The organism is Prosthecobacter sp. (genome assembly GCF_020439865.1).
GTDB lineage: Bacteria > Verrucomicrobiota > Verrucomicrobiia > Verrucomicrobiales > Verrucomicrobiaceae > Prosthecobacter.
This window is the reverse complement of sequence record NZ_JAGRPF010000218.1, coordinates 1-41,607: the sequence shown is the minus strand read 5'-3', so window position 1 is coordinate 41,607 and position 41,607 is coordinate 1. Positions and strand designations below refer to the sequence as shown.

The following is a 41,607-nucleotide window of genomic DNA, read 5'->3' as shown; positions in this document are numbered from 1 at the left end:
TTTCCAACATGTGCGCCGAGGCAGGCATCCCGTGTTGGGGGCCGCGGAAGGAGATCGCGCAGCTTGAGGCGTCGAAGACCTTTGCGAAGAAGTTTTTGAAGCGGCACGGCATCCCGACGGCGGATTTCACGATCTGCACGAATGCTGCCGAGGCGAAAGCGGCACTGACGGAACTGCCCATCGTGCTGAAATTTGACGGACTGGCCGCCGGCAAGGGCGTGGCCGTTTGCACGTCGAAGGCCGAAGCGGAGCAGTTCGTCGAGGATGTGATGGAGAAGCGCTGCTTTGGCGCGGGCGATCTGCTCGTCGAGAAATGCCTCACCGGTCCCGAGATTTCCGTTTTCGCGTCGGTGTGTGACGAGTCGTATCAGATCCTCATGCCAGCGCGTGACTACAAGCGCATCCGCGACAACGACCAGGGACCGAACACCGGTGGCATGGGCGCGGTCGCATCGTTGGAACTCGCGGAACCGGCGTTGATGGAGCGCATCGAGCGCGAGATTGTACAGCCGACGGTGCATGGCATCTTGAAGGACGGCTTGAAGTATCGCGGCTTCCTGTATTTCGGACTCATGCTCACGCCCACCGGTCCGCAGGTGATCGAGTACAACTGCCGCTTCGGCGATCCGGAGGCCGAGGCCGTGCTGCCGATGTTGCGCGGGGATTTTGCGACGTATGCCTTTGAAGCAGCGAAGGGTAATTTGAAGCCCGATCTGATTCAATTCGCTCCCGGCTGGAGCATCTGCCTGATTTCAGCGAGCGCCGGTTATCCCGCGTCATCGCACAGCGGTGACGTGATCAGCGGCTTGGAAGCCGTGAGCGGTGCACGTGTGTATCATTGCGGAACGAAGAAGAACGCCGCCGGTCAGTTCGAAACGAACGGTGGTCGTGTGCTCGCAGTCGTGGCCCAGGGCGCAACGCGGGTTGAGGCCCGTGAGAAGGCTTACGCCGAGAGCACGAAGATCACGTTCGACGGCCTGCAGCGCCGCTCGGACATCGGGAAGATGCATTTTGAGTAGCATGTTCAGAGGGTGAGCGGGCTTCGAGAACGCCATTGACGTTCAGGGGGGGCTCCAGCATGCTTGGCCCGAAAGCGCGGGATGTTCGACGTTCCGGTTTTCCGTCGTCCGTAGCAGTTAAAACTCATGACCGAGGAAGATGAAGACGAACCACCGGCCCTTCTTTCTGATCCTCCTGCTGTCGATGTGCGGTGCGAGCGCACAGGCGGGCGCGGATTCGAAAGCGACCGATGGTGAGAAATCCGGTGTCACCAAAAGTGCGGGCTGGTATTTCATGGGTGACAAGGCCCGGCCCTTGGCTTCGCTTGAAGCTCTGCCCGCCAAGGTGCAGGAGAAGCTGCTGAAGCATCTCAAAGCCCGCCTGGGACAGGAGTTCTATCCGCTTCTCAAATTCAGTTCCGGCAGACTAGCGGATGCCGAGGAGATGCGACGCACGAATTCGGCTAAGGACGCCTCAGACTTCCGAATGTATGACGTTCAGTTCACCTGGAGCCTGCCGGATTCCGGCATCGAATCCTATGTGGCGCAGATCGGCTTGCGCGAGGACGGCTCGGTGTTTGAAGAGATCGATTTGCCGGCGTTTGCGACGAAGAAAGGGGCGCTTCCTCTGGTGCCGATGAAGAAGGCGAAGGAGGTGGCGAAGCAGCATGGGTTTGCCAAGACTCCTTTTGAAACCTCCATGAGCTACGACCGCCAGACCGGCTCTTTGCTCTGGCGTTTCAGCCGGCCGGTTGGTGAAAACGAATTTTTCGTTTTCGATCCCGCTCCGCGCACCGGAGGAATGCATTTCTACACTTTGGATATTTCGGCTCATGACGGCAGCGTCGTGCACCAGCACCTCTCGAGAGCGATCAACTAAAACATCAGGTCAAAACCGCGATACTATGAATGCGAAAACATCATCCACCCGTTGGACCATGCTGGTGTGCACCAGTGTCTGCCTCAGTTTCACGGCACGCGCCGAACTGCCGCCGTATGTGTACGCTGAGTGGCAGGCGAAGAGTCCTGAAGTGTTGACGATTCAGGCGCAGGAAGTCACGAACGACAGCGGCGCGATCACCGTTGGCGCCAAGGTCACCGCGGTCGAACGTTCCGCCTCCAGCCTGAAAGCAGGAGACATAATCCGCATCGGCTACCACTCGGTGAAGCAGACCAAGCCCGGCCCCAGTGAAGCGGCCATTCTTGAAAAGGGGAAAAGCTATCGCGCCTATCTGAGCAAAAACGAAACCGACGGCGACTATGGTCTGGCGGCGAAAGGCCACAGCTTTGCAGCGGCGCCCGTCGAGTTTCCGCAGTGGCACGGACAGTATGAGGGAGACGGGCAATTTTCGACTGAGCTGATCAAGACGCAGGTGGGGTGGGCCGGCTTCTGGGAGCGCATGCGGCGCCCGGCGCCCCAGGTGCTGGATGAGACGAAACAGATGGCGATCTACATCGGTGTGGGCGAGCGCCGCACGGGCGGATTCGTTCCGAAAGTCATCAACGCCACCGAGCAGGACGGAAAGCTGGTGATCGTCTACACGGAGGGAGCGCCTTCACCGGAGTCCTTCGTGACCCAGGTGATCACGCATCCGTGGGTCATCGCCATCGTGCCGAAGTCGGAGCTGAAGGTGGAGGTGAAGAAGCAGGAGTGACGAATGCTGAGAGCGTTAAAAACTCGTTCAATGGCATGCAATGATGCTCGGACATCGGGAAGATGCACTTTGAGTGAGGTGGCAGCGTCACCGTTTTGATTTCACATCCGCAGGAAACAAGTTGCCGTCGATCACCATCATCTGCGGCAGCAAGGTGAGCATATCAGCGGCGAGATCGAAACTGCGGATGTATTTGGGGACTTCCAGGCAATCAATAGCGTCAACAAGTTCGTAACCTTTCCCGCGGCGGCGAATTCGAAACGCGTTTGCTCCCCCCAGTGTGTTCAATTCATGCTCATAATATTCGGGCTCGGTCACATCGTCATCGGTCAGTTCCTCAAAGCGGCCAAGAAACTGCGCGTTTTGCGGAAAACACATCCAGGGCCAGCGTAACCAACGCCATGTCTTGGGTGAGAACAATGAAAGAGGCAGTTTTGCGTTCTGCGAAGCAACTGGGTAGATGCCAACTGCCTCGTGGATCACATAGAAGTAGGCGTAAACCGTCGGTTGGACTTCTACGGCATAAACTCCACCTCGGACGGCTTCGGTCACCCACTGAGGAATGCGTTTCGTGGCTCGTTTGAGTTTGGTCTTCATGGGGGACAAGATTCGATGCGTCGGAAGCCTATGATTGCATCTTCGCCAGTCGCTCATCGCTTTCCAAATGTCCGGCCCAGCCGAAGTGACAGCGGAATTCGTAGCAGTAGCGCATTTGCTCGAAGGGGCCGGTCCATTCGTGTTTGTTGGATGACACGGTGATGTCTGAAGGGGCAAAGCCGGTGATGGGAAGGCGTTTGAGAGTGAAGGCGTCGTTGAGGAGGCTGGTTTTCTTCCAGTTGAGGCCCATGAGCTGGGCGCTGACGCAATCGACGGCCACTGGATGCGTTCCGGCGATGATGACACCGCTTTCGACGGGATCGCAGGACATGGGGCCGTCGCCGTCGCCGCCGATGATGCCATCGACGATGGTCAGGTAGCGTAGCGGCTTTTCACGGCGTCTGCCGGTGCCGTCGAAGTAGAAGAAGCATTTGTGCAGATCAATGATCATGCGCCAGGCGGTGTTGTTGCCGTGCCAGTTGCCAGAGCGGACGACTTCCTTGGTGTCGCCGAAGATGACGCGGCCGAGTTTTTTGAGCGGGACGAAGAGCTTCGAGAGGAAAAAGCGACCAAAGAGGATTTTTTTGGCGTTGCGCATGAGCGAGCCTTCGAGGGCGCGTTTGGCGGTGGATTCGGCAAATTGGTCGCCGCCTTCCGCAGGGGTCCCTTCGGTGTGGCGTGGCAGCCAGTTGGTGCGCGGCGTGGTGCCGACGAGGTTCTTCAGCGCTACAGTGAGACCGACTTTTTTGTGCGTCTTAAGCTTTGGCACGTTGATGAGCACGTCTGCGTTCATCGGCGTGCGGCAGATGCGGTACTCGTGATGGGGATCGGTATGCTGGCGGTTCGTGGTGGCGAAGTCGTAGCTGGCGCCATAGAGCTTGCCGAGGCCGGGATGGCCGATGAACTCGCTGTCTTCATCGAGGTGAATGTCCACTGCGCCGGAGGGATCGCTGGAGAGCTGGCGCTTGGCGATGGTGACGCCGTCGTCGATCGTCCATTCCTCGCAGCGCATGTCGAAGAGCAGGAAGGCGATGCCGGGAAACTCCCGCGTGAGATCCGTGAGGAGGTCGTCGAGGCGATGCAGGCGGCGGATGGTGTCGAAGGATGAATCGCTTTGCGGCGCGTCGCAAAGCGTGACGGAGCCGCGGCCTTGCAGCTTTTGCGCAGCCCAGCGGGCGACTTCGCGAACGACAGCAGGATGTGTGATGATCGTGAGCCAGCCGTTTTCGTCCTCGGGCTTGCTGGCGTTGTGTTCTTTGACCCAGTTCGGTTTGATGACGACGCGGTCGCCCGGCTTGATGAAGTCAGCGGGCAGTTCAAGCGCGTTGATCGCGTCCAGGATCTGCTGGCGGAGGGCGGAGGTGTCGTCGTAGTCGGGCTTGCCGCTGAAGACGGAGACCTTGGGAGAGCCGAACGAGGAAGGGGAAAGCGTGTTCACGAGGTGGCGCTACTTAAGGGCGGCACGTTCCCTTTGCAACGCTGCGGCATCTGCCGAATCTCCGGCATGAAGAAAGCAGTGCGGATCATGCGCGTGATTTTGACTCTCGCCCTCGCGGCGGCGGTCATCGGCGTGCTCTGGCAGCGGCTCGGGCCGCGTCTGGAGGCTCTGCCAGATTCAGCGGTGAAACCGAAGCCGCTCGATCCAGCGTTCGTGCGCCTCACGCCGCGTGAAACGGCCACGCTGCCACTGGCGACGCGGTTTGACATGCCGTTGGGATCCGAGGACGGCGCGTTCACCTACAATGCCCGGCCGTTCCGCATTGAGCGGCATCTTGGCGATGATCTGAACGGCATCGGAGGAGAGAATTCCGATCTCGGTGATCCGGTGTATGCAGCCGGGGCCGGGCGTGTGGTGTATGCAGGAAACCCGGGGCCGGGCTGGGGCAAAATGATCCTTATCGCGCATCGACTGCCGGAGGGCGATGAACTGGGGCCGGTGGTGCAGACAATGTATGCGCATCTGGAGTCCTTTCAGGTGCGTGCCGGACAGGACGTGCAGCGCGGTGATCCGATCGGCACGGTGGGGACGGCGGACGGGGCCTTTCTGGCCCACCTGCATTTTGAGGTTCGCGTCGGGCCTTATGTCAATCCGGGGCAGGGATACGCGGACACGGCGCTGAACCGAGTCGCACCGGAGCAGTTCATCCGGGCGCACCGGGGAGCCGCTGCTGACCTTCTGAACCCGGCCCCACAAAAAGACTGAGATTCGTTCAAGAAAATGTGAAGGAAGCCCTTTCGAAGCCGTCATTCTTGTGAGTCTTTCTCATCCCATGCGTTGGATCTGTCTATTCTGCCTGCTGCCTCTGGTGTCATCACCGGCGCAGGCGCAGCCCGTGAAGGCGACGCGGTCGCAGATCACCTGTGAAGCGCTTTGTGCGGAGTTGTTTGCAGCGATCCGTGCGGAGCCTGAGAAAATGGAGATGCGGCTGGAGGAGGCGCTGGTCATTCACGAGTCTTGTGCCGCGGAGATTGTGACCGCCGCCATGGATGCGGTGAGTGCCGACCCGGCGAAGGTGAAAAAAATCGTGAACACGGCGAAGGAACTCGCGCCCGGACGCACGGCGAAGATCGCAGCTGCCGTGAAAAACTACTCCGCGCCTTCCAAGATCTCCGTGGAGGAGCAGGTCGAGGTGCGCCGGGCCGAGATTTCGGATGTGGCGACGGTGAAACTGCTCCCGGGAGAGGAGGTGCGTCGTGCGGAAGTTCCGAATGAACCCGACAACGTGCCCATTGTCGAGATCCGACGCGCCGAGCCTGCGGTTCCCGTCGCGTCCGCCGTGCAGGTGCCTGCGGCCACGATTCAGCTTTTGGATGTGCCCAAGGCGAAGCTTCTGAAAACGACACGCTGAGGCTTATTAGGGAATCTCGTTCAGCGTGTAATAGCCGACCTTGTGCAGCAGCGGCAGGCCTTCGGCGCTTTTCACACCATCAAGGTGAAGCTCATGGACATGTCCTTTGGTGAGCGGTGAGATTGTGAGACGTGCGGATTTGCCGTCTTCGGCCACTTTGACGGCCGTGATCTTGGGAATGATCTCGTCGATCTCATCGCCGCCATACTGCTCGCGATAGGCATAGGTGAACTCGCGCATGCTGTAGTTTTTCAAATCGCTCGCGGAAGCAGGATCAACGGGCTGGGTGAAGGTGACTTCAAAACCGTCGGGCTTCGCGTGCATCTCGTGCACTTCGAACGGTGTTTTGCCAGTCCATTCGCACTTTTCAAAGCAGAACGGTTTGCCACCACGCGCACCCCATCCACGATCGCTGCCACCGACGAAGACGCGGCCTTCCTCATCCATTCGTCCGCCGATGATGCCGCTGGCGAAGCCGCTGCGAAAAGGGAAGACGACACCCTGCTTGATGCCGTTGACGGTTTCGAGGTAGACGCGACTCAGATTGCTGTGGGACTGGTCGGCGATGAAGAGCTGCTTTGCGAACGGACCGAACTTGCCGTCGCTGAGGTCGCAGATGATGGCGGAGGCCGAATTGCCGATCTTGCCATGCACGAGGTAAACGGCAGGCGGGATGAGCTGCTTGATGCGCCCGCGCTCCATCACCATGCGATCGGGATCGCCACCGGGACGAGAGTCTTTGCGTCCGCGTTCACCCTGAAACGCCTCGGGGATGGGATCAATCGGGCGTGGTCCCATGTTTGGCGCGAGGTCGTACCAGACATTGCCACCGGGATGACCTTGGAAGGTGCCGGGAACAAGATGCTGAAGCGTGCAGGCGCCGTGCCACGGCCCTTGATTGTCGCAGTAGTAAACCTCGCCATCGGCATCGAAGCCGATGCCGCCCGGACTGCGGATGCCGGAGCATGTGGGGACCATGGTGCCGTCTGGCTTGATGCGCAGCGCCCAGCCGCGGAAGGGAACCTGGCTGCTGAAGGAACCTGTGAGGCAGAGCGTGACCCAGAGGTCGCCGGCTTTGTCGAAGCGTGATCCGATGGCGTATTCGTGGTAGTCGCCGGAGACGCCCCAGCTGTCGTTCACGTTTTCAAAGACATCCGCGCGGCCGTCGCCGTCCACGTCTTTCAATCGCGTGATTTCATAGCGCGTGGTGGCGTAGAGGTTTTTGTCTTTCGGATTGTAGGCGATGCCGAGCACCTCATGCAGGCCGGAGGCGAAGAGCTTGTAGCTCACGTTGGAGGGATCGCTGCTGCCGGCGCCGCTGACGACCCAGATCTCGCCGCGGCGTGTGCCGAGCGCGAGTTTGCCATCGGGCATGAGATCGATGGAGCCGACTTCGAGTGCGGTTTCCTTGGGCGTGTCGAAGGTGGTGGTCTTATAGTAGTCAGCTTCAACCGGATCGGCGGCGGCAAGCGGTGCGCAGAGGGCGAGGAACAGGGAAAGGCGTTTCATGACGGCAAATAGCGGAGGTTTTACTGGGCCCACTGGTAGGTGATGGTCATCGTGCCGGCCTTGGCAGGGATGACGAGATTCTGGCCGGCGATCTGCGCGCCAGCGGCCTTGATACGGAAGGGTTTTGGGCCTTTGAGAACAAAGGCTCCATCCTTGGCTTCATAGCTGCCGATCCCAATGCGGAACCACGCGTGCTCGGGCATCGTGCCTGTGACCTTGACGGTGCGGATGATGGTGGGGCTGCCATCCGGCTTGTTGCCGTCGCCTTCCGTGGTGAATGTCTCTTCGACTTCCGCATCGTGCCATGTGTAACGGAAGGTCGGGAAGCGTTTGGCATCCAAGCTGTAGCCCTTCCAGGCGAAGCCTTCGTAGCGGATGCCTTTTTCCCACTTCGGCCAAGCGGCGTCGGGTTTGTCGGTGACGAAGAAGGCCGGTGTGACTTCACCCGTGGGCTGAATCACGTCGTAGCCGAGCGGGGGCTGATGGCCGCCGCCGCGTGAGTTCCAGTGGCGTGACGCATCAATGAACGCACCACGCCAGACAAGGGCGAGATTCATGCTCTCGGCGCTCCAGGCGATGTTAATGCCACCTGGGTAGCCGATTCCGATGCCACGATTGCCAGCACCTTGAATGAAGTTGCGATAAATGACGGGCTCGTCTTTGACGATGAGCGGTATTGGATCGAACTCCTGCTTCTTCTTCGCGCCGCCCTTCCAGTTCGGGTGCAGCCACTTCGACAGAGGGGTGATCTGAAAATCGGCGCCCTTCCACGCCGCATACAGCTCGATGTGACCCGCGGCCTGGAAGTACTCGAGGCGGAATTCGTGCTCGCCTTTTTCCAAGGGGAGCCCTTTCTCACGGATGTTGCTGGCGGGATGAATGCCGTCGTCGTTTACGATTTCCTGCCCATCGATGAGAATGCGTGCGCCGTCGTCACTCGCGAGGAAGAAGCGATACGATCCCTTCTTCGGTGCGATCAGCTTGCCGGTGAAGACGACACCGAATTCGTTTTTGTAATCGTCGAGTTTCACCTGCACCAGGTTGTCTTCGACCTTGCCTTCGCGATGCGGTTTGAGCTTCGAGAAATCGGGGAGCCGCTTCCAGTTGCCGAGATAGAGGGCGAACTTCAGGTTGTGGAGGATGTCACCTGCCGGAGCGACTTTCATCTCGCCGCGCATTGTGAGCGCGTGGCCGGGAAACGTGCAGACATAAGGATAGGTGCCTGCCTTCTCAGGGGCGGTGAAGTTGAGCTCCTCCTTCTCATGCGGATTGAGCATCTTTGAGTGCGCCCAGATGCGAGGATCATCGGGCAGCCAGTTGCGTTTCAGTGCCTCTTCAGGCTTTTCCATCTGCTTCATCGCCATCGCGGCGGTGTCGGTGCCGGGCTGGCAGAAGACGAGGTTGTGCGGGAGGTCGTCGCCGTTTTCGAAGAGGATCTTCACCGGTTGGCCGGGCTGCACCAGCAGCTCCGTGGTGTCGTATTTCATCTGCGCCGTCATCGTCTTGATGGTGAAAGCGGCGGGGTCGACGGCCCGGGCGGCGGCGGTGGCGACAATGAGGACAAAAAGTGAACGAATCATGTGGGGCGCGTTTAAACGATGCCCGGGGACGCCGCCTTGCGAAAAGGCCACGTCCGCACGTGGAGTTTTGCACTGCTCACACTTTGAGCTTTGCGCGGACGCTGGAATTTGATTATCATGCTCCCATGCACACCTGGCATCTGCTCAAAGCCTCGGACAAAGAAGTTTACGAAGCGAAAAGTCTGGAAACCCTGCGTGGCTGGGCTGCGGATGCGAAGATCTCCCCGCTCGACAAGATCTCCAGCGACAATCGCATGAGCTGGCAGCGGGCCCCGATGATTCCAGAACTGCAGATGGATCTGCTGGTGCAGATGCCGGACAACTACCTCTATGGGCCGACAAACGTTGCGACGATTCAAGAGTTTCTGGCCACCGGCGAGATCGACGAGAACGTCACGATCATCAACTGTCTCGACAACAAGGAGGCAAGGCTTGCGGATCTCTCATGGTTCCAGGCCAGTCCGCATCACATCCGCAGCGCGGCCACGACTTTTGTGGGCACGGGCAGGAACGATGAGAAAATCGGCGGGGGAGACGTCATGCAGCAGTCACGCATTGCCACGCTGGAAAAGCAGGTGATGGAACTGCAGCGGGTGGTGGACGAGTGGCAGCAGGCCTACAAGGTGCTGCATCAGCAGTTCGTCGAAGAGACGGGCCGCGAGCCGATGTGATCGTCCGCGGACAGGATCAGGATTCGTCCGTTTTGTCATCGTCCTTCAAACCAGGCAGTTCCCTGGCCTTGTCGGCATAGCGGTCAAAGCGGTTCGAAAGGATCAGCAGAGTGGGCGCCCACAGGCCGATGAAGATGCCAAAACGTTCCGCATGGGCTTCCTGCTCCGGCGAGTCGCCGTTGAAGAACCACCAGCTCCAGATGGAGAGGACGATGGAGAGCATGCCCGCCTGAAAACAGATCGTGCTGAGAGTGCGGCAGATGGAAGGATTCATGCATCAAGACTGCCATGCTCCCCCGCCTCCGGGCAAGCATTCACTTTCTCCAGCACAAAGATCGCGGATCAATTCGCAGTCTCAGGCGCGTGGTGAGTGCGCTTGAGAGATGATGCGGCTGGGGCATAGTGTGCCCCGATGATCCTCCCCGCTGACATCCGCTGCGCCACTTCACCCGTGGCTCCGAGACCGCGGGTAGCTCCGCACCGGCCGCGTGAGCAGCCTCAGACTGCGCCGCCCGCGTTGGAGCCGCCGTGGCATGTCATCCTGCTGGATGACGAGGTTCACTCGTTCGAATATGTGATCGATATGCTGAACACGATCTTTGGCCACCCGCGGGAGCTCGGCAAACGCATGGCGGATGAGGTGAATGACCGGGGGCGTGTGATTGTGGCGACTGTGCACAAGGAGCTGGCCGAACTGCGGCAGCAGCAGATCGAAGAGTACGGTCCTGATCCACGCGTGCCGGAGTGCAAGGTCTCCATGCGGGCCACGATCGAGTGCGCGGAATGAGCGGAGGGTTCAGCTTTGACCGCGCGGTTCGGGAATGCCACGAAGGATCAGGATGGAAACGAGCGACATCACTGCCGCGAGGCCTGCGACGAGGTAAAACGAACCGCTCATCGCGTAGATGGCACCGCCCAGGCTCGTTGCCAGCATGAGAGACCACACATTGCAGAATCCCAAGATGGCCTGAAGCGTGGAACGGCGCTCCGGCGGGCAGAGCTCGGCGGTGAGCGTCAGATCGCCCACGCGGTCCAGGAACAGTCCGAATCCGAGAACGAAGTAGGCCGCGGTGAAGCCACTGAAGGATTGAGTGAGGCACACCCAGACGCACATCGTCACACAGACGATGCGTGAGAGGATGATCAGCACCTTGCCCCCGCTGTGATAGCCCAGCCACGCCGCGAGCATGCTGCCGAGGATCGTACCGATGTTCTGGAACGAAACAAAATGCCCTTCGTCCGCCTCCGGTCTGCCGGTGGTGTGCAGTGCGTGCAGGGTGAGGAACGAAACGACCATCAGGTAGCCCATCCCGGTGAACCTCGCGGCAATAAGCCTTAGAAGCTGAGGCTGCGAGCCCAGCAGACCGGGCAGGCTGCGCAAATAACTCCAGTAGCTGCCCGTGTGCGGATGGTAATGATGGGCCGCCGGCAGTTCACGCATGAACGACTGCGAGAGCCATGACAGGAATAGAAAGCCGAACGTGATCAGATGAAGCACGGCGTAGCCGCGCTGTCCGGGCGCATGAGTCAGCACGGTGTGGATCACCGCTCCCGCCACCATCCCAATGCAGGCCTGGGTGATGTAACGTGCGGCCCAGCCGGCGGCGCGGATGCGCTCCGGCACCATGCGTGTGACCATCTCCATCCAGGCCACCACACCCACGCCGCCGATGAGGCCGGAAACGACGGGTGTCAGCACCACCAACGGCAGCAGCCATGGACCGGCATCCTGCCAGAACCACAGCAGCAGGCCGGTGATGAGATAGGGGAGCCGTTGCAGCAGCCCAAAACTCATCACCCATGGTTTGAACCGGGTCATTTTCTCCACCAGCGGAGACACAAACAGACCGGCCACAGCAAAGGCCGCCGGGAGGATGGCGGGCATGATTGCGATCACGCCGGAGCGCCCGCCGAGCTGTTCCACCATTTTCGGCATCACAGTCTCCGGCTGGAGAAAGGCTGCTCCGCCCATGTAAAGTCCGCCCTCGAGACAATGGCAGAGAAAGTTCCGCCGCACGACCTGCGGGTGATGCGGGTGATGTGAAGATGCGGCGGAATGAAGCATCGCGGAAGACTCTGATCGTGGCGCAGGGCGGCGCAAAGGAAAGCAAATCGTCCGCCAACCCTTTCAGGATCTGCTTACTCAGCCCGGCAAAAAGCCAAGCTGCCCCCTTGCATCGTGTTCAGGCTGCTGGTTCAATGACATCGAACCTCAACCACGACGCGCGTCATGACACTCAATCCCAAACTTACCAAGCTGCTCAACGAGCAGATCAACAACGAAATGTCCTCCAGCTACGTCTACCTCGCCATGGCCGCGTGGTTCGAGCAGACACCGTATTCCGGCTTCGCGCAGTGGATGTTCACCCAGAGCCGCGAGGAGACCATGCACGCGCTGAAGTTCTACCAGTACCTCGTCGACCGCGACGCCAAGGTCGAGCTTCAGCCCATCGCCAAGCCGAAGGCGGATTTCAAATCGCCCATCGATGTGTTCCAGCACAGCTTGAAGCAGGAGCAAAAGGTGACACAGCAGATCAACGATCTCTTCGAGGTGGCTGAGCAAGTCAAAGATCACGCTTCCAAAAACCTGCTGCTCTGGTTCCTCAACGAGCAGATGGAGGAGGAGAAAACCGTGGGTGACATGCTCGAGCGCCTCAAGCTTGCCGGCAACGATGCCGCGAGCCTTCTCGTTCTCGACCGTGAGGCGGGCAGCCGTCCAGGTACGGGCGGTGGCGGGAGCTCGTCTGCTTCGCCGGGGGCCTGAGCCTGATGGTTCCCGCAATGGGGCGAGTTGGAATCAAGGCACGAGCATCACATTCCACGGCCACAGGGGCGTGTAGGTGGTGGATTCGATCCAGCCGCGAACGGGATCGGTACCGCTGGGGATTTCGACGTAGCTCCAGGCGCCGCGTTTTTCGAGCAGGCGGATCTGGCTGCCTGCGGGAATGTCGATGACACTGCCAGACGTCAGCGTGGCGGCGGTGAAGGCGCTGACGCCGCGTGTGGTGACGACCATGATGTCTTTCACCCGGTCACCGGGCGGGGGCCGGACGGCGGCAAAGGTTGCCGAAGGAATGAACACGACGAGTCCGATGATGGTGAGCATCAGCGCACAGGCTCCGCCCGGGGATTTGCGCCCTGAGGTGAGAATGCAGCGCAGGAGGGCGAGCAGGATCAGCCAAACACCGGCGGAAGCGGCGATGACCCAGGTGTTCTTGTTGAGCAGCAGGCTCCATTCGATCAATGGCGAGTCTTCGGCAAAGCGGAAGAAGCGCAGCTTCTCATCGAGGTGTCGCAGATTCTGCCGCACTTCGGGATTCAGCGGTTCCAGCAGTTGCGCGCGCTGATACCACAGCGCCGCGCGGCCAAAATCTTCCTGCCGGTAACGGGCGTTGGCGATGAGCGAGAACACTGCGCTGCTCAAGGCGGGCGGCTGTTGTTTTGTGAGCGACTCGCCGAGGTATTGAGCGGTGGTGAATTTGCCCTTCTCGAGAGCCTCGCGTGCCTGACGATAGACTTCGTCGGGTGATTCATCGGCGGCGCTGAGCGAGAGGGTGGCAAAAGCGGTGACAAAAAGAACGGCGCGCTTCAGCAGTGGCGCAAGGGTAGAGAGAATGCGGCTGCGTTCGCCGGAACCGAGCACCTGATCGGGCGTGGGGGCGGCGGTAAAGCTTTGGGTTTCGTAGCGGTGGATGATCTCCTTCAAATCGTCGTCCTGCACGGCGCCCGGCTGGCTGCGGTGAATGAAGTGTGCTGCACGCTGCAGGAAGCCACGATCATCGAGGCCGCTCTCTTCCAGCCCGTGCCACAACTGCTGGAGTTCGCCGCGAAGACCGCCGGTGGTCTCCTCGCGGTAACGACGAAACCAGGAGAAGAGCGCGGCGAGGATCACGAGTGCCGCAGGGATGGACTGAATGGCCCAGAAGCGTGCGCTCGTGGTGAGCGGCGGGCTCACGGTGGCGGTGTTCAGCCAGCTGGCCTTTTCAGGAACATTCATGAGGATGTCGCTGATCTGAGGCTTCGGCTGTTGAACGGCGGGCGGCTTCGGCGCTTCGGTTCCACCGCTTCCTTCCGCGCCGGACGCAGCGGCGATCACAGTGCCGGGTTTGATGTGCAGCGGAATCGGCGTAGTGCGGGCGGTGACGTATTTCTTCTCCGAAGGGCTGAAGAAGCTCAGTTCAAACGGTGGCAGCTCGGCATGAACCTTCTCCGGCACAAAGACCATCGAATAGCCGATGCTGCGGTGGGCCGTTGGCGTGAGGTTGGGATCGACCGGACCATCCACATTGTAGCGGCGCGGTGGGTAGGACTTCCAGCCGTCGGGCGGCATGAGGCTTGGCGGATTGAGCGCATCAAAGTTGCCCGAACCGTCGATGGTGATGTCCACGGCCAGAGGGTCGCCGACGGCCAGTTCGTTGGGGCTGGCGGTGGCGGTGATTTTAAAATCGCCGACGGCGCCGCTGAAGTGAGCGGGTTTGCCCTCGGTGGGAAGCGGCAGCACCTTGACCTTCACCTCCTGGCTTTTGACCACCTGCTTGCGGGTTTCCGTACCGCCCATGATCATGCCAAACGGCAGGCCACGGCGCATCTGGCGCTGCGCGTTTTCGTCATACACCTCGAACAACAGCTCGCAGGTGGCGGGCCCCACTTTCAAATCGCCCGCATGCAGGGCGGAGAGCATGCTGCGATAGGTGACGACGATGTAGTCGATGTCATTGATGCGCTCGTTCGCCTGGTCTGCCTGCTGCGGAAAGCGGGCGATGGCGAAATCGTTCTTTTCGACCTCGATGAGACCCACCCGGCGCAGCATGACGCTGCGGGGCACAAACAGCCTGGCGCTGATGGGCACCACCTCGCCCTGATAGACTTCAGTCTTGCCGACTTCGATCTGAAAAAGGGGCATGTTGGCGTCTTCGGGCGTGCCAGGCGGTGCGGCGTTCGCGGGAGATTCGGAGACGATGAGGCGGACCTCGTTTGTTTTTAAAACCTCCCCGTTCACGAGTACTTCCTGTGGAGGAATGACAAACTCACCCGGCTCCGTGCCGGCAACACCCCAGGCAAGCTGCGTGGAGAATACCTGCTGTGTGCCTCGAATCTCGATGTTCTGCGAGCTGGACAGGCCGGAAGTCATGCCGACCTGCACCGGCAGGCGCAGCTGGGGCACACTTTGCACCGTGCCATTCTGCACGGTGATGACATAGCTGACCACCTCGCCTGTGTGCGCGTGATCAGGCTGGAGGTAGGCGCGGACGGTGGCGGCGTTGGTGAAGCCAGTGACGAGGAAGAAAAGCAACAGCAGGAAGGAATGAGGAATGAAGCTCCAAAGCGGAATGCTGGAATGACATTCCTTGGCTGCCGGGAAGGCTTTCGCCGGTGGGAGTGGGAGTTTGAAGGTCATTCGGGCTTGTCTCGTCGTTCGGGTTTCGTCATTGCCGCGGCACGCGGCTCACCAGTCCTTCTTGTTCACGGGCGGGGTGTGATAGCGATTGGTCAGCGGCGCTGTGATTTCGTCCATGTACTGGCGGATGATGCCTTCGGCCTCACCCGGGGTGTAGCCGGTGCGCGGGTTGCGCTGGTCGGAGGGATCGCCCTTGGCCATTTTCTTCTCCTCCTCGCCGCCTTCGCCCTCGCCGGGCTTCTGACCCTGGCTGCCCTTTTGGCCTTCCTTGTCTCCGTCAGCTGCTTGCAGACGGCCTTTCGGGAGTTCTTTGGCGTCTTTTCCGCCGATGCCGTCGTCCGCCTCCTTCTTTTCCCCTTTGCCATCCTTGGGTTCTTTGGGGTCGCCCTGACCATTGGGGTCGCTGCCCTCCTGGCCGGCGTTTCCTTCGTCATCTCCTTCACCTTCCTCGCCTTTTTGTCCTTTTTGACCCTTCTGACCTTTTTGGCCCTGTTGTCCCTGCTGCTGTTGTTCCTCCATCTGCTTCATCGCCTGGCGCAGTTGATCAAGCATCTTGGCCACGTGATCGCGGTTTTCTTTGACGTCTTTGTTGTCGGGCTCGAGTTCGAGAGCTGCATCAAGGTGGTGCAGTGCGTCTGTCCAGCGCTGGATGGTGATCTTCGGCTGCTGCTGCAGACCACGGGCGCCCTGATCATAAAGCGTGTGGCCGATGCCGCGGTGTGCTCGCGCGCGCAGGGGCTTGTCCTGCGTGTGCAATACTTCGCTGAAGTTCTTCACACTGCCATCGTAGTTGGTGAGCTCATGCTCGGTGGTGGCGAGGCCGTAGAGCAGTTCCTGGCGTGCCGCCGTGTCGTACCCTTTCTGATCCAGCAGTTTCTCGTAGAGATCACGAGCACGTTCGAGACTATGATTCGCGAGAGCTTCACGAGCCTCATCCGGAGTCGGACCCTTGTGCGTGAAGATGGAGGCGAACATCTCGTGCACACTGGCGGCCTCGGCGGAGGGCGGAGGAGCAAAGGCGGCGGCGGCCAGCGCCAGCATGACCGGGCGGGCGGCAGGGCGGGGCAGGGCGCTGAGGATCCAAGCGAGCATGAGCAGGATTATACCCAGACCAAGGGGCCAGGCAAAGCGCTCAATCGGACGCGAAGTCTGGCGGTTGGCGGACTGCTGCTCGGTCAGCCGGTCGAGCACGGGCTGGATGGTGTTGCGGTTGAGCGGCTGCACGCCCAATTTGAGGAAACGTCCGCCAGTGGCGGCGGCGAGTTGCTGAAGCACGGCGCTTTGAAGCTGCGAACGCACCACGTTGCCTGCCTCGTCTCGAATATAGTCGCCCTCGACTTCGGGATTCGGGATGAGCGTGCCGCCTTCGGTGCCGACACCAACCGTGACGACGATGACACCCGCAGCCGTGAGACGCTGGATGTAGGGGACGAGGTTGGCGTCCGCATCTCCGCCGTCGCTGAAAATGACGAGCGCGTAATTGCTCTTCGGCAGGGTCTTGATGGCACGGAGAGTAACATCCAGAAGATCGGTCAGATTGCTGCCGCCCCACTCGATGATCGTATGATCAAAGGCAAGCAGGGACTCGATGATGGCGTCGTGATCGGTGGTGAGCGGGGCCTGCAGGTAGGCGCGTCCGGCAAAGGCCAGCAGGCCGACGCGTTCCCCCGTGAGTTCCATGACCAGATCATGCGCCGCGAGACGGGCGCGGGTCAGGCGGTCGGGCTGCACGTCTCGTGCGAGCATGGAACGCGAGGTGTCGATGGCGATGAAGACATTGCGGCCCTTGTCCGGGATCTCGAGCTTTTCCTCCCCCCAGCGAGGCTGGGCGACGGCAAGGATGATGCATGCCATGGCCAGCGCGTAGAGCGTGTAAACCAACCACGAATTCCAACGGGAACGACCAATCACGAGCGCCGGGCGAAGCCGTGCTGCAGTGAACAGCCGTTCAGCCTGCGAGCCGTGCGCATCCACCCACAGCTTCAATCCCACAAGCGCGGGAATGATCAGCAGGAACCAGAGCAGATGGGCGTGGGCAAAGGTCATGTCATTCTCAGGTGGCGACCGGTTCGGGGGCCGAATGCAGAACGGTCAGCGAAAGCAGCAGGGCGAGAAACAGCGCAATGGCGGAGACCGCCAGCGGCCAGGGGAAGAGTTCATGGGTCTCGATGATCTTGCGTCGTTCGATCTTCGTTTTCTCGAGCTTGTCGATCGTAGCAAATACATCGCTGAGTGAGTTGAGGTTCTGCGCCATGTAGAACTGTCCACTGCCGATGGAGGCGACTTCCTTGAGCGTCCCTTCATCAAACAACTGCTGCCCGACCGGGGTGAACGTGCCGCGTTTCGGATCAGGGATGCTGTGAACGCCCGGCGTGCCGATGGCGATGGTGTAGATCTTGATTCCGAGCGTCGCGGCCAGTTTTGCGGCGTCCTGCGGGCTCAGGCGGCCGGAGTTGTTGGCGCCGTCGGTGAGCAGCACGATCACCTTGCTGGGCGACTTCTCGCGGCGCATTCGATTGGCGGCGGAGGCAATGCCCGAGCCGATGGCGGTGCCGTCTCCAACGCGCTGAGTTTGCACGCGGTCGAGGTTGTTGATGAGCCAGTCGCGATCGAGCGTGAGCGGGCAGGGCAGGTAGGTTTCACCTGCAAAGGCCACGATGCCGATCTTGTCGCTGCGACGTCCCTTGATGAAGTCCGCCATCACACGCTTGGCTGCGGTGAGACGGTTCACGGGCTGACCACCAATGTAGAAATCTTCGATCAGCATCGACAGGGACACGTCCACGGTGAGCATGATCGCGATGCCATCGGCTTTCTCTTCGTCGAACGACAGCACCTTCTGCGGACGCGACAGCGCTGCGATGCCAAAGGTGAGGCTCGTCAGGATCAGGCCAAAGATGAAGCCGCCCAGGCCGCTGCGTGCGGGTCTTCCCAGATCCCGCAGCAATGAAGCAGTGGGGAACTTGATGGCCGCACGCCGACCGCGTGCACCGCGCAGCATCGCGAGGAGCGGCACCAGCGGCACCAGCAACAGCCACAACGGATGCAGGAATTGAAAATTGGGAATGCCGGGAATCGTCATGGCTTTTCCTCCTGCATGCGCGCCAGCGCCTGGTCGATCAGCATGGTCGATTCCTCCTGCGTTCGCGGAGCCGGCATGAACGAAATGTCGTCACAGAGATGGGCGACAGGCTCAAACCGCTCACGCCAGACGCCCTGCGCGCGTGGAATGGGCACGCCGGGCAGCCGTTCCGCTGTTCCGTTGAAGATTTCACGCGTGGTGCGCGCAGGGGCCGGCACCGCGTAGCGCTCCTGGAGATAGCGGCGCAGAATCTGCGAGACCCGGTGGCTCATGTCGTGCGGCGGAATGGATTCGATTCGCGTACGCAGATCGCTCAGGGCACGAAACGCGGCGCTCCAAGGCTGACGCAGCGGCGGCGAAGGTGCGTGCTTTGGACGAGTCAGGAGCACGACGATGAGCAGGATCAGAAGCAGGACAATCAGAGCGATCGCCCACGGGATCCACCACGGCGGAGGAAGCTCCACATTGTCCGGAGGCGGAAGCTCGGGGTGCGGCAGCGGAGGCGGTCCAGAAAACTGCGCCAGCAGCATACTGGTGATGAGCCACGTGGCGTTCATCAGCGCTTCCTCCTTCTGCGCGTGCGGAAATAGGCCTTCAAGGCCGGCACGTAGTCTTCATCAGTGCGCACCGTGATGCGTTCCACTCCGCAGCGTCGCAGCAGATGCGTGAGCGCATTCTGCCGTTCGGCCATCCGTTGGGCGTACTGATTCCGCACCTGTGGATTGGAGGTGTTGACGATGAATTGTTCTCCTGTCTCAGGATCCTCAAGGCAGACGCGGCCTGCATCCGGCAGGATGACCTCCCGCGGGTCCATGATCTGCGCCACCACCACGTCATGTTTCGCCGCGACGGAGCGCAGGCTTTTTTCCCAGTCGTGATCGGGTGTGATGAAATCCGAAACGACAATCACCAGCGCGCGATGGGCGATGCGTTCGAGGGCAAGGTCGAGCGCGGGCTTGATGTTCGTGCCTTGCCGCTTCGGTTCGTTGTTCAAAATGTCGCGCAATATGCGCAGGGCATGAGGTGCGCCTTTGCGTGCCGGGAGGTACTGCTCGATGGCGTCGGAGAAAAGAGTGAGGCCCACCTTGTCCTGATTCTGCACGGCGCTGAAGGCGAATACGGCGGCGATCTCCGCCGCACGCTCGCGTTTCGAGTCTTCCTGGCTGCCGTAGTCTCCGGAGCCGCTGACATCGACGCACAGCATGACCGTCAGCTCGCGTTCCTCGACGTACTTGCGCACAAAGGGATCGTTCATGCGCGCGGTGACGTTCCAGTCGATGAAACGCACATCGTCACCGGGCTGGTATTCGCGGAAGTCGTCGAACTCGATGCCCTGGCCTTTGAACCGTGAATGGTACTGCCCGCCGAGCATCTCCTTCACCATGCCACGCGTGAGCAGTTCGATGCGGCGCACGCGCTTGAGGATGCGCGTGAGTCTGGCGTCGTTGTCGTTCTGCGCAGTTTCCCGGTTCACGGTGTGGGCGGATTAAGGCACCGGCAGTTTGTCGAGCAGTGTTCTGACCACGTCATCCGTGGTCACGCCTTCCGCTTCGGCTTCGTATGAAAGCAGGATGCGGTGGCGCAGGATGTCGGGGGCGAGATCCTTGATGTCCTGTGGGATGACGTAGTTGCGACCGTTGAGGAAGGCCAGGGCCTTGGCTGCCAGGGCGAGATTGATCGTGCCACGAGGCGATGCACCGCAGCGGATCAGCAGCTTCAGGTGAGGCGCCAGTGCTTCGGGATGACGCGTGGCGTGGATGAGGGCGACGATGTAGTCGCGGATCTTCTCGTCCATGAAGAGATTGTTCACCACCACGCGGCTGGCACTGATGGCGCTGACATCGGTGACCTGCGTGACATCCAGCTTGGGAGCGGATGTGGCCATGGCATCGAGCACCTGGCGCTCCTCGACGGGTGTCGGGTAGGTGACACGTACTTTGAGCAGAAAGCGGTCGAGCTGCGCTTCCGGCAGCGTGTAAGTTCCTTCCTGATCGATCGGGTTCTGTGTGGCCAGCACCATGAAGGGATCAGGCAGTTTGTGGGTGTTCTCGCCGATGGTGACCTGCCGCTCCTGCATCGCTTCGAGCAGGGCGCTTTGCACTTTGGCGGGCGCACGGTTGATTTCGTCTGCCAGCACCAGATTGGCGAAGATCGGGCCGAGGCGAGGAGTAAACGTGCCGTCCTTCGGATGATACACCATGGTGCCGATGACATCCGCAGGGAGGAGGTCCGGTGTGAACTGAATGCGTTGGAACTTCGCCTTCAAGGTCCCTGAGAGGGTGCGCACGGCGAGCGTTTTGGCGATGCCCGGCACCCCTTCGAGCAGGACGTGGCCGTTGGTAAGCAGGGCTACCAGCAGGCGGTCCACAAGCGCCGTCTGTCCAACGAGCACGCGGGCGATTTCGGTTCGGAGCGGAGCCACCCAGGAGGAGGCTTTGACGATGGCTTCCTGATCAGGAACGGCAGGGGGGGCTTCGGTGGCAGGCATGTGGTTAAGCGGTACAGGTCAACGGGGGCGTTACCCACGTCAACCTTCAAGGATCAACGTATTAACGCCGGCCGTGCCTGTTTATGTTGCTGGAATTGTCGGAGGTTTCGGCTTTGATGATGCGGATGACCCTCCAGGAACTCCGTGAGCAAGTATGTGAAGCCAATCGCGCCCTTGAACCCAGCGGCCTCGTGCGCCTGACTTGGGGAAATGTCAGCGGCATCGACCGTGCTTCCGGTCTCTGGGGCATCAAGCCGAGCGGTGTCGATTATGCGGTTCTCAAGCCGGACGACATCGTGATCCTCGACCTCGACGGCAAAGTGGTCGAAGGCAGCCTGCGACCCTCGTCTGACACCAAGACGCACCTCGTCCTTTATCGCGAATTTCCTGAAATCGGCGGCATCACCCACACGCACAGCCTGCACGCCACGATGTTCTCGCAGGCCGGCCGCGAGCTGCCCTGCTACGGCACCACGCATGCCGATCACTTCCATGGCACCGTGCCCATCGTGCGTGCGCTCACCCCTGAGGAAGTGACGCAGGACTATGAACATTTTACGGGTGTCGCCATCGTCGAGCGCTTACGGGAATTAAACCTTAGCCCGCTTGAGATGCCCGCGGTGCTCCAGCTTCACCACGCGCCTTTCACCTTTGGCAAAAGTGCGATGGATTCGCTCAAGAACAGCATCGCTCTCGAGATGTGCGCCCACATGGCTCTCGGTTCCGCCACGCTGAATCCTGCGATGCATTCCATCCCCGGGTACATTCTGGAAAAGCATCATTTGCGAAAACACGGCCCGGGGGCGTACTACGGGCAGAAGTAACCTCAGTCTCACCGTCCTGTGAAATTCTTGTCCCGCTTTCAAACCAACCGTTTGCTGCTTCTGCTGCCATTGGCCTCACTGATGGCCATGTCCTTTTTACCGGGGTGCTCTGCCGAAAGGCGTGACGAGCTGTGGCAAAAATTTGATCCGGTCGGCTACAAGCATGCCCATATGCCCAGTTTTAATGGAGGCAACGCGAGACGAATGCCTCGATCTGCGAATATGCCGGCCAACGATGAGATGGCCTTGGAACTCTCGCAATAGCACTCCAGAGAGCGGGCGCTGGCGATGCTGCTCAAGACTTTGGACGCGGTGCTCTGCGGCGCGTGACGACTACTTCTGCTTGGATTCGTAACCGGGCAGCGGTTTGCCGTCTTCGCCGAGTTTGCCGCAGGCCCAGAGCAGACCGCGCGTGACGAGGTCGAGGTACACAGGATCTTCCATCGTGCTGTTGTTGTGGCCCAGGGTGGTGCCGAAAACTTTGCCCTCACCGTATCGGTTCACCCAGATGACATTGTGATCCATCTTGGTGTCTTCGCCATAGGCCTTGGCGAGCGGAACGAAGTTCTCCCAGAGCTTTTCGTTTTTGTAGAGCTCGTCCTTGGCGTCGAGCCACTCCTTGGGAAAGCCTTTCATCACCGGATGGCCTTCTGCGATGTTCTTCACTTTCAAATCACGGTTCTTCTCGTGGCTCATCGAAGTCTGGCCGATGCACTTGCGCCATTCGTCGGTCTTGGCCATGCGGTAGCTGTGGGTCGAGCAGTGCAGCATCACGGCGGGCACGCCGTTGAAGTGGGCCTTGGCGATGCGCTCGACAAAGGCCACGTCCTCGACGCCGCCGAAGCACTCGTTGTGCAGGATGACGTCGTAGCCTTCAGCCCAGTTGTCCTTTTCGTAGATGGAGATTCGGTGTGTCTTGTCCTTCTTTCCGCCCGGGCCTTCTTCATGAACGACGGTGAACTCGACATTCGCCCGGGCACTGATGCCTTCCGCGAGGATGAGCTTCTGGTTTTCGTAATCATGACAGCAGCCGCCGGTGACCATCAGAACCTTGAGCGGTTTCGCCTCCGGCGCAGGGGCGGCGAGGGCAAAAAGACAGACGGCGGAGAGGAGCGAGACGAGGAGGGGGCGCATGGTGGGATGCTTTATCGTCATCGGATGACTTTTTCTCCCAAAAATCTGCATTTTCGGCTAACGGTGCCGCCCACTCATGAAAATCGTTCTTCTCGACGCCCACACCGCAAATCCTGGCGACCTCAACTGGCAACCGCTTGAAGCCATCGCTCCTTGTGAGGTGCATGCGCGCACGCCGCTGGATCAAACCGTCGCACGCTGTGCCGGTGCGGAGATCGTGATCACGAACAAGGCGCCTCTGACACGTGAAATCATCGAGGCTCTGCCGGATTTGAAATACATCGGTGTTATCGCCACAGGCTACAATGTGGTGGACGTCGTCGCGGCGAAGGAACGCGGGGTCGTGGTGACGAATGTGCCGGGATACGGCACGCCGGCCGTCGCGCAGCATGTGATCGCGCTCATGCTGGAACTGGCCAATCACGTCGGCCATGCGGCGAAGAGCGTGGAGCAGGGCGGATGGACGAAGTGCCCGGACTTCTGCTACTGGGATTATCCGATTGTCGAACTGGCTGGACGCACGCTGGGAATCATCGGTTATGGCGAAATTGGCAGCGCCGTGGCGCGCATCGGTGCGGCGTTTGGCATGAAGGTGCTCGCCTCAAAGCGCACGTGGAAGGAGCCGCCGCCCGCAGGCGTCGAGGCTGCTGAGATCGACGACATTTTCCGCCAGTCGGATGTGATCAGTCTACACTGCCCGCTGACCGATGCCACGAAGCATCTCATCGGCGAACGCACGCTCAGTTTGATGAAGCGTGAGGCGTTTTTGATCAACACCGGTCGCGGACCGCTCGTCGATGAAGCCGCGCTGGCGAAAGCGCTCAACGAAGGCCGCATCGCCGGCGCCGGGCTCGACGTGCTTTCCGTCGAACCGCCGAAGGGCGGCAATCCGCTCATCGGCGCAAAGAACTGTCTCATCACCCCGCACATCGCCTGGGCCAGCCGCGAATCACGCGCCCGCCTCATCGACATGACCGCCGCGAACCTGAAAGCCTTCCTGGCGGGGAAGCCGGTGAATGTGGTGAATACTTGACTGACTAGCCAAACTTAGAGAGCGGCGATGACCGCGTCGCCGATCTCCTTGGTGTTGACCTTTCGCGTGCCGGGGGCGCCGCTGAAGATGTCGCCCGTGCGGAGGCCGTCGTCGATGACCTTCTTGACGGCGGACTCGATGGCGACGGCTTCTTTTTCGAGGCCGAGGGAGAAACGCAGGAGCAGCGCGGCGGAGAGTATCTGAGCGATCGGATTGGCGATGCCCATGCCGGCGATGTCGGGGGCGGTGCCGCCACTGGGCTCGAAGAGGCCGAAGTAGAGGCCGTCGCCCTTCGGCTTGCCGAGGCTGGCGCTGGCGAGCATGCCGAGCGAGCCGGCGATCATGGCCATTTCATCGCTGAGGATGTCGCCGAAGAGGTTTTCGGTGACCAGCACGTCGAAGCTGCGCGGCGCCTTGATGAGCTGCATGGCGGCGTTGTCCACGTAGAGGTGCGCGAGGGTCACATCGGGGTATTCCTTGGCGACTTCGATCATCGTTTCGCGCCAGAGGACGGAGTTGGTGAGCACGTTGGCCTTGTCCACGCTGGTGACGTGCTTGCGGCGGAGTTGCGCGGCCTTGAAGGCGACGTGGGCGATGCGCACGATCTCGCTCTTCTTGTAAACCATGGTGTCGATGACCTCGATGTCGCCATCGGGCAGCGTGGTGCGGCTCTTCGGCTGGCCGAAGTACATGCCGCCGGTCAATTCACGCACGCAGAGGACGTCGAAGCCGCCTTCGACGAGGTCGGGACGGATCGGAGACGAACTGGTGAGCGCCGGATAGCAGATACCAGGGCGCAGATTGGCGAAGAGGCCGAAATGCTTGCGGATGGGAAGCAGGGCGCCGCGTTCGGGCTGCTCATTCGGTGGCAGGTGCTCCCACTTCGGGCCGCCAACGGAGCCAAAGAGGATGGCATCGCTGGCTTCGCAGGTTTTGATGGTCTGCTCGGGAAGGGCCTTGCCCACGGCGTCGATGGCCGCACCGCCGACGAGTTCGTGCTTGTAGCTGAAGCTGATGCCGGAGCGGCTGGCGATGGCGTCGAGGACGCGAAGCGCCTCGGCCATGACTTCAGGGCCGATGCCGTCGCCGGGGAGGACTGCGAGTGTGAAGGAGCGGGACATAAAAGGGGCCGGGTCTATGGATGAGGATGGGCCGGGAGGCAAGCCCCGGGATTTGCCCCCGGGTGGTCAAAAACTTGTACACAAAGCCCGAAACTTCCCCTTGCCAAAAAGGGGCTTTATGGTTCCTTCGCGGCCCCACATCCTAGAACACACACCGCCTGACAAGTTGTCCGGCCATTCAAACAAACCATGAGCGAAGCAACCACCATCGATTCCACCTCCTTCAAGATCCACGAAAAGGACACCGGCAGCGCCGACGTCCAGGTGGCTCTCTTGACGAAGCGAATCAACGATCTGACGCAGCACCTTGCCACGCATCAGAAAGACCATTCCACACGTCGCGGCCTGCTTCAGATGGTCGCACGTCGTCGCAAATTGCTCGACTATCTCAAGCTGACGGCCAACGAGCGCTATCAGAAGCTGCTCAAGAGCCTCAGTCTTCGCCGCTAACAGAATTTCACGAGGGGTGATGCCAAAGGCATCGCCCCTTTTCTGTTTCAGGCTCCTTCACGCATGTCGGCATGACCGACGTTGATGCGGCATGATGCGTTCAGAACGCGTCACTGACGGGCTGAAGCCCGAAATGCATTTCACCCAAAACCAAACCAAAGAACACACAGCCAACCTATGGCCATCCACACACAACAAATCCAGCTCGGTGCTGGAACCCTCGAAATCGAAACCGGCAAGTTTGCCAAGCTCGCTGACGGCGCCGTCACCGTGCGCCTCGGCGACACCATCGTCCTCGTCACCGCCGTCTCCGCGACGAAAGTCAAAGAAGGCCAGGACTTCTTCCCTCTCTCCGTTGAGTACAAGGAAAAAGCTTCTGCAGCAGGCCGTTTCCCCGGCGGTTACTTCAAGCGCGAAGGCCGTCCGACGGAAAAGGAAATCCTCACCTGCCGCATGACGGACCGCCCTCTCCGTCCGCTCTTCCCGAAAGGTTACTACTACGACACCCAGGTCGTCGCCATCCTGCTCAGCGCAGACGGCCAGAACGATCCGGACATCTGCGCGATGAACGGCGCCTCCGCCGCTCTTTGCGTTTCCGACATTCCTTTCGCCGGTCCTGTCGGCGCGGTGCGCATTGGCCGCATCAATGGTGAGTTCGTCATCAATCCCACGCAGTCCCAGCGTCTCGACAGCGACCTCGACCTCGTGTACGTCGGCAACAAGACCGACGTCATCATGATCGAAGGCGCCGCCAATGAGCTGCCAGAGGCTGAATTCGTCAAAGCGCTGCACTTTGCCCAAGGCGAAGTCACCAAGATCGTCGCCGCCCAGGAAGAACTCACGAAGCTCGCTGGCAAGCCGAAGCGCGAAGTGCCTCTCATGCTGGTGAAAGACGAGCTTCTCGAAATCGCCTACGCCGTCGCAGGCGACCGCATCGAAGGCGCTCTCTACACGCCGTCCAAGGTTGCCCGTGGCAAAGCCGTCGGCGCCTTGAAGGACGAAGTCGCTGAAGCCATCAAGGCCAAGTTCCCGGAAGCCACCGCTTTCGAAGTGAGCCAGGCCTTCGACTACCTGCAGAAGAAAGCCTTCCGCATCTCCATCCTCGACAAGCAGAGCCGTTGCGACGGCCGCGGCATCGACCAGCTCCGTCAGCTTTCCGGTGAAGCCTCCGTGCTTCCCCGCACGCACGGTTCCGCCAGCTTCACCCGCGGTGAGACGATGGCCCTTTCCATCGCCACGCTCGCTCCTGCTGACGAAGCCCAGGAAATGGACACCTACGCCGGTGGCCCTGACTCCAAGCGCTTCATCCTTCACTACAACTTCCCTCCGTTCTCCGTCGGTGAAACTGGCCGCTTCGGTGGTCAGAACCGTCGTGAAATCGGCCACGGTGCGCTCGCCGAGCGCTCGATCGAGCCTGTCATTCCGCCGAAGGAAACCTTCCCCTACGCCATCCGCGTGAGCAGCGAAGTCATGGAGTCGAACGGCTCCACCTCGATGGCCTCCGTGTGCTCCGGCGTCATGGCTCTCCTCGACGCAGGTGTGCCGATCAAGCGCCCTGTCGGCGGCATCAGCGTTGGTCTTGTGACCGAGTTCGAAGGCGACAACATGAAGCGCTACCTCACGATGCTCGATATCATCGGCAGCGAAGACCACTTCGGCGACATGGACTTCAAACTCTGCGGCACCACCGAAGGCGTCACCGGTTACCAGCTTGACCTCAAGCTCCCCGGCATTCCTCTGAGCATCCTCGAAGAAGCCATCGTCAAGGCCAAGGAAGGCCGCACGCAGGTTCTCTCCGCCATGGCCCAGGCCATCGCCGAAGTGAAGCCGCTCAGCCCGTATGCTCCGCGCATCGAGATCGTGAAGATCAACCCTGACAAGATCGGTGAGCTCATCGGTCCTGGCGGCAAGAACATCAAGGCCATCCAGGCCGAGTCCGGCGCTGAGATCAGCATCGAAGACGACGGCACCGTGTACATCTACGCTTCCCGCAAGGAAAGCCTCGACCGCGCGGTCGAAATGGTCAACGGCACCTCCCAGGAAATCGAAGTCGGCAAGACCTACACCGGTCGCGTCGTCAGCACGACGAACTTTGGTGCCTTCATGAACCTCGGTGGCAAGAAGGACGGCCTGATTCACATCAGCGAACTCGCCGACTTCCGCGTCAACAAGACTGAAGACGTCGTTAAGACCGGTGACATCGTGACCGCCAAGTGCGTCGGCATCGACGAAAAAGGCCGCATCAAGATGAGCCGCAAAGCCGCGATGAAGGAGAAGGACGCCGCCGCCAAGGCGGAGGCTGAAGCTCCTGCTGCTGACGTGGGCTAAGCCTCAGCCAAGATATCAATCAAACCACGAGGGGCCGCTTTCGAGCGGCCCCTTTTTTGTGCGGTCATTCATGGTTGCGGCTTGATGGCTTTCAACGCTTCTGCGGCAGGTTCAAACACGCCCTGTTCAGTGATCAATGCCGTCACGAGATGAGCAGGCGTGACATCGAAGGCGTCGTTGCGCGCCTGCGTGTCGGCGGGGGTGATGAGCACTTCTTCGCGATCGCCTTCATCGTTCAAGCCAGGCATGTGAGTGACTTCGCGGGCGCTGCGTTGTTCGATGGGGATGTCGCGCACACCGTCAGTGATGGTCCAGTCGATGGTGCTGACCGGCATGGCAACGTAGAAGGGAACGTCATGGGCTTTGGCGGCGAGTGCCTTGAGGTAGGTGCCGATCTTGTTCGCCACATCGCCTTGCGCGCTGACGCGATCGGCGCCGACGATGACGAGATCGACGAAGCCACGCTGCAGCAGATGCCCGGCGTTGTTATCGACGATCAACGTGTGCGGCACGCCTTGCTCGCGCAGTTCCCATGCGGTGAGTGATGCACCCTGTCCGCGAGGTCGTGTCTCGCTGACCCAGACATGGACGTTTATGCCGGCCTGATGGGCGTGATAGACGGGAGAAAGCGCCGTGCCCCAGTCCACTCCGGCCAGCCAGCCGGCGTTGCAATGCGTCATGATGTTCAAGGGCGCGGTGGGATCCTCCTTTTGAGCCTGGATCGCCTGGATCACCTGCAGGCCATGAGCACCGAGAGCATGATTGGTGCACACATCCTCCTCGGCCACGGCCATCGCTTCATCCCACGCGGCATCGGCGCGCTGATCGACTGGAAGCGATAAGACGACGCGCTTCATGCGGTCCAGCGCCCAGCGCAGGTTCACCGCCGTGGGGCGCGTGGCGAGGAGGGTGTCGTATCCATGCTGCAGTCCCGCGTCCGAAGCGTTTGCATTCAAGGCAAAGAACATGCCGAAGGCAGCCGTGGCACCGATGAGCGGCGCACCTCTGACGCGCATGACCCGAATGGCCTCTGCGGTGTCGTCCAGCGTGCGCAACTCGCGCCATTCCACGTGATGCGGCAGCAGAGTCTGGTCGAGAATGCGTGCGGTGCGTGTCGTGGGATTGCCTTCGATGGTGCGGTGCGGCTGGCCGTGGATGTTCATGTCAGGAGTTGGCTCGGGGAGGTGACGGCGGACCTTAGCTTCGAAAGTCTTGCATGCGAGGCTGTGATCTGGCAAAAAGGCACCACAACCCAATTCAACCATGACCTCACGCCGCACTTTCATCTCGCAGTCCGCCCTCGCTTTCACCGCCTTGTCCGCCAGCCGGGTCATGGGGGCGAACGAGACCATTCGTATCGCTTCGATTGGTCTTGGCGGGCAGGGGAATGGCAACGCAGGCCGCATGGCGAAGGTGCCAGGAGTGGAGATCGTTTATCTCTGCGACCCCGACACCGTGGCGCTGGATCGCGCGAAGAAGGCGTATCCGAATGCGAAGACCACGCAGGATTTGCGCAAGGTGATGGAGGACAAGGATGTGGACGCCGTGGTCGTCTCCACCTGCAACCACTGGCACGTGCTCGCCTCGATCTGGGCGATTCAGGCAGGTAAGGATGTTTATGTTGAGAAGCCGATCTCCCACAACATCTGGGAAGGCCGCAAGCTGGTGGAAGCCGCGCGGAAGTACAACCGCATCGTGCAGGGCGGCACGCAGCAGCGCAGCGACCCGCTGCAGGACGAGATCAAGGCCTTCCTCGACGCAGGAACGATGGGCAAGATCAAGTATGTGCGCTGCAATCACTACAGCCTGCGCAACACCATCGGCAAAATCGACAAGCCGCTCACACCTCCTGCGACGGTGGATTACGATCTGTGGCTTGGTCCGGCGAAGGACGAGCCGATCTACCGCGAGAAGCTGCACTACGACTGGCATTGGAATTGGAACACCGGCAACGGCGAGATGGGCAACTGGGGACCGCACATCCTCGACGATCTGCGCAACGTCGTCTTCCGCGACAAGGTGCCGCTTCCAAAGCGCGTGATCGCCGGTGGCGGTCGTTTTGCCTGGAATGACGCGGGTGAGACGCCAAACACGCACTTCGCCTACATGGACACGGGCGACATTCCGGTGATCGTCGATTTCCACAACCTGCCACGCCAGAAGGGCGTGAAGGCGCCGGATGTTTACCTGCGTCGTCGCACGGGTGCGTTCCTGATCATCGAGTGCGAAGGCGGCTACTACACCGGCAGCCGCGGCGGTGGCACGGCGTATGATGCCGACGGCAAAAAGCTTCACACCTTCAAAGGCGACGGCGGCAAGACGCACGCCGCGAATTTCATCGCCGCGCTGCGCAGCCGCAAATCGAGCGACCTAAAGGCCGAGATCGAAGACATCCACTACTCCAGCGCCTGGTGCCATCTGGCGAACACGAGCTATCGTCTTGGTCACAAGTATGTGCGGGAGCAGGCCGAGGCCGCGGTGAAGGATTTCCAACCGTGGAACGACGTGATCGCAGACTTCCACGAGCATCTGGTCAAGAACGAGCTCGATGCATCGACGCTCGACATCAAAATGGGGCCGATGCTGGAACTCGATGTCGCGAAGGAGACCTTTGTCGGAGACACGGCCTCGCCAGAAGCGCTAGCGCTGCTCACACGCGAGTATCGTTCCGGCTACGAAGTGCCGAAGGAAGTTTGATCCCCGGTTTCCTCACAGGAGGTTCGGTCCATAGCCAAAGCGGTGCTGCCCAAACAGCAGCACCGCTCTCTTGATTCCTGTGAAGACTACTTCGCGTCGAGGGTCAGCTCGCTGAGAGCGTTGGCTTTGATCTCGACCTCCTGCTGGGCCTTTTTCTGGCCCTCGTTGCGCACAACAAGTACCTTCCCGGCGGGGATGGATACCTTAAACTGCTTGTCGTATGAGTAGGTGAGTTTTTTGCGGTTCCCTTCAGCATCCTGAGGGCCAAAAACCTCCCAGTTGCCGTCAGTGTTCGAAGTGAGCTTGAGCGTGCCGGCGTTCAGATTGATGACCTGGGTGGTCATTTTGCCTGCGGTGATTTCGACCTCCGCCTTGGCGCTGACTGCCCCGCGTGTCACGTTGACGAGATACTTGCCGGCGATGAGGCGGGACTTGGGCTGCGCGTCATAGCTGTAGTCTGCCTTCTTGCGCTCGCCCTCGGCATTCGGCTCGCCGAAGATGTTCCAGCTCAGATTGTCCGGAGCTGGATCCGCGCCTTCAGCCATCACAGCGGAAAGCGCCAGTGTGCCGGCGTTTAGGATAACTGGCACTTCGGTGAGCTTGCCCGCCTTCACCTCCACTTCCTGGCGGGATACCGCGCGTCCCCACGTTGCCACGAAGAAGTACTTTCCAGCCGGAAGGCTGAACGTGGGCTGTGCCTCGTAGCTGTACCCTGCCTTCGTTTGATTTCCTTCCGCATCGGGCTGTCCGAACACTTCCCAGCCGACATCTTTCGAAATCGGTTCGCCACCCGCCACGGCCACAGCGGAGACTTTGACGCGTCCGGCACCGAGAGCGATGACCTTTTCCATCACGGCACCGGCTTTGATCTCGATTTCGGCAGTGCCCTTGGCATTTCCCACCTGGGCCTGGACAAGGAACTTGCCCGCCGGCAGCGAGAAGGTCGGCTGGGCTTCATAACTGTAGGCGGCTTGGGCGCGGTTGCCTTCGGCATCGGGTTCGCCAAAAACTTGCCAGGAGACGTCCTTGGAAAGCGGTGTGCCCCCTTCTTCCATGACGACGGAGACCTTGACCTTGCCGCTGCCGATCAGCACGACGACGTCCTGTGTCACGCCCGCCTTCACCTCGGCCTCGAGGCGGCCTTTGGCATTGCCGTAAGTCACGGTGATGAGGCAGGGGCCGGAAGGAAGCGTGAGCCTGGGCTGTGCATCGTAGCTGTAGGCGAGTTTTTTGCGCTGCCCTTCGGCATCCGCAGGACCGAAGACCTCCCAGGCGAGATCCTTGGTGATGGATGGCTGGCCCTCGGCAGTGATGGCACTGAGTTTGAAATTGCCGCTGCCGAGAATGACCGCCACCTGCTGCGGTGCACCTTCCTTGACGGTTACTTCAACACTGGCGCTGGCATTTCCGCGTGTGGCCTGGAGCAAGTAGGTTCCGGCGGCCACCTTGAGGAACGGCTGCGCGTCATAGCTGTAGGCGAACTTCACGCGATTCCCCTCGGCATCTGCCGGGCCATAGAGATTCCATGACACATCTTTTTCAAAAGCGCTGCCGCCTTCCTTGTCGTAGGCGACAGCCTTGAGTCCGGTTTCGGCAAACACGACTTCTCTGGTCACCGTTTCGCCTTCCTTCGCCCTTGCCTCGACCTCGATGACCTTGCCGTTGTATTTGGCACTGATGGTATATTTGCCCGCCTTGGGCAGTTCGGTGCTCCAGCGGCCGCCGCTGCCGGTGGCGAGTGCCGTTTCACCGCTGCCTTCGGCAAAAAGCTGGAAGGACACACCGTCGAGCAGCGCTCCGCCGGAGGATTTTTTTGCTTCGACGACGAGTGTCGTCACAGGTTTGACCACCTGTTTCATCGCCGTTTCCAGCGAGGCTTTGAGCGTGGAGGCATCCTTGGCGGCGAGGTACATGCCGCCGGTTTTTTTGGCGAGGCATTCCAAACCGGAGGATTCACCCTGCTTGAGGTCGAAGCCGATGACGTGGCAGGTGAAATCGATTCCGAGCCGTTCCAGCTCTTCGGCCACCATGCACGGATCCTGATCGCAAGTTTCCACGCCATCGCTCACGAGGATGACGGAGGCTCTCGCCTCCTCAAACTTCAGATACTTCGCAGCTTGAATCACTGCGGCGGTGAGAGGTGTCTTTCCTTTCGGCTGCAGGGCGGTCACGGCTTTCAGAATCGCCGCCGCACTGCCGGCCTGCGGAGGAACCAGCAGTTCGATGTCCTCACAGTCGCCCTTTTTTCGATGTCCATAGGCCATCAGGCCGAGTTCCATCGCGGGGTCGATTGTACCGACGATGTCACTCACGACTTTTTTGGCGATGTCGATCTTCACTCCGCCGGGGACCTGTCCATACATGCTGCCCGATGCATCAAAAACGATGATCGCGCGTGAGGGTGCGGCGGCCTGCTGGGCTTGCGCACTTGAGATTCCGATGAGCAATGCCCATCCCATCAACCCACTGACAAGAAAACGTTTCATGGTCTTAGCTCCTGTAGCCTGGCTAATTGATGCAGACGGGGGATCTGGCCAAGTACCCGCCTGGCTTGCTTATTCTGGATGCTTTTACGTCTGAGGTGCGCCTGAGGGCGCAAAAGAATAAAGCGGTTGTGTAGCATGCTGCGACAACCGCCTAAACGGACATGCTGACCCAATCCGTTATTTGGGCGGTTCCGTATTTACGGAAGGGGCTGGTGTCGGCGGCGCAGGAGGCGTGAGCGCCTCCTTGGCCTTTTTGGCAGCTTCTTCGGCGGCCTTGGCGGCTTCGGCAGCCTTCTTCTCCGCTGCTTCCTTGAGAGCAGCAGCTTCTTTTTCAGCAGCGGCCTTCATCTCCACCGCCTTCTTTTCCGCAGCCTCTGTGGCGGCCTTTACTTCTTTGGCGGCAGCATCGACGTCTGATTTGACCGCCTCCTTCACCGCTTCTGCGGCCTTTTTCGTGTCCTCAGAAGCCTTGGTGGCTTCCGGTGTTTTGTTGCATGAAGCGAGAACGCCTCCGAGCAACCCTATCAAGAGAAGAGAGGTAAGTTTCATAGGGCTGACAGTCTTGCATGCATGTCCGACACCTCAAGCGGCAATGATTCCCGCCTTGGATACAGGATTTGCTCAAATCATGACCGCACGCAGTCACTGGCACCACCGGCTGGACTTGTTTCCGGCGATCGTTATTTTCGCGCCATGAGCACTTCCGCCAACGGCGACCACGATCTGGACATCGCGAAGGTGAACCAGCGGGCAAAGGACATCGAGGACAAGCTACCTAAGCTGAAGAAGCTGTTTGAGCAGGCGAAGGTGATGCTGAGCATGGTGAAAGACTACTGGAAGGGCGCGTACCGTGAGATTCCTTACTGGGCGATCAGCGCAGTGTCTCTGGCGCTGCTGTATGTGCTCAATCCGGCGGATGTGATCCCGGACGTGATCGTCGGCATCGGCTACCTCGACGATGCGACGGTGGTGGCGTTCTGTCTGAAGCTCGTGCAGCGGGAGCTGGAACGCTATCAAGAGTGGCAGGCTGAGCGAGCGAAGGAAGGGCTGGTGGTGGATGTGTGATGTAGTTTTGTTCCCGGTTCGCCTTTCTCTGTTTCAAACGGGAGTGGCAAACATGGCAGGAAACAAAACCGCCGTGCAGGGGCGCTGCACGGCGGTGGATCAAACAAGAAGCTGATTCAGCCTACTTGGCAGGCGTACCATAGACCTGAACTTCACAATAGTGGTTCATGTCGTTGCTGGTGTTGCCATTGCTCCAGAGGCGCACGTAGCGGGCCTTGGTGCCTTTGCCGTCGATGACTCGGCCGTGGTTGGTTTCGACATAGGCGGGATCGCCCCCCTTGCCCATTTCGGAGGATTCGTCGTGGTCGGAGTTCCAGAGGGTGGTGACACCGGTCTTGAACTCAGGATCGTTGGAAACCTGCACGACCACGTCGATGTAGGCCTGGGCCTGCTTGTGGTAGTGCCACATGGCGATTTTATAGATGTTGGATTCGGAGCCGAGGTCGATCTGCACCCACTGTTTGCCGGGCATGAGTTCGACGAAGGAACCGTCAGCACCGTCGGCGTCACCGTCGGTCACCAACGAGAGTTCGCCAATGATCGGGGCGGAGTCCGAACTGGTCACGGTCTTGCCTTTGGCGAGATTGGTGGTGCCTTTCGGAACCATGATGGATTTCACGACCTTGCTTGGATCGGCCTTCTCAAGGTTCGGGAGTTCAGCAGGCACCGGGGTGCCGATGAACATGGGCTTGGGGAACTCAAGCTTGATTTCTTCAAGGTCTCCGGCTGGAGCGGCTGCGGCAGGAGCCGCGGCTCCGCCTTCGGCCTTCTTTTCTTCGGTCTTGCCACAGGAGGCAAGGGTGATGGCGAGCGCTAGGCCCGCGAGGGTATGGATGGTGTTTTTCATGAGGGGAACTGGGTGTGGATGACTGGGTTTACGTTTCGGAATGATCAGGCCTGGAAGTCCTCAGGCGTGAAGATGTATTTGGCTCCGGATGCAATCGACTCGTAGGCCTTCAGCACCGTGACGCAGGACTTGAAGGCGGCCTCAACATTGCAGGTGAGGTGCGCGGGGTTCTTGGTCTGCACGGCCTCAATGAAGTTCTGAATGTGCGGTGAGTGCGGCTTGCGGGAAAGCTTGACGTTGAGCTCCCACTGGGAGAGGGCCTTGCTTTCACGAACGTCGGCCATGCTGACCGGTCCATAGGAAGGCGGCTTGGGCTTTTCCCAGTCACGGGGATGTTCCCAGAATTTGTTCTTGGCCTTGTCAGCGGCCTTGGCGATGGGCGCGTTGTCGCCGATGGCAAACGCCTCCCAATCCTGGCCGGGTTCGGCGTAGAGCTGGTTGCCGTTGGTGTCGAGCTCCGAAATGATGGCGGTGCCACCGGTGCCCATGTGTTTCTCATAGGCGCCCTGAGATCCCGTGGTGGTGAGCACCTGATAGTAGGCGCGGAGGGCTCCCTCGGGCGTCTTGAACTCATAGATGCACATCACGTTGTCTGGCAGTTCGAACTTGGGGCGGCCATCGTTGCCGTCGAAATAATCCACACCGCCGGAAGCAATGACAGAGACGGGGGCGGACTCATACATCCAGTTGAACATGTCGATCTGGTGCGCGCCGAGGTCGGAGAGCGGGCCGCCGCCGTACTTCTTGAAGAAGCGCCAGTTGCGGAACTCCTCGATGCTGCCGTAGCCGTGCTTGGTGAGGACTTCCTGAGGGATGTCGTAGCCTTTCACCGCACCTTGGGGGGCGCTGCCGGAAACTCCGCGGTTCCACTGGGCGTAGGCGTGAGTGATGCGCCCCATCATCTTGCCCGGCTTGATGACGTTGTCGCGCAGGTTCAGATAGCGCGGGTTGCTGTGGCGCTGGTGGCCGATCTGGAAGATCCCGGGGTTGGCTTTGCCGGCGCGCACCATGTCGCGTGCACCTTCGAGCGTGTTGCTCATCATCTTCTCGCAGTACACGTTCTTGCCGCGTTCCAGGCAAAGACGCGAGTAGGGTGCGTGCATGAAGTCGGGCGTGGCGATGAAGACGGCTTCGATCGACGGCTCCTTGTCGAGCATCTCGTTGATGTCTTCGTAGATTTTGATCTCGCCTTCGACCTGATCCTTATTTTCGCCGAGGAATCCGCCGCGGGTCTTGGCGATGGAGAACTTCCAGATGTCACACATGGCGACCCACTGGATGCCAGGAACGTCCTTGGAGGCGACGCGGAGCGCATTGCCCTGCGCGCCGCAACCAACGAGGGCGCACTTGATCGTTCGGCCTGCGGCGGTTTGCTGGGCTACGGCCGTCTTGCTGGTGACAAGGTAAAGCCCGCTGCTGGTGAGGGCGCTGGTGCGGAGGAATCCGCGGCGGTCCATGAAGCGGGACAGCGGCGCTGGAGAGGTGGAAGGCTGGGAATTCATGGGTGCGATCACGCGCTGGGGTTCACTAACCATAACGATCCGAAGAGGTCGTTACGCGTCCTTCTTGCGGGAAAGGATGCCGTCGAGGGAGAAGGTCTTCGCCTTCGCAGTCACGAGCGCGGCAGCCACGATCAGGATGGAGAGGCCGATGTTGGAGACGACTTCCGTGTCGTCTGGCAGGGCGGCAAGACCGAATCCCAGCATCAGGAACACCAGACCGGCGGCAAGCAGGCCAAATTCGGTGCAGATGCCAATGGCGACCCAGATGCCGACAGGGATCAAAATGTATCCGATGGTGCTGCCGAACGCATTGCACATCGACTCAGGCAGGAAGCTGTTCGTGGCCATCAGCTTCGAGATCGGCGGCCCCTTCTTATCCGTGTAGTTGGCGATGCTGAAAGTGGTGTCCGGGCCGTTGCCCCAGCGGAACTTGTCGAGGCCCGCCATGAACAAGCGCATGCCGACCCAAAGGCGGAGAAGCAGGTGAGCAAAAGCATAACCGCTGCTGCCGCAGCATTTGGAAGAGGATGAGTCGGACATGTGATGATCTGGTTGGGTTGATGAGGGAGGGCCGATTTTGAAGCGTTGAACTTGGAAATCCAGCAGAATTTAGAACCTACATAGTTCGTAAATCTGAACGAACTTCGCAGGCAGATGTGTTCGAGAAAGGCGGATGTTCGCGAATGACCTGATGTCGGCCGAATTCGGGCTTTCAGAGCTTATTATTCACGGTACTTGCCATTCAGGGCATCTCCGCTTAAAAAAGGGCACTTAATTCATCCTAACGACTCCCATGAGTTCCCTCTCGACTCCCAAGCTTCCCGCACAAGGCATCCTCGAACCGCTCGGTGATGAGGATCGCGACATCCTCAGTGGATACGGCGAATTCCTTCCTGTGCAGCCCGGCCAGCACCTCATTGAAGAAGGCCAGCAGCAGAACAGCCTCTTTTTTGTGGTCTCCGGCAAGTTCCACGCCACCGCCATGCGTGGTGGTCACAAGGTGCTCCTCGGTTCGATTCAAAAAGGGGAGACGATCGGAGAAATCAACCTCCTCGATCCCAATGTCGCCAGCGCCAGCGTGACCGCGGTCGAGTTTTCCCAGGTCTGGCGCATCGACAGTGAAACCCTCGAAAGCTACATCAACGAGTATCCCCGTGCCGCCGCCTGGCTGCTCATCGGCGTCGGACGCACCATTTCGCACCGGCTTCGTGCGGTGAATGAGAAGATCGCCGCCTTCTACAGCGCCTGATTCACGGAAGTGAGACCGGCCGCATTGCGCATCAGTTTTGCGCGCATTGCGGTCTGGTGTTCTCAATGGAAAATTTCCGCATGTCCGGCCTGCTGCCATTTCCTCCTCACACTTCGCTGGAAGCCATCCAGGTCATCTTCCTTCTGTTCGCCGGCCATGCGCTGATGGACTATCCGCTGCAGGGCGAGTTCCTCTCCACCTGCAAGAACCGGCACCTGCTCTACAAGCTGCAGGATCCTTCACGACCGGTTCAGATCTGGCCGTGGTGCATGAGTGCCCACTGTCTGCTTCATGCTTGCATGGTCTGGGCCATCACCGGATGTTTCATCACCTGCCTTGTCGAATTCGTTCTGCACTGGGTCATCGATTTCGCCAAGTGCGAGAACAAGACCACCTTCAATCAGGATCAGGCTCTGCATTACGTCTGCAAGGTCGTGTACGTTGTCGTGGCGATGCTTTGGTGATCTGTTTGCAGTTCACGGTTCGCCGTTCCCAGTTTTTGTGCTAAAACCGCGAACAGCGAACTGAGAACAGCAAACCCAACCATGCAGCGCACCGCCATCCTGAACGTCGTCGGCCTCACCACGAGGCTCATCGGCGAGCACACACCGGCGATCCGCGCCTTTGTCGAGCGCAACCGTTCCGCCCTCATTGAACCGGTGCTGCCTGCCGTCACCTGCACCGCCCAGGCCACGTATTTGACCGGCCGCCTGCCGCGCGACCACGGAGCCGTTGCCAACGGCTGGTATGACCGCGACTACGCCGAGCATCGTTTCTGGAAGCAGCCCGAGCAGCTCGTGCAGGGCGAGAAACTGTGGGAGGCGCTGCGCCGTGTCGATCCGCAGTTTACCTGCGCGAAGCTCTTCTGGTGGTACAACATGTACTCCACCGCCGACATCGCCATCACGCCGCGCCCGCTTTATCCCGCGGATGGCCGCAAGGTCTTCGACATTCACACGCAGCCCATGCCGCTGCGGGATCGCATCAAAAAAGACCTCGGCCCGTTTCCCTTCCGCCACTTCTGGGGGCCCGGGTCAGATATCAAGTCGTCCATCTGGATCGCCGAAAGCGCGAAGTGGATCGAGGAAAAGCACTGGCCCGGACTCTCGCTCGTTTACCTGCCGCATCTCGACTACAACCTCCAGCGCGTCGGCCTCGACATGGAGAAGATCCGCTTCGACCTTCGCCAGATCGACAACGTCGTCGGCGATCTCATCCGCTTCTACGAGACGCGCAACATCAAGGTCGTCCTCCTCTCCGAATACGGCATCACCAACGTCGAACAGCCCGTCCATCTGAACCTCGTCTTCCGCGAACGTGGCTGGTTGTCGATCAAAGATGAACTCGGACGCGAAACGCTCGATCTCGGCGGCTCGAAGGCCTTCGCCATCGCCGATCATCAGGTCGCACACATCTACGTGAATGATCAGAGCATTCTCAACAACGTCCGTGGCGCGCTCGAAACCACGCCCGGCGTCGCGCAGGTGCTCGGCAAGATGGAAAAACATCTCCACGGTCTCAATCACGAACGCAGCGGCGATCTCATCGCCGTCGCCGACGCGAAAAGCTGGTTCACCTACTACTATTGGCAGGACGACCGCAAAGCGCCTGACTTCGCCCGCTGCGTCGATATTCACCGCAAATGCGGCTACGACCCTGTCGAGCTCTTCCTCGACCCGAACATCAAGTGGCCCAAGCTCAAAGTCGCCACCAAGCTCGCGAAAAAGGCCATCGGCCAACGCATGCTCATGGACGTCATCCCGCTCGACGCCACGCTCGTCAAAGGCTCGCACGGCCGCGTTCCCGAAGATCGCAGCGACTGGCCCGTCCTCATCGGCGACTTCGATCAACTCCCCCGCACCGGCACCCTCGCCGCCCACGAAGTCTGCAACCACCTCTTCCGCCTCTGCTCACTCGGACACGGGTATGCTGGCGTGGCGGTGTAGTTTAGTTCCACTCAAAAGCCTGTCGCCATGCCACAAGTTGTTCATGAATTGAGCATACATGATAACGGGCAACACTGGGGTAGCATGGGATCTGTTTATATCGATTCACCTCTGCTAATCGAAGAGTTGGAGGATGCTGGAGGTGAAGAGGTTACAAGGCTGCCTCGTGGCAATAGAGGACGATGGGTTCAATTTTGTCTTCCTGAAGGCGACCAACGATGGGAGTCCATTTTCCAAGTCCTCAGCGGCTATGGAATGACGTGGTATCCTCATTACATAGTAAGACGTGAAAATCATGACAAGGAGTTCGCGATTACTCGTCGCCGCACTTATTCACGGAATGAGATCTGTGCCGCAGAGCTGCTACGGCTTGCGGGATCAGAAAGAAAGTTTGCTGAATTTGCCCCGGACCGCAGTGGTGAGGTTTATGTGGTGGAGGTCAGTCAACGCTTGAAGAACAAGATCGATTTTGGCCGCTCCTACTACCACGTCAGTGTGCTGATGAGTGAGAAGCTCAAAACCGCCCTCAAAGCAGCCAGACTCGCGGCGGTGAAGTTCAAAGAAGCCAGTTACGAAAAGCCGCGCAGGCCCGGCTTCAAGAGCCTCTGGCAATTTGGGAGCACGGTGCGCATGCCGGCCTGCAAAACGCGGCGGCAGGACACGCATGGCGGTTTCGTCACCGAGGACGGACCTCCCGCAGGCAATCTCGGTTATTACTGGGATGACGCTGGCTTCCAGCCAGCCGAACTGGTTTACAGCCGTGCCGATGTTGAGCAACTGCCTCACTTCGACATTGCCATGACCCAGGAGTTTGTGGGCGAACCTTTCGCTCCCTATCGAGAGATCATCGTCACCCAACGTTTCCGCGAAGCGATGGAAAAGCACGGCGTCAAAACTGCTCTCTGGGCTCCAGTTCGTCTCGTCTGACTTGTTCGATAAGGATTTCAACCCGGCCCAACGGGCCGCTCGATTCAGCCCAGGGCGCTAGCCCTGGGAGTTGCGCATCATCCCGGCCCGTTCTCATTCGGTCGCGCTCTGAAGGAGCGCGGGAAAACGTCCACTCCACGTCATCTCCCCATTCCTTTTACCGCTAATGTGACGCTGACGAGACGCTAATACTGAATCTCTGACATTAGCGTCTCATTAGCGTCATATCAGCGGTTCAAATCTTCGTTTCGCCTCTCACCGATGCACTGGCTACCCTCCCGCCGTGATCTGCACGATCTCGATCACGTCGCCATCGCTCACCGTGGCGGTCTCAATCTCACGCGGCAGCAACGCGGCTTGATTCTGCTCAACCACCACCGGCTTGCCGGCCAGCCCGACGGCCGCCAGCAGCGACTTCACCGTCTGCGGGGCTTCAAACTCACGCTTCTCTCCGTTCAAAGTGATCTTCATGGGATTAGAAATTCGTCATTCCTCATTCTGATTTCGTCATTGCGCCCTCAAGCCACCATCGTCGCGAGGATCGACGCATCCCAGTCCTTCCAAACAGGATCCAGGCCGCGCTGGCGCAGCATCTCGGCCACGCTGTGCGCCGAACGCTGATCCGCGATGCCGAACTGGCCTTCCGCGCGATTCGTCTCGGCCTTCGTCTCCACTTCGACGCGTTTGCCGCGCACGGTGAGATGCAGATCATCGTTCCCGGCACCCGTGTAGCCTCCCGGCTCGGTATGACTGCCCGCGCTCATCACCGTGATGCCCAGCGGTGCCAGCGCATCGCGCAGCGGCGCTGATTCACGCGTGCTCAAAATGATGCCGACTTCTGGGAACGTGATGCGGAAGGCGCAGATCGTCTGCACCAGCGCCCAATCCGGGAAATCCGTCATCGGTTTGAACCCGCCCGCCGCCGGACGCAGACGCGGAAACGCGACGGTGAAGGACGATTTCCAACAGTGCTTGTAGAGATGCTCCAGATGCGCCGCGAGCCGCAGTGCTTCGAGACGCCAGTCGCTCAGGCCAAACAGCGCACCGATGCCAATGCGGCGGAAACCGCCTTCGTAGCCACGTTCCGGACATGCCAGCCGCCAGTCGAAGTCCTTCTTCGGCCCTGCTGTGTGCATCTGGTCATACACGACGCGATCGTAGGTCTCCTGAT

Annotated in this window: 39 protein-coding genes and 1 pseudogene; 18 read left to right on the top strand and 22 right to left on the bottom strand. The window is 60.1% G+C overall.

All coding sequences use genetic code 11. The annotated features are described in order from the left end of the window. From purD to KDL09_RS23470, 3 genes are all read left to right on the top strand, one after another. Nucleotides 1-1,019, top strand: a 1,019-nt coding sequence (gene purD / locus KDL09_RS23480) for a phosphoribosylamine--glycine ligase (protein WP_294390758.1), incomplete at its 5' end; no start/stop codon positions are given. Nucleotides 1,020-1,158: 139 nt separating this feature from the next. Beyond that, entirely contained in the window at nt 1,159-1,878 is a 720-nt protein-coding gene (locus tag KDL09_RS23475; RefSeq protein ID WP_294390755.1) for a hypothetical protein, read from the top strand. A gap of 58 nt (nt 1,879-1,936) precedes the next feature. Beyond that, entirely contained in the window at nt 1,937-2,653 is a 717-nt protein-coding gene (locus KDL09_RS23470) for a protease complex subunit PrcB family protein (protein WP_294390753.1), read from the top strand. An 87-nt stretch (nt 2,654-2,740) separates the two neighbouring features. On the opposite strand, the gene KDL09_RS23465 is transcribed toward KDL09_RS23470, so the two are convergent. Then, nucleotides 2,741-3,250: a hypothetical protein gene (locus KDL09_RS23465; RefSeq protein ID WP_294390751.1), complete on the bottom strand. Its 510-nt coding sequence runs from the start codon at nt 3,248-3,250 to the stop codon at nt 2,741-2,743. 28 nt (nt 3,251-3,278) lie between these two features. Then, nucleotides 3,279-4,688 carry a DUF362 domain-containing protein gene (locus tag KDL09_RS23460; RefSeq protein ID WP_294390749.1) on the bottom strand — a complete coding sequence of 470 codons (1,410 nt, stop codon included), beginning with the start codon at nt 4,686-4,688 and terminating at the stop codon, nt 3,279-3,281. Between the two features lie 66 nt (nt 4,689-4,754). Between KDL09_RS23460 and KDL09_RS23455 the strand changes: the two genes are divergently transcribed. Both KDL09_RS23455 and KDL09_RS23450 read left to right on the top strand, forming a co-directional pair. After that, nucleotides 4,755-5,453 (top strand): M23 family metallopeptidase, encoded by a 699-nt coding sequence (locus tag KDL09_RS23455; protein ID WP_294390746.1) that lies wholly within the window; start codon nt 4,755-4,757, stop codon nt 5,451-5,453. Nucleotides 5,454-5,520: 67 nt separating this feature from the next. Next, the gene (locus KDL09_RS23450) at nt 5,521-6,099 is read left to right on the top strand and encodes a hypothetical protein (protein WP_294390745.1); all 579 of its coding nucleotides are present in this window, start codon (nt 5,521-5,523) and stop codon (nt 6,097-6,099) included. A 6-nt stretch (nt 6,100-6,105) separates the two neighbouring features. On the opposite strand, the gene KDL09_RS23445 is transcribed toward KDL09_RS23450, so the two are convergent. Continuing rightward, nucleotides 6,106-7,608: a hypothetical protein gene (locus KDL09_RS23445; RefSeq protein WP_294390744.1), complete on the bottom strand. Its 1,503-nt coding sequence runs from the start codon at nt 7,606-7,608 to the stop codon at nt 6,106-6,108. A 20-nt stretch (nt 7,609-7,628) separates the two neighbouring features. Next, the gene (locus KDL09_RS23440; RefSeq protein ID WP_294390742.1) at nt 7,629-9,188 is read right to left on the bottom strand and encodes a PA14 domain-containing protein; all 1,560 of its coding nucleotides are present in this window, start codon (nt 9,186-9,188) and stop codon (nt 7,629-7,631) included. A 125-nt stretch (nt 9,189-9,313) separates the two neighbouring features. On the opposite strand from KDL09_RS23440, the gene KDL09_RS23435 reads away from it, so the two are divergent. Next, a complete protein-coding gene (locus tag KDL09_RS23435; RefSeq protein WP_294390739.1) occupies nt 9,314-9,859 on the top strand; it encodes a hypothetical protein in 546 nt (181 codons plus the stop codon). A 16-nt stretch (nt 9,860-9,875) separates the two neighbouring features. Here the strand turns inward: KDL09_RS23435 and KDL09_RS23430 are convergent, their stop codons facing one another. Then, on the bottom strand, nt 9,876-10,133 hold the full coding sequence (locus KDL09_RS23430; protein ID WP_294390736.1) for a hypothetical protein: 258 nt from the start codon (nt 10,131-10,133) through the stop codon (nt 9,876-9,878). Nucleotides 10,134-10,271: 138 nt separating this feature from the next. On the opposite strand from KDL09_RS23430, the gene KDL09_RS23425 reads away from it, so the two are divergent. Beyond that, nucleotides 10,272-10,646: an ATP-dependent Clp protease adaptor ClpS gene (locus KDL09_RS23425; RefSeq protein ID WP_294390734.1), complete on the top strand. Its 375-nt coding sequence runs from the start codon at nt 10,272-10,274 to the stop codon at nt 10,644-10,646. 9 nt (nt 10,647-10,655) lie between these two features. Here KDL09_RS23425 and KDL09_RS23420 read toward each other — a convergent pair whose 3' ends face one another. Continuing rightward, nucleotides 10,656-11,924: an MFS transporter gene (locus KDL09_RS23420; protein ID WP_294390731.1), complete on the bottom strand. Its 1,269-nt coding sequence runs from the start codon at nt 11,922-11,924 to the stop codon at nt 10,656-10,658. A 165-nt stretch (nt 11,925-12,089) separates the two neighbouring features. Here KDL09_RS23420 and KDL09_RS23415 point away from each other — a divergent pair, with 165 nt between their 5' ends. Next, nucleotides 12,090-12,623 carry a ferritin gene (locus KDL09_RS23415; RefSeq protein ID WP_294390728.1) on the top strand — a complete coding sequence of 178 codons (534 nt, stop codon included), beginning with the start codon at nt 12,090-12,092 and terminating at the stop codon, nt 12,621-12,623. Between the two features lie 33 nt (nt 12,624-12,656). On the opposite strand, the gene KDL09_RS23410 is transcribed toward KDL09_RS23415, so the two are convergent. Genes KDL09_RS23410 through KDL09_RS23385 form a run of 6 tightly spaced genes read right to left on the bottom strand, consistent with a single transcriptional unit; the run spans nt 12,657 to nt 20,827 of the window. Then, nucleotides 12,657-15,257, bottom strand: coding sequence for a BatD family protein (locus tag KDL09_RS23410; protein ID WP_294390725.1), 2,601 nt, complete (start codon nt 15,255-15,257; stop codon nt 12,657-12,659). Between the two features lie 48 nt (nt 15,258-15,305). Next, nucleotides 15,306-17,303: a VWA domain-containing protein gene (locus KDL09_RS23405; RefSeq protein WP_294390721.1), complete on the bottom strand. Its 1,998-nt coding sequence runs from the start codon at nt 17,301-17,303 to the stop codon at nt 15,306-15,308. A gap of 7 nt (nt 17,304-17,310) precedes the next feature. Continuing rightward, a complete protein-coding gene (locus tag KDL09_RS23400; RefSeq protein ID WP_294390718.1) occupies nt 17,311-18,339 on the bottom strand; it encodes a VWA domain-containing protein in 1,029 nt (342 codons plus the stop codon). Further along, nucleotides 18,336-18,896, bottom strand: coding sequence for a DUF4381 family protein (locus tag KDL09_RS23395; protein WP_294390714.1), 561 nt, complete (start codon nt 18,894-18,896; stop codon nt 18,336-18,338). Before KDL09_RS23395 ends, KDL09_RS23400 begins: the two co-directional genes overlap by 4 nt. Next, nucleotides 18,896-19,813, bottom strand: a complete 918-nt coding sequence (locus tag KDL09_RS23390) for a DUF58 domain-containing protein (protein ID WP_294390711.1) — start codon at nt 19,811-19,813, stop codon at nt 18,896-18,898. Before KDL09_RS23390 ends, KDL09_RS23395 begins: the two co-directional genes overlap by 1 nt. Nucleotides 19,814-19,825: 12 nt before the next feature. Next, a complete protein-coding gene (locus KDL09_RS23385) occupies nt 19,826-20,827 on the bottom strand; it encodes a MoxR family ATPase (protein ID WP_294390706.1) in 1,002 nt (333 codons plus the stop codon). Nucleotides 20,828-20,952: 125 nt separating this feature from the next. On the opposite strand from KDL09_RS23385, the gene araD reads away from it, so the two are divergent. Beyond that, nucleotides 20,953-21,651: an L-ribulose-5-phosphate 4-epimerase AraD gene (araD, locus tag KDL09_RS23380; RefSeq protein WP_294390703.1), complete on the top strand. Its 699-nt coding sequence runs from the start codon at nt 20,953-20,955 to the stop codon at nt 21,649-21,651. Nucleotides 21,652-21,984: 333 nt separating this feature from the next. Here araD and KDL09_RS23375 read toward each other — a convergent pair whose 3' ends face one another. Then, nucleotides 21,985-22,785, bottom strand: coding sequence for a ThuA domain-containing protein (locus KDL09_RS23375; protein ID WP_294390700.1), 801 nt, complete (start codon nt 22,783-22,785; stop codon nt 21,985-21,987). 76 nt (nt 22,786-22,861) lie between these two features. On the opposite strand from KDL09_RS23375, the gene KDL09_RS23370 reads away from it, so the two are divergent. Next, nucleotides 22,862-23,818, top strand: coding sequence for a D-2-hydroxyacid dehydrogenase (locus KDL09_RS23370; protein ID WP_294390693.1), 957 nt, complete (start codon nt 22,862-22,864; stop codon nt 23,816-23,818). Nucleotides 23,819-23,832: 14 nt separating this feature from the next. Here KDL09_RS23370 and leuB read toward each other — a convergent pair whose 3' ends face one another. Beyond that, entirely contained in the window at nt 23,833-24,939 is a 1,107-nt protein-coding gene (leuB, locus tag KDL09_RS23365) for a 3-isopropylmalate dehydrogenase (protein WP_294390689.1), read from the bottom strand. A gap of 189 nt (nt 24,940-25,128) precedes the next feature. On the opposite strand from leuB, the gene rpsO reads away from it, so the two are divergent. Together rpsO and KDL09_RS23355 are read left to right on the top strand one after the other, a co-directional pair. Continuing rightward, on the top strand, nt 25,129-25,389 hold the full coding sequence (rpsO, locus tag KDL09_RS23360) for a 30S ribosomal protein S15 (RefSeq protein WP_294390686.1): 261 nt from the start codon (nt 25,129-25,131) through the stop codon (nt 25,387-25,389). 177 nt (nt 25,390-25,566) lie between these two features. Next, nucleotides 25,567-27,717 (top strand): polyribonucleotide nucleotidyltransferase, encoded by a 2,151-nt coding sequence (locus KDL09_RS23355; RefSeq protein WP_294390683.1) that lies wholly within the window; start codon nt 25,567-25,569, stop codon nt 27,715-27,717. A 68-nt stretch (nt 27,718-27,785) separates the two neighbouring features. Here the strand turns inward: KDL09_RS23355 and mtnA are convergent, their stop codons facing one another. Beyond that, on the bottom strand, nt 27,786-28,880 hold the full coding sequence (gene mtnA, locus KDL09_RS23350) for an S-methyl-5-thioribose-1-phosphate isomerase (RefSeq protein WP_294390681.1): 1,095 nt from the start codon (nt 28,878-28,880) through the stop codon (nt 27,786-27,788). A gap of 100 nt (nt 28,881-28,980) precedes the next feature. Here mtnA and KDL09_RS23345 point away from each other — a divergent pair, with 100 nt between their 5' ends. Continuing rightward, on the top strand, nt 28,981-30,414 hold the full coding sequence (locus tag KDL09_RS23345) for a Gfo/Idh/MocA family oxidoreductase (RefSeq protein ID WP_294390678.1): 1,434 nt from the start codon (nt 28,981-28,983) through the stop codon (nt 30,412-30,414). Nucleotides 30,415-30,500: 86 nt separating this feature from the next. Here the strand turns inward: KDL09_RS23345 and KDL09_RS23340 are convergent, their stop codons facing one another. Both KDL09_RS23340 and KDL09_RS23335 read right to left on the bottom strand, forming a co-directional pair. Next, nucleotides 30,501-32,900: a VWA domain-containing protein gene (locus KDL09_RS23340; protein WP_294390675.1), complete on the bottom strand. Its 2,400-nt coding sequence runs from the start codon at nt 32,898-32,900 to the stop codon at nt 30,501-30,503. 177 nt (nt 32,901-33,077) lie between these two features. Further along, nucleotides 33,078-33,449 (bottom strand): hypothetical protein, encoded by a 372-nt coding sequence (locus KDL09_RS23335; RefSeq protein WP_294390673.1) that lies wholly within the window; start codon nt 33,447-33,449, stop codon nt 33,078-33,080. Nucleotides 33,450-33,593: 144 nt separating this feature from the next. Between KDL09_RS23335 and KDL09_RS23330 the strand changes: the two genes are divergently transcribed. Continuing rightward, on the top strand, nt 33,594-33,965 hold the full coding sequence (locus tag KDL09_RS23330) for a YkvA family protein (protein WP_294390670.1): 372 nt from the start codon (nt 33,594-33,596) through the stop codon (nt 33,963-33,965). Nucleotides 33,966-34,086: 121 nt separating this feature from the next. Here the strand turns inward: KDL09_RS23330 and KDL09_RS23325 are convergent, their stop codons facing one another. Genes KDL09_RS23325 through KDL09_RS23315 form a run of 3 tightly spaced genes read right to left on the bottom strand, consistent with a single transcriptional unit; the run spans nt 34,087 to nt 36,854 of the window. Further along, on the bottom strand, nt 34,087-34,812 hold the full coding sequence (locus KDL09_RS23325) for a discoidin domain-containing protein (protein ID WP_294390666.1): 726 nt from the start codon (nt 34,810-34,812) through the stop codon (nt 34,087-34,089). Between the two features lie 44 nt (nt 34,813-34,856). Continuing rightward, nucleotides 34,857-36,314 carry a Gfo/Idh/MocA family oxidoreductase gene (locus tag KDL09_RS23320; protein ID WP_294390663.1) on the bottom strand — a complete coding sequence of 486 codons (1,458 nt, stop codon included), beginning with the start codon at nt 36,312-36,314 and terminating at the stop codon, nt 34,857-34,859. Nucleotides 36,315-36,365: 51 nt separating this feature from the next. Further along, the gene (locus tag KDL09_RS23315; RefSeq protein WP_294390661.1) at nt 36,366-36,854 is read right to left on the bottom strand and encodes a TQO small subunit DoxD; all 489 of its coding nucleotides are present in this window, start codon (nt 36,852-36,854) and stop codon (nt 36,366-36,368) included. 253 nt (nt 36,855-37,107) lie between these two features. Between KDL09_RS23315 and KDL09_RS23310 the strand changes: the two genes are divergently transcribed. The 4 genes from KDL09_RS23310 to KDL09_RS23295 all read left to right on the top strand — a co-directional run bounded on the left by KDL09_RS23310 (nt 37,108) and on the right by KDL09_RS23295 (nt 40,436). After that, the gene (locus KDL09_RS23310; protein WP_294390659.1) at nt 37,108-37,563 is read left to right on the top strand and encodes a cyclic nucleotide-binding domain-containing protein; all 456 of its coding nucleotides are present in this window, start codon (nt 37,108-37,110) and stop codon (nt 37,561-37,563) included. 80 nt (nt 37,564-37,643) lie between these two features. Continuing rightward, the gene (locus tag KDL09_RS23305; RefSeq protein WP_294390657.1) at nt 37,644-38,027 is read left to right on the top strand and encodes a DUF3307 domain-containing protein; all 384 of its coding nucleotides are present in this window, start codon (nt 37,644-37,646) and stop codon (nt 38,025-38,027) included. 81 nt (nt 38,028-38,108) lie between these two features. Beyond that, nucleotides 38,109-39,509 carry a nucleotide pyrophosphatase/phosphodiesterase family protein gene (locus KDL09_RS23300; protein ID WP_294390656.1) on the top strand — a complete coding sequence of 467 codons (1,401 nt, stop codon included), beginning with the start codon at nt 38,109-38,111 and terminating at the stop codon, nt 39,507-39,509. A 27-nt stretch (nt 39,510-39,536) separates the two neighbouring features. After that, nucleotides 39,537-40,436, top strand: coding sequence for a hypothetical protein (locus tag KDL09_RS23295; RefSeq protein WP_294390655.1), 900 nt, complete (start codon nt 39,537-39,539; stop codon nt 40,434-40,436). Between the two features lie 270 nt (nt 40,437-40,706). Here KDL09_RS23295 and thiS read toward each other — a convergent pair whose 3' ends face one another. After that, nucleotides 40,707-40,907: a sulfur carrier protein ThiS gene (thiS, locus tag KDL09_RS23290; RefSeq protein ID WP_294390653.1), complete on the bottom strand. Its 201-nt coding sequence runs from the start codon at nt 40,905-40,907 to the stop codon at nt 40,707-40,709. 47 nt (nt 40,908-40,954) lie between these two features. Further along, nucleotides 40,955-41,607, bottom strand: a pseudogene (locus KDL09_RS23285) (2-iminoacetate synthase ThiH); the annotation flags it as partial.

Excerpts from the sequence above, each read along its gene's own strand:
- KDL09_RS23475 (WP_294390755.1), top strand. The coding sequence starts at position 1,159 with ATGAAGACGAACCACCGGCCCTTCTTTCTGATCCTCCTGCTGTCGATG.
- KDL09_RS23470 (WP_294390753.1), top strand. The coding sequence starts at position 1,937 with ATGCTGGTGTGCACCAGTGTCTGCCTCAGTTTCACGGCACGCGCCGAA.
- KDL09_RS23465 (WP_294390751.1), bottom strand. The coding sequence starts at position 3,250 with ATGAAGACCAAACTCAAACGAGCCACGAAACGCATTCCTCAGTGGGTG.
- KDL09_RS23455 (WP_294390746.1), top strand. The coding sequence starts at position 4,755 with ATGAAGAAAGCAGTGCGGATCATGCGCGTGATTTTGACTCTCGCCCTC.
- KDL09_RS23450 (WP_294390745.1), top strand. The coding sequence starts at position 5,521 with ATGCGTTGGATCTGTCTATTCTGCCTGCTGCCTCTGGTGTCATCACCG.
- KDL09_RS23445 (WP_294390744.1), bottom strand. The coding sequence starts at position 7,608 with ATGAAACGCCTTTCCCTGTTCCTCGCCCTCTGCGCACCGCTTGCCGCC.
- KDL09_RS23440 (WP_294390742.1), bottom strand. The coding sequence starts at position 9,188 with ATGATTCGTTCACTTTTTGTCCTCATTGTCGCCACCGCCGCCGCCCGG.
- KDL09_RS23435 (WP_294390739.1), top strand. The coding sequence starts at position 9,314 with ATGCACACCTGGCATCTGCTCAAAGCCTCGGACAAAGAAGTTTACGAA.
- KDL09_RS23430 (WP_294390736.1), bottom strand. The coding sequence starts at position 10,133 with ATGAATCCTTCCATCTGCCGCACTCTCAGCACGATCTGTTTTCAGGCG.
- KDL09_RS23425 (WP_294390734.1), top strand. The coding sequence starts at position 10,272 with ATGATCCTCCCCGCTGACATCCGCTGCGCCACTTCACCCGTGGCTCCG.
- KDL09_RS23420 (WP_294390731.1), bottom strand. The coding sequence starts at position 11,924 with ATGCTTCATTCCGCCGCATCTTCACATCACCCGCATCACCCGCAGGTC.
- KDL09_RS23415 (WP_294390728.1), top strand. The coding sequence starts at position 12,090 with ATGACACTCAATCCCAAACTTACCAAGCTGCTCAACGAGCAGATCAAC.
- KDL09_RS23410 (WP_294390725.1), bottom strand. The coding sequence starts at position 15,257 with ATGACCTTCAAACTCCCACTCCCACCGGCGAAAGCCTTCCCGGCAGCC.
- KDL09_RS23405 (WP_294390721.1), bottom strand. The coding sequence starts at position 17,303 with ATGACCTTTGCCCACGCCCATCTGCTCTGGTTCCTGCTGATCATTCCC.
- KDL09_RS23400 (WP_294390718.1), bottom strand. The coding sequence starts at position 18,339 with ATGACGATTCCCGGCATTCCCAATTTTCAATTCCTGCATCCGTTGTGG.
- KDL09_RS23395 (WP_294390714.1), bottom strand. The coding sequence starts at position 18,896 with ATGAACGCCACGTGGCTCATCACCAGTATGCTGCTGGCGCAGTTTTCT.
- KDL09_RS23385 (WP_294390706.1), bottom strand. The coding sequence starts at position 20,827 with ATGCCTGCCACCGAAGCCCCCCCTGCCGTTCCTGATCAGGAAGCCATC.
- araD (WP_294390703.1), top strand. The coding sequence starts at position 20,953 with ATGACCCTCCAGGAACTCCGTGAGCAAGTATGTGAAGCCAATCGCGCC.
- KDL09_RS23375 (WP_294390700.1), bottom strand. The coding sequence starts at position 22,785 with ATGCGCCCCCTCCTCGTCTCGCTCCTCTCCGCCGTCTGTCTTTTTGCC.
- KDL09_RS23370 (WP_294390693.1), top strand. The coding sequence starts at position 22,862 with ATGAAAATCGTTCTTCTCGACGCCCACACCGCAAATCCTGGCGACCTC.
- leuB (WP_294390689.1), bottom strand. The coding sequence starts at position 24,939 with ATGTCCCGCTCCTTCACACTCGCAGTCCTCCCCGGCGACGGCATCGGC.
- rpsO (WP_294390686.1), top strand. The coding sequence starts at position 25,129 with ATGAGCGAAGCAACCACCATCGATTCCACCTCCTTCAAGATCCACGAA.
- KDL09_RS23355 (WP_294390683.1), top strand. The coding sequence starts at position 25,567 with ATGGCCATCCACACACAACAAATCCAGCTCGGTGCTGGAACCCTCGAA.
- mtnA (WP_294390681.1), bottom strand. The coding sequence starts at position 28,880 with ATGAACATCCACGGCCAGCCGCACCGCACCATCGAAGGCAATCCCACG.
- KDL09_RS23345 (WP_294390678.1), top strand. The coding sequence starts at position 28,981 with ATGACCTCACGCCGCACTTTCATCTCGCAGTCCGCCCTCGCTTTCACC.
- KDL09_RS23340 (WP_294390675.1), bottom strand. The coding sequence starts at position 32,900 with ATGAAACGTTTTCTTGTCAGTGGGTTGATGGGATGGGCATTGCTCATC.
- KDL09_RS23335 (WP_294390673.1), bottom strand. The coding sequence starts at position 33,449 with ATGAAACTTACCTCTCTTCTCTTGATAGGGTTGCTCGGAGGCGTTCTC.
- KDL09_RS23330 (WP_294390670.1), top strand. The coding sequence starts at position 33,594 with ATGAGCACTTCCGCCAACGGCGACCACGATCTGGACATCGCGAAGGTG.
- KDL09_RS23325 (WP_294390666.1), bottom strand. The coding sequence starts at position 34,812 with ATGAAAAACACCATCCATACCCTCGCGGGCCTAGCGCTCGCCATCACC.
- KDL09_RS23320 (WP_294390663.1), bottom strand. The coding sequence starts at position 36,314 with ATGAATTCCCAGCCTTCCACCTCTCCAGCGCCGCTGTCCCGCTTCATG.
- KDL09_RS23315 (WP_294390661.1), bottom strand. The coding sequence starts at position 36,854 with ATGTCCGACTCATCCTCTTCCAAATGCTGCGGCAGCAGCGGTTATGCT.
- KDL09_RS23310 (WP_294390659.1), top strand. The coding sequence starts at position 37,108 with ATGAGTTCCCTCTCGACTCCCAAGCTTCCCGCACAAGGCATCCTCGAA.
- KDL09_RS23305 (WP_294390657.1), top strand. The coding sequence starts at position 37,644 with ATGTCCGGCCTGCTGCCATTTCCTCCTCACACTTCGCTGGAAGCCATC.
- KDL09_RS23300 (WP_294390656.1), top strand. The coding sequence starts at position 38,109 with ATGCAGCGCACCGCCATCCTGAACGTCGTCGGCCTCACCACGAGGCTC.
- KDL09_RS23295 (WP_294390655.1), top strand. The coding sequence starts at position 39,537 with ATGCCACAAGTTGTTCATGAATTGAGCATACATGATAACGGGCAACAC.
- thiS (WP_294390653.1), bottom strand. The coding sequence starts at position 40,907 with ATGAAGATCACTTTGAACGGAGAGAAGCGTGAGTTTGAAGCCCCGCAG.